The organism is Delftia tsuruhatensis NBRC 16741 (genome assembly GCF_001571325.1).
GTDB classification, from domain to species: Bacteria; Pseudomonadota; Gammaproteobacteria; order Burkholderiales; family Burkholderiaceae_C; genus Comamonas; species Comamonas tsuruhatensis.
Genome location: NZ_BCTO01000070.1, coordinates 1 through 46464 on the forward strand (window position 1 = coordinate 1; position 46464 = coordinate 46464).

Below are 46464 nucleotides of genomic sequence, written 5' to 3' on the forward strand. Positions count from 1 at the left end.
GCCGCGCGGCGGCACCCAGCCGGCGCTGCGCTCCTGCGTGGCGCCGCACTCGGCAAACGGGCTCTTGCCCAGGGCTTCTTCAAGCTGCTGCAAATCGCCCTGCCAGCTCTCGGCAATGCGATAGACGATCATGTTTTTGAACATAGCGAACCTTTGCTCGGACGGACTGCGGCCGTGCCGCAAGAGGGTGTGCAACACCGGGCTGCGCCGCCTCCATCCAGAGGGAGAAAACAGAAAAAACAGCAGGGGCGCCATGCCTTGGCGCCCCGCCCGGCCATTGTGCATGCCTGGCACCGGACAGCGCTGCACAAGCTTGTCAATTCTTTACAAGCCCTGCGCAAAACCTCACGGCCCCGATACATCGGACGACCACACTTCAACCATCCGCTGCACAGGGCCCGCCAAGTGCCTTGACGGCGGCCTTCAGTCACCCTCTCCAGAAAGGATTTTGGAATGACCACCACCTTCCGCCGCACCCTCGCCAGCGCCGCAGCTGCCACCGCCTTGCTGGCCTCGTTCGCCATGCCCTCGTACGCCCAGACCGCCGCGCCGGCAGCACCGGCTGCAGCCACCACGCCCAAGCCCGAACGTCCCATGCACAAGCCCGGCGAGCGCCGCGAGCACATGCAGCAGCGCATCGCCAAGCTCAAGGCCGACCTCAAGCTCACGCCGGCCCAGGAGACCGCATGGAACACCTATGCGGCCACCTTCAAGCCCGGCGAGCGTCCCCAGCGCATGGAGCGCGAGGACTTCGCCAAGCTGACCACGCCCCAGCGCATCGACAAGATGCGTGAAATGCGCGCCCAGCGCGCGGCCGATGCCGATCGCCGCGGCGAAGCCACCAAGGCCTTCTACGCCCAGCTGGACGCCAGCCAGCAAAAGACCTTCGATGCCGCCACGCTGCACAAGGGACACCCTGCCCACCACGGCATGGGCCACGGCCCGCGCCATGACCACAAGAGCGGCCAGGCCCGCCCTGCCCCGGCACCTGCCCAGTAAGCGCCAGCCTGGCCTGCCTGCCACCGGCGGGCAGCCGGATTGCTTGAGCCAGCCCTTGCACGGACGCCTTGTCGGGCGACCGACAGTGCAAGGGCTTTTTTGCTGACGCCCCGGTCTTCACCAGCCTCCCTAGAGTGCTACAGGCACAGCAACGTGTGCCGCCCCCGGAGAAGATCATGGCCCTCAAAATCATTCAAACGACGCCATCCAGCTACCAGAGCCTCGCCAAGGCACGCATCCATCCGCCAGCACGCCTGGCAGCGACCGTGATGCTGGCCTGCGCAGGCGCTGTCCTGCCGATGGCGACCCAGGCGCAATCCTTGGCGCCGGAATCCACCCCTTCCCTGTACCTGCAATATGGCGCGGCCGAGCGCAGCGCCGACAGCTGGACCCTGGGCGTTACCGTGCCCTGGCGCAACTGGCGCCATGCGCTGTGGGGCGGCCAGCTCAGCGGCTACTGGGATATCTGGGGCGCGCGATGGTCCGCCCCCCTGGAAGGCAGCCACCGCAGCACCTGGGTGGTGGGCATCAATCCCACGCTGCGCTGGCGTGGCAGCAACGGACAGTCGCCCTGGTTTGCAGAAACCGGCGTGGGCCTGAGCTGGGCACTGAACCGGCGCTACGTCACGGACGAGAAGGAATTCCCGACCCGCTACAACTTCGCCACCCATATCGGCGTGGGCTACCTGTTTGGCAACCAAGGCCAGCATGAACTGGTGCTGAGGCTGGAACACCATTCCAACGCTGGCATCAAGAAGCCCAACCCCGGCGAAAACTTCCTGCAGCTGCGCTACGCCCACCATTTCTGACCATCGCTGCAGCCCAGCCCCGACCACCCGCGAGGTGGTCTTTTTTTGCCCGCTGCAGGCCTGTGGAAAAACCTGGGTATAAAAACCTTGTAAATCCATGCTTATCCACACGATGGATGCATCTCGGAAAGTTGTTCCCAAAACGGGTGCAGTTGCAAGGCAGCATCCACCACAGGGTTTGCATAATCATAACTTATTGATTTTCCATGTGAAAAATCAGTTATCAACAATTAAGCGCTTCACTTACTACTACTACTAATTAAAACATAGAAGAAATAGGAATAACAGCCGAGCTCGGTTTTTCACAGCACGAACGCCGATCTGGATAAAAAAAGCAGCCCCCTTGCCCAGGAAAAGCTGCTTGTCAACAGATCACAGCATGGTCAGACCCTGTGTTCATCCATGCATCACAGGTCTGTCTTCTGACTGGTAAACGCTTAAATTTCTTTTAAATCAATAACTTACGAGAAAACATCACAAAAAAAACCTGTCATGTAAAACTGTGGATAGAAGATGATCAACTTTCAAGTTATCCACAGAAAAATCCGTGACATGCAATCTATCCCCGTTGGCAAGACACCGGGAACAGGGCGTTGACCACATGTTTTTCAGTACGCTAGATCCTTGTTTTTTTTAAGGTAATGGCAGTTATCCACAGAGATATCATGCCTCTACTACTACAACTATTCTTTATAAGAAGATCAAAGAACAACCAAAGGCGAAGTCACGCCGGGAAGCCAAGGCAGCCAGGTTTGCCAAAAAAAAACAGACGCGTGAGCTTGGCTGGAGCCAGGCATGTGCAAAGAAGGACTGCGCTCCAGCGAAATTGGCGCGCCTGTCTGCAAAAAATCCGCAAGACTCCTGGGCGATGGCCTTGCTCATGAAGACAAGACGTCACCCGTCACCAGGTTGGCATGCAGGTGAACGACGGCCTTTTTCACGCCAGGCTGTGAACAACCAGGGAAAACTTCGAGGAAACGGCGTCTCTCGCACGGGCACATGCGGACACGCCAGAGGCCGCCGTTGTTCATTCAAAAAAATTCAATCCTTGATCTGGGCCCTGCAAGCGGCCTGTGCATCCGAATCAGGAGCAGTTGATCCAGCACTGGCAAGGGCAATCACGAAAAGTGATGGCTGCAGCACTGCAGGGAGAAAGGATGGGAATCAGGCCGTCTCTCCAACGGCCCGCAGACAGCGCAAACACCAGGCAGATGCCAGGACCCCTGCAGGGGCGCCAAAGCGCTTCCTGGGGCCGCCTGATGGCCTGTGGGCCGTGATCTACGGGGGTGGTCGGCAGGTGTGGCCTGCGAGGTCGCGCAGGTCCTTTGAACCTGTTGCCGGGCGCCGCATGCATGAACGGATCCCGTGGAGTGAAGTTGCCCACAGGCTGTGTGCAAATGGCCTGTGGGCAATCGGGAGGATGGTTTTCAGGAAAATTGCCTGAAATCAAGGGCTTGTGTGGATGGGGGAAGGTGGAGGAAACGGAGAGGGGCTGGTTTCCCCGTTCTTTCCACAGCTTTCGTCTCAGCGTGCCGGGCGGCGCTGCAGGGCAAAGGGCGGTAGGCCCTTGAGCAGCTGCTGGCCATAGCTGGTGTTCACCAGGCGCCGGTCATAGCAGTAGACATGGGCCTGGTCTTCCTCGGTGCGGATGGCGCGGCCCACCCACTGGGCCAGCCGTATCGCCGTGGCCGGCACCACGAGTTCGTTGAAGGGGTTGCGGCCGCTGCTGCGCAGCCATTCGGCGCGGGCCTCGCCCACGGGGTCGTCGGGCGGGGCAAAGGGCAGCTTGGTGATGAACAGGGACTCGCACAGTGCGCCGGGCAGGTCCAGTCCCTCCCCGAAGGACTGCATGCCGAAGATGATGGAGGGCTCGCCCATCTTCACGGCATCGCGGTGGCGTGCCAGCAGCAGGGCGCGGGGCATGGCCGTCTGCACCAGCACCTGCGAGCGCATGGCCGTGGACAGCGCATCCACCGCCAGGCGCATCTGCTCGCGCGAGGTGAACAGCACCAGGGCGCCAGCCTGCACACGGGACAGGTCGCCCAGCAGCGCGTCCACCATCTCCTGGGTGAAGCGGGCGGCTTCCTTCGGATCGGCCACGGTTTCGCGCGCCACCAGCGTGCCCTGTCGCGCGTAGTCGAAGGGGCTGGGCACTTCCAGCGTGGTCACGGCCGCATCGTCGTGCAGGCCGGCCTCGCGCAGGAAGAAGTCGAATTGTCCACAGCTGGTCAAGGTGGCCGACGTGAGCACCGCGCCGCGCACCTGGGACCACAGGTGATGGCGCAGCGTGGCGCCGGGCAGGATGGGGCTGGCATGGGCCTTGACCACGATGTACTCGCCATCTGTCTCCAACGTGAACCATTTGGCATTGGGTACGCGGCTACTGTCGTCATCCTGCACCGGCTGCTGCATCAGCAACTGGGCCGTGTCATAGACGGATTCCAGGCGGGGTGCCAGTGCGCCAACCTGTGCATAAGCTGTAGACAGCCTGCGTGCTTCCTCTGGATTGTCCTTGATGGCGGCGCGCAGCGCCTTGGAGATGGCGCGCAGCGCGTCCAGAAAGCTGTTGGCATGGTGGGCCGCCCTGCCCAGCGGCTCCAGCAGGGGCTCGGGCAGCATGCCGCGCGGCACGCGCACCCGGGCCGGCCCCCAGCTGTCCTTTTGTGACTTGAGCGTATCGCCGTACAGCTCCATCACCAGGCGCGCCAGTTCCTGCAGCTGCTGGCGCAGCTGGCTTGCATGGCTGGGCAGGTCGGCCAGTTCCTCCACTTCGACCAGGGTATTCACGCGCAGGGCGCGGCTGGTCAGCTTGTCTATCCAGCCCAGGCGGCTCAGGTCCATCTCGCCGGCGAACTGGCCCAGCGCCGTGGCGGGCAGATGGTGGGCTTCGTCCAGCACCAGAAGGCAGTTGTCCAGCTCGGGCAGCAGCCGCGCGCCCAGGGAGGACAGCAGCAGATCGTGGTTGGCCACGATGACCTGGGCGGCCACCAGGTCCTTGCGGCGCTCGTAGTAGACGCAGTTGCTGAAGGCCGGGCAGTGCTTGCCCGTGCAGGACGAGGATTCGGCCGCCACGGGGCTCCAGGCCTCGGCCTCGGGCGGGGTTTCCAGCGAGTCGCGGTCGCCGTCCCAGGCCTGGCTGGCCAGCGCGTTGGCCATGCTTTTGTAGAACTGCATGCGCGCCTCCAGCTCCAGGGCCGGGCGTGCCACGCGGCTTTGGGCCTGGGCCTTTTCCTCGGCGAACAGATCGTCCAGATCCTCGTCCTGGGCCTCGCCAGTGCTGGCCAGCCGCTCCAGCTTCAGTTTGCAGACAAAGCGGCCCCGGCCCTTGGCCAGCGCGAACTTGAAAGGCTGCTCCAGCTGCTGGGCCAGCGCGGGCAGATCCTTGTTCACCAGCTGTTCCTGCAGCGCCACGGTGGCCGTGGAAATCAGCACCCGGGTGCCGCGCGCCAGCGCCATCGAAATGGCGGGAATGCTGTACGCCAGCGATTTGCCCACCCCCGTTCCGGCCTGCACCACGGCAATGGACCGGGTGGGCTCCGGTGCGCCCTCATCGATTTTTCCCAGCTGGGCCTGGCTCAAGGTCTGCGCGACCTGGGCTGCCATTTTTCGCTGCCCCTCACGATTTCGGAACCCCGGGATGGCTCCGACCACGTCATCGAAGGATTTCAGGGCTTGGTCAGCCCATTTTTTTTCATGCATTTCGGCGTATTTCGACCAGATGGATCACTTTGGTCCGTCTGTTTATAAGGATTCGTACAGTGATATGTATTAAATAAGATGCGAAATCTTATGGAATACAGCGCACAAAGCGCGTTTTTCGTATGCCGTACAGCCTACAAGCTGCACGTCATATGGATCACTGCACCCGCCAATCGCATGTGCGTACAGGTGGGTATCGGTGGCCGGGATGGACATCTGTCCACCGGCTGTTCCTGGATTGTTCCCATGGCCGTTGATGGCTGTGCGCGTGGCTGCATCCACAGTCTTGCCCACAGCTGCCAGGGTGTGCAGCCTGTGGTCAATCTTGTGTGCATGCTGTTGGCATGCCTGTGGATTGATGGAATGATTGTCGCGATTCATCGTTGATTTGCAACGAATTTTTCGCGGATTCAGGTTTGCTGCAATTTGCAGAAGGTGATGGAAGTTGTCACCACTGTGGAAAACAGGGCCTGTGCAGATCTCTGGCTTTGCAGGGTGCATTTTTCCCCGGGATATCCACAGGTCTGCCGCCGCTGCGGCCTGGCCTGGGTCCCACGCCAGGCGGCAGGTCCGGGGCCGCGCAGGCTGTGCGCCGCGGACCGCGCCGGATCTCGCAAAAGTCCGGCAAAGGCACAGACCATCCCCGCCGGGGACAGGTCCCGGGGGCGAGCCCAGGGCATGCGAGTGCCTTACCAAACGGTAATGAAGGCTTCACGCACGCCGGAAGATGCGTTTTCTAGCATCTGTTTCATCTCAGGAGACAAGGGTCGGCTCGCTGCAGTCCCTGCGCTCCAGGCATGGATTGAAGGGGCAAGAATGATCAAGACACTTGCGGGCCTGCCCACGGCAGCCCGGTTTCCGGCGGCCTCGGCATGCGCCGTCATCGCCGTGGCCTGCCTTGTGGCGGGCTGCGATGCATCCAAGGCATCGGCACAGAACGAGCCTGCCGCGCAGGCACCCGCGCCCGCCGGCGTGGTGCGGGTCAAGCCCGAGTCGCTGAAGATGCTGGACATCGCCGCGGTGGCCGATCCGCAGGGCACGCAGATGGCCTGGGCGCCGGCGCGCGTGACCTTTGCCGAGGACCGCGTGGCCACCGTCTCGGTGCCGCTGGCCGCGCGCGTGGTGTCCGTGCGTGCCCACGTGGGCGACATCGTCAAGGCCGGCGACGAGCTGGCCACCCTGGTCAGCCCCGAGGCGCTGCGCGTGCGCTACGAGGTGGAAGCTGCCCGCAGCGCGCATGACGTGGCCACCGTGGAGGTGCGGCGCCAGCAGACCATGGTGGACAAGGGCGTGGGCGTGGAGGTGGATCTGCGCGCGGCCCAGGCCAAGCTGCGCGAGTCGGCCCAGGAGCTGGCGCGTGCCCAGGGCACGTCGGCGCTGCTGGGGCAAGGCGGCGGCGACCGGCTGGTGCTGCGTGCGCCGCGCTCCGGCGTGGTGGCCGAGCGCAAGGCCGTGGTCGGCGCCTCGGTCGAGCCCAGCGGCGAGCTGTTCCTGATCGGCGATCCCTCCGCCATGAACGTGGTGGCCGATGTCTTCGAAAGCGATCTGCCCGGCATCCGCCTGGGCAGTGCCGTGCAGGTCGATGTGCCGCAGCTGCCCAAGCCCCTGACCGGCACGGTGCGCCACCTGGGCGCCACGCTGGACAAGGAATCGCGCCGCGCCTCCGTCATCGTGCAGCTCGATGCGCAAAACCCCGTGCTGCGTTCCGGCATGCAGGCGCGCGTGGGCCTGCAGGTCTCCAACGAGCACGAGATGCTGATCCCCGTGACGGCCGTGCTCATCAAGGATGAAAGCCGCAGCATCGTCTTCGTGCAGACCGGCGAGCTGCAGTTCGAGGCCCGCACCGTGGTGCTGGGCCGGCCCTCGCGCGGCATGGTGCCCGTGGTGTCGGGCCTGAAGTCGGGTGAGAAGATCGTCGTGCGCGGTGGCCTGCTGCTCGACGGCGCAGCCAGCCAGCTGCTCTGATCGCGGCAAGGAGTCCCATCAATGCTGCGTTCCCTGATAGCGTTTGTGGTGCACCGGCGGCTCGTCGCCCTGTGCGCCACCCTGATCATCGCCATCTATGGCGTGTATTCGTACCTGCACACGGCCATCGAGGCCTATCCCGATGTGACCAATGTGCAGGTGGGCGTGATTGCCCAGGCGCCGGGCCTGGCCCCCGAGGAGGTGGAGCGCCAGATCACCCAGCCGCTGGAGCGCGAGCTCAACGGCACGCCGGGCCTGGTGTCGCTGCGCTCGGAGAGCTACTTCGGCCTGGCCATGATCAACCTCGTCTTCAATGACGAGGCCGACAGCTTCCATGCGCGCGCCGAGGTGTCGCAGCGCCTGCCCCAGGCCAATCTGCCCGACGGCGTCACGCCCGAGATGGCGCCCGACTACACGCCGCTGGGCAAGATCTTCTACTACCGCCTGAAGAGCGACCGCCACACGCTGGCGCAGTTGCGCACCGAGCAGGAATGGCGCGTGGTGCGCGTGCTCAAGCAGGTGCAGGGCGTGGCGGACGTGGTCAGCATCGGCGGCTTCGTCAAGGAGTACCACGTCGAGGTCGATCCCGAGAAGCTGTATGCGCTGGGCCTGTCGCTGGAAGACGTGAGCGATGCCCTGTCCAAGTCCAACCGCAACGTGGGCGGCGGCCTGATGCGCCGCGGCGAGCAGTCGCTGATCATCCGCGGCATCGGCCTGTTGCGCACGCCGCAGGAGATCCAGGGCGTGGTCGTGGCCATGCGCGGCAGCGCGCCCGTGACCATTGGCGACGTGGCGCGCGTGGTGCAGTCGCACACGCCGCGCCAGGGTTCGGTGGGCATGGACGATGCCGACGACGTGGTCCAGGGCATCGTGCTGCTCAAGCGCGGCGAGAACCCCTCGGTGGTGCTGGACCAGATCCATGCCAAGGTGGCCGCGCTCAATGACGGCGGCCTGCCCGAGGGCATGCACATGGAGACCAACTACGACCGCTCCGACCTAGTCGGCCACACGCTGGGCACGGTGCAGCACAACCTGCTGTTCGGCGCCACGCTGATCGTGGGCGTGCTGTGGCTGTTCCTGCGCAGCCTGCGCGGCTCGCTGATCGTGGCCACGGTGATCCCGCTGTCGCTGCTGGTGGCCTTCATCGGCCTGCACCTGCTGGGCATGCCGGCCAACCTGATCTCCATGGGTGCCATCGACTTCGGCATCATGGTGGACGGCGCCGTGGTGCTGGCCGAGAACATCATCCGCAACGCCCGCCTGCGCAAGCCGCAGACGCAGGCGGACATGCGCCACATCATCATCGACTCGGCCGTGGCCGTGGCCAAGCCCACGCTGTTCGCCATGGCCATCGTGATCGCGGCGCTGATCCCCGTGTTCTCGCTGGAAAGCATCGAGGGCCGCATCTTCCGTCCGCTGGCCATGACCTACAGCTTCGCGCTGCTGGGTGCCCTGGTCTTCGCCATGGGCCTGGTGCCGGCGCTGTGCGCGCTGTTCCTCAAGCCCCAGCACGTGATGGTGGAAGAGCCCAAGATCTTCGACCGCGCGCACCACGGCTACCAGCACTGGATCGGCAGCCTGCTGGGCGCCGGGCGGCGCCGTGTCATGGTGGTGGTCGCCTCGCTGGCCATCCTGGTGGCGGCCGGCCTGTCGGCCGCCTGGCTGGGCACGGAATTCCTGCCCGAGCTCGATGAAGGCGACGCCTACGTGCTGGTGCAGATGCCGGCATCGATCTCGCTGGAAAAGGGCCAGGAAGTGCTGCGCGACGTGCGCCTGCGCCTGAAGACCTTCCCCGAGGTCATCACCGTCACCACCGAGCAGGGCCGTCCCGAGTCCGGCACCGACAACGAGACGCTGAACCTGGCCAAGGTGCTGGTGCGCCTGAAGGGCCACGGCGAATGGCGCAAGGGCCTGACCAAGCCCCAGCTCATCGAGCAGATGCGCGCCACGCTCAGCGAGATTCCGGGCGTGTCGTTCAACTTCGCCCAGCCCATCCGCGACAGCGTGGAGGAATCGACGTCCGGCGCGCGCGGCCAGGTGGTGCTCAAGGTCTTCGGCCCCGACATTCCGCAGCTGCGCTCCATCCTGCAGCAGACCGTGGACCTGGTGAAGGACATCGACGGCGTGGTCGACCTGGGCCTGTACCGCGACGCGCCTGCGCCCCAGGTGCACGTGGAGTTCGACCGCCAGGCGCTGGCGCGCCAGGGCATTGCCATGGAGACCGCGCAAAAGACGCTGGAGGCGGCGCTGGCCGGCAACATCTCCACCACGCTGTGGGAAGGCGAGTACCCCGTGCCCGTGCGCGTGCGCCTGCCCTACGTGGACCGCATGGACGAGGAACGCATCCGCAACATCGCCATCCCCCTGCCCAATGGCGCTGCGGGCGGCTCGGTGCCGCTGCACTCCGTGGGCCAGGTGGCCATCAAGATCGGCAACTCCTCCATCTTCCGCGAAGGCAATGCGCGCTACATGGCGCTCAAGTTCAACGTGGAAGGCCGTGACATCGGCTCCGTGGTCAAGGACACGCTGGCCACGTTCAAGAAGAACGTGAAGATCCCCGAGGGCTACCAGGCCGTCTGGGGCGGCGAGTGGGAGAACCAGCAGCGCGCGGCCGCGCGCCTGAAGATCGTGGTGCCGCTGTCGCTGATCATCGTCTACGCCCTGCTGTTCGGCGCGTTGGGCCAGGCGCGCAGCGCCGGCATCATCTTGCTGTGCGCGCCCTTCACCATGGTGGGCGGCATCGCGGCCCTGCACTTGGCGGGCATCGAGCTGTCCATCAGCGCGGCCATCGGCTTCATTGCCTTGCTGGGGCAGGTGGCGCTGGCCGGGCTGCTGGTGATCTCGGCCGTGGAGGAGCTGCGACGGCAAGGCATGCCCATGATGCAGGCCCTGGTCGAGGGCGCTGCCGAGCGCATGCGCTCCATCGTGCTCGTGGCGCTGCTGGCGCTGCTGGGCCTGCTGCCCATGGCGCTGTCCACGGGCGTGGGCAGCGAGACGCAAAAGCCCTTCGCCTCCGTGATCGTGGGCGGCATGGTGGTGCTGCCCCTGGTGGCCCTGGTGCTGCTGCCCGTGCTCTATGCGCTGCTGGGCCCCAAGAACATGTTGACGCAGGAAGAACTCGATGAAAAAGAGTGATAGCCCCCTGAGCGGCTTCGCCGCTTCCCCCTCTCGCTTCGCGGGGGGGACGACGCCCTCGCCGCGAGGCGGCTCTTGCTCGGCGTCCCTGGCTTTTGGTCGCGCCGGTTTTGCAGGCAGCGCCCGTTATCGGGCCCTGTTTGTGGCTGTGGCGCTGTGCTGCGGGGCGGGTTCTGCGCTTGCGCAGCAGGCTGTACCCGCTGTACCGGGCGGGGCGGCTGTGCCGGCCATCACTGCGGCGCCTGCCTCCGAGGTGGCTCCGGCGGCTGCGCCGCAGCAGCCGGTGGGGATGCAGGAGTATCTGCAGATGGTGGTGCGCAACCAGCCCCAGCTGGCTGCGCAGCGGCTGCAGATCGGGATTGCGCAGGCGGACAGCCGCACGGCGGCGGCGTTTCCCAATCCTTCGGCGTCGTACAGCAGCAAGCCGGGCGAGAAGCAGTGGGGCATAGAGCAGCCGCTGCCCATTTTCGGCCAGCGGCGCCTGCGCATGGAGAACGCGCGCAAGGGCGAGACGGCGGCGCGCGCCAATGTCGAGGTGGCCGTGGCCACCACGCTCAACGATGCAGCCACGGCCTTCATCGACCTGCTGATGACGCAGCAGCGCCTGAAGGTCTGGCAAGAGGCGCAGGAGGCCCTGAACAGCGCGGGCAATATCGTGCGCGGACAGATCGAGGCCGGTGCGCGCAGCCGCTATGACGGCGCGCGCCTGAGCCTGCAGCAGGCCCAGATGGCCATGCAGGTCAGCCAGGCCCAGTCGGACTGGCAGGATGCCGCCTCGCACGCCGCCGCCCTGGCCGCCCTGCCCCAGTGGGCACCGCGCGCCACGGGCAGCCTGCAGGCCGTTCCCGTGGCCCAGCTGTTGCACGAGCAGGAACTTTGGGAGGCCGCGCGCCTGCGCCTGCCGGCCCTGGTGGCCGCCCAGGCCGAGCTGGACCAGCTGCGCCACAAGGTCGAGCTGGAACGCCGCGAAGCCCTGCCCACGCCCAGCATCAGCGTGGCGCGGGTGCGCAACCGGCTGGACGGCAACTACAACCAGATCGGCGTGTCGGTGGAGCTGCCGCTGTTCGATCGCCGCGAAGGCCCCATCGCGCGTGCCCAGGTGGAGGCCGAGCAGGCCCAGCTGCGCTACGACGCCGCGCTGATCGAGGCGCGTACCGAGCTGCAGCGCGCCATCAGGCAGCTGAAGCTGCGCCGCGATGCCGTGCGCGCCTACGAAAAGCAGGGCCTGGCGCAGATCGCGCCGCTCAACCAGATGGCCCAGGACGCCTACAAGCTGGGCCAGGGCTCCATCCTGGAGCTGATCGATTCGCTGGGATCGATCAACGAGCACCGCCTGGAGCACCTGGACCTGGTCAAGGAAATGATGCTGGCCGAGTGGCAGGTGCGCGTGGCCAGCGGCGATCTGCCGATGTGGGCTGCGCCCTGACGGTTTCATGCGGCGCGGTGCTCTGGGATGCCGCGCGGCCCTGCCCCTAGCTGGAAAGAGGTGGTCAACATGCCGGCACCCCCACCGATCTCGGCGGAGTCTGGCGCGCCGTATAGTGTCTGCCTCAGTTTCGAGTCAGGCCCTGCCGCCCGCATGTACCGCTATCTCATCATCGAAGACGACGCGCTGAACGCGCGCTACATCGCCGAAGGCCTGCGCCAGCAGGGCGCGCAGGTGGCGGTGTGCAGCGATGGTGTGCAGGGCATCGCCATGGCCGTGGGCGAGAGCTGGGATGTGATCATCCTCGACCGCATGCTGCCCAACGGCTTCGACGGCCTGCAGATCCTGCAGACGCTGCGCTCCATGGGCAAGCAGACGCCGGTGCTGGTGCTCAGCGCCCTGTCGGCCACGGACGAGCGCGTGCGCGGCCTCAAGGCCGGCTGCGACGACTACCTGACCAAGCCCTTTGCCTTCTCCGAACTCTCGGCGCGCCTGGAGGCCCTGGTGCGCCGCGCCCAGATCCCGGCCCCCGCGCGCGAGATGCGCCTGGCCGACCTGCGGCTGAACCTGCTCACGCGCAGCGCCGAGCGCGCGGGCCAGCCGCTGGCGCTGCAGCCGCGCGAGTTCCGCCTGCTGGCCTTTCTGATGCAGCACGCGCACCAGATCGTCACGCGCACCATGCTGCTGGAGTCGGTGTGGGACTACCGGTTCGACCCGCAGACCAATGTCATCGACGTGCACATCAGCCGCCTGCGCGGCAAGGTGGATAAGGGCTTCGAGCCCGCGCTGATCCACACCGTGCGTGGCGTGGGCTACAGCCTGTCGGACCGGCCGCAGGACCTGCCGCAGGTGGCCTGATCCCATGTCGCTGGCCAAGCCCTGGAGCTCCACGGCCTTCCGGCTGGCGCTGACCTACGGCGTGCTGCTGGTGCTGACCATGTCCATCGTGCTGTCGGTGTTCTACGTGCAGACCGTGGGCGTGCTGCGCATGCGCATGGACCGGCAGGCCGAGAACCACATGCGCCGCCTGGTCGAGCACCGCGACAAGTACGGCGAGCCCGCGCTGGAGGCCGAGATCCAGCAGACCCTGCTGGACGGCGTCAACACCGATACCGAAATCCTCATCCTCATGGATGGCGACGGCAATCCCATCATCGGCAACGCCGACGTGGTGCCCGCACGCCGCCTGACGGAGATGGGCGTGCGCGATCTCAAGGTGCGGCGCAACGGCCGCATCATCGCGGGCCGCGTGGCCGTGGCCCAGCTGTCCGACGGCAAGCTGCTGGCCGTGGGCAGCGACATGCAGGTGCAAAGCGATGTGGAGGAGCTGTTCGGCCGCGCCAGCCTGCTGGCCGGCCTGGTGGCCCTGGGCATGGCCGTACTGGGCGCCGGGGCCTTCCGGCGCGTGGTGGAAGAGCGGGCCGCCGACATCCGCAGCACCATGGCGCGCGTGGCCACGGGCGACCTGCGCCAGCGCATCCCGGTCACGCGCCGCGACGATGAGTTCACGCTGCTCAACCGCGACATCAACACCATGCTGGACCGGCTGGAACTGCTGATGGACGGCATACGCCATGTCTCCAACACCATCGCCCACAACCTGCGCACGCCGCTGACGCGCATCCTGCTGCGCCTGCGCAATGCCCAGCAGGCCACGCCCGAGGAAAAGAACGAGACGCTGGCGCTGGTGGCCCAGGAAGTGGCCGAGCTGGGCGTGGTCTTCGACAAGCTGCTGCAGATTGCCGAAGTGGAAAGCGGCGCCAGCCGCAAGAACTTCGCGCCCGTGGACCTGCGCGCCCTGCTGGTCGACGTGGTGGAGTTCTACGAACCGCTGGTCGAGGACGCAGGCGGCGTGCTGCGGCTGCAGGTCGAAGGCACGCCCATGGCGCTGGGCGACGGGGACCTGCTGGCCAGCGCCGTGGCCAACCTCGTGGACAACGCCATCAAGTACGGATCACTGCCCGACAGCGACCACGGCGCCGACATGCTGCTGCGCGCGGGCGTGGCCCACGAACACGGCATGGACGGCGGCGCCTGGGGCGTGGAAATCATCGTGCAGGACCGCGGCCCCGGCGTGGACGCGCAGACGCGCGAGAAGATGAGCACCCGCTTTTACCGCGCCGAATCGGACCGCGAAGGCTACGGCCTGGGCCTGGCCAGCGTGCTGGCCATCGTGCAGCTGCACGGCGGCAAGCTGGGCTTCGAGAACATGCATCCGGGCCTGCAGGCAAGGATCTGGCTGCCCGGGTTGCCCACGGCCTGAAGCCGTTTCAGCGGTCCTTGTGACCGTAGGCGCAAAAGCCGGGCTTGGGCCCCTTCTTGGGGTGCAGGCGACAGGTTTCGGGCCGCTTGTCGTAGACCGTGCAGCGCCGCGACTTGGCATCCAGAAAATTGCAGTCCCCGCTGGCGCGCCGCGCCATGGTGAAGATGTTGTGCTTGGGGTTGTAGTGGTCGATCAAGCGCATCTTCATCAACCGCTTGGCGATGAGCTTGGGCTCCACGTTGTCCACCTCGAACGGATCCACCAGCTCCAGCCGCACCAGATCGGGCAGCTGCACCTCCAGCGGCATGGTGCAGCAGTTGGCCGCACAGCTGTCGCACATGCCGGGCTTGTATTTGCTCCAGGAGTCGAGGCGGTCGACGTCGACGATGCTGATGGGGGATCTCATGGGTGGGGGATGGGCGTGTGCAGGGCCGCTATTTTTCGCCAGAAAGCCCGGCGGCGGTTGCCGCGCCGGCGTAGCCAAGCGAGGGGGCGGGTCTTTGGGAGACGCTGCCCCTGCATCCATCCCCTGGCCTTCAGGCCGGCCGCTTCCTCAGCAGGTATTTCTGAAACCCGTCGGACACCCGCTCGTCGCGCTGGTTCAGCACCTCGGTGGCCAGGGTCAGCACGCCCGTGGTGTTGCCGGGCTTGAGCTCGGACACCGTCAGCGTGCAGTACAGCGTGTCGCCCACATGGACGGGGGCCAGGAAGCGGCTGCCCTGCTCCAGGAAGCCCTTGAGCGATTCCTCGACCATGTGCGGGAACAGGCCGGCGCCTGCCGCCGTCTGTATGGCCACCTGGTAGCCGTGGGCCAGCATGTGGGGCATGCCGCGCGCACGGCAGTACTCCACGTCGTAGTGCACGGGATGGTTGTCGCCGCTGGCCAGCTGGAAGGCGGCGAACAGGGCATCGGTCATGGTGCGCGAGGGCAGGGCGAAGACCTCGCCCAGCGCGAAGTCTTCAAAGTAGCGCTGGGCGCACAGGGATGGATGGCGTGGCATGGCGACTCTCCTCAGTTCGCGCTCATGTGGGCGGCGCGGGCGACCTTGCCCCATTTGTCCAGCTCCTGCTTGAGCAAGGCGGCCAGCGCCTGGGGGCGCGGCTGCTTTTCCAGCACCAGGCCCATGTCGTAGGCCTTTTTCTGCAGCCCGGCATCGTCCACCGTGGCCTGCAGGCTGGACTGCAGGCGGGCAATCAGCGCTGGCGGCGTGCCTGCGGGGGCGAACACGGCGTTCCAGGTATAGGCCTCGTAGCCGGGCACCTGCTCGGCAATGGCAGGCGTGTCGGGCGTCTGCGGCAGGCGCTGGGCCATGGTGGTGGCCAGCAGGCGCACCGTGCCCGCCTTGACCTGGGCCAGGCCCGTGGGAGCGCTGTCCAGCATGAAGGCCAGGTGCCCGCCGATGAGGTCCTGTATGGCCGGCGCACTGCCCCGGTAGGGCACATGCTGGGCCCGGGTTCCCGCCATCAGGTTCAGCAGCTCCGCGCCCAGGTGCGGTGCGCTGCCCACGCCCGCCGATGCATAGCTGACCTGGCCGGGCCGCGCCCGCAGATAGGCCAGGAAATCCGGCAGGCTCTGCACGGGCAGCCGCTTGTCCACCACCAGCACCAGCGGCGCCCTGGCGAGCAATCCCACGGGCGCGAAGTCTTCCTCCGTGCGGTAGCCCAGCTTGTCGTGGATGTAGGGATTGACGGCATGCGCCACCGTGGTCAGCAGCAGGGTGTAGCCGTCAGGGGCTGCCTTGGCAACCGCCTCCGTGCCCACCAGGGTGCCGGCACCCGTGCGGTTCTCGATCACCACGGGCGTGCCCAGCTTCTGGCTCCAGACATCGGCCATGGCGCGGCCGAAGGTGTCGGTGGGGCCGCCTGCCGCGTAGGGAATCACCAGCTTGATGGGGCGCGCCGGATAGTCCTGCGCTGCGGCCGCGCCGGCGGCCAGAAGCAGGGCGGTGAGAAGGGTTTGGCGTCTTGCCGTCTTGAAGTCCATAATTTTCTCCGTTGTCTCCTGGCGCCGACTATAGAAATGCGCTGCCAATGCGGCCAGTCGAATCATTGATAGGGCGGTTAGAAACCGTCTAACACCAAGGAAATGCTCCCGGCGGGCATGCAACGGATGCGATATGAATTGACGGATCTCAGGGTTTTCCTTGCGATTGCCCAGGCCAAAAGCCTCAGCGCAGGCGCGGCTGAAATGCATTTGACGGCGCCATCGGCCAGCTACCGGCTCAAGAATCTGGAGCAGGCCATGGGCGCATCGCTGTTTGAAAGAACGTCCAAAGGCATGGTGCTGACCCCGGCGGGAATGACGGTCAAGAAATACGCCGATTCCATTTTCGGCAGCGTGGACCGCCTGCACGGAGAAATGCAAAGACACATCAACGGAATATCGGGCCATATCCGCGTCTTTGCCAACAGCAGCACGCTGACGGGAATTGCGCCCGTGCTCAGCCGCTATCTGGCCCATTATCCGAACGTCAATGTGGACCTGGAGGAGCGCCTGAGCGAAGACACGGTGCGCGCCTTGCTCGACGGCAGTGCCGATGTGGGCCTGGTGGCCGGCCAGATCGATCTGCATGGCCTGCACGCCATCACCTATGGCCACGATGAACTGGTGTTTGTGGTGCCCGCTGGCCACCCCTTGGCCGCCAGCAGCAGGGTGCCGCTGGAAACCGCGCTGACCTACGACCTGGTCTCGATCGGCCGCAAGACCAGCAACTTCCTCTACCTCCAAGGCATGGCTTCCAGGCTGGGCATGAATCCCAGGGTACGTGTGCACGCACCAACATTCGAGGCCGTGCTGCAGTGCGTGCAGGAAGGCGTGGGCATTGCGCTGGTGCCGCGCTCCATTGCCCGGCCGGCGCTGCAGGCGCGCAGGCTGGCTGCCGTGGGCCTGGACGAGGCCTGGGCGCAGCGCGAGCAGAAGGTGGTCACGCGCGAACCCGAAACCCTGCCCGCCTATGCCCGCGATTTCGTGGCCTATGTGGCGGCCCAGCCTTTGCCCGAGGAAGGCGCTGTGCAGGAATCCCTGCCTTAGAAGATTTGGAATTCCGCTTAGAAAATGCCGACTGGCTGGGTGATGGTCGCACTTCTAGAATGCGGCGAATCGAATATTCGCCTCGTTCAAGAAAATGCAGACACGCCCATTGGATGGTTTGACGGTATTGGCCATGGAACACGCCGTGGCAGGGCCTTTTGCCAGCCGGCAGCTGGCGGACCTGGGGGCCAGGGTCATCAAGCTGGAGCGATTGCCCGATGGGGATTTTGCACGGGGCTATGACGACAAGGTCCATGGTGAATCATCCTTTTTTGTCTGGGCCAATCGGGGAAAGCAAAGCCTGGCCGCAGATATCAAGACCGCCGAAGGGCAGCATATCGTCGGGAAAATACTGGAAAACGCCGATATCCTGATCCAGAACCTGGCCCCGGGTGCCATGCAGAGAATGGGCATGGATTTCGACAGCCTGCATGAGAAATATCCGCGTCTCATCGTCTGCGATATATCGGGCTATGGCGAGGGCGGCCCGCTCAGCGACAAAAAGGCCTACGACCTGCTGATCCAGGCGGCAGCCGGCCTGATCTCGGTCACGGGCACGCCCGACCAGCCCGCGCGCGTGGGCATTTCCATCGCCGACATCGCGGCCGGCATGTATGCCTACTCGGGCATTTTGTCCGCCCTGCTGCAGCGCGCCCGCACCGGCCGGGGCCTGCGCGTGGAGGTATCCATGCTGGAGGCGCTGGCCGAATGGATGTCCTACCCGCTGAACTTCGCCCATTACGGCGGCACGGCGCCCGCGCGCAGCGGGCTGACCCATCCTTCCATCGCGCCCTATGGCCAGTACACGGCCGGTGACGGCCAGAGCCTGATCTTCGGCCTGCAGAACGACCGCGAATGGCACAGCTTCTGCGCCCATGTGCTGCAGCAGCCCGCGCTGGCGCAGGACACGCGCTTTGCCACCAACCTGCAGCGCGTGGCGCACCGCGCGGAACTCGATGCGGTGATCGCCTCCGTGCTGGCCCCCCTGAGCCGCGAACAGGCCATGCAGCGCCTGGATGCAGGCGGCATCGCCAACGCGCCGCTCAACGACATGCACGCGGTCTGGAACCATCCGCAGCTGCAGGCGCGTGAACGCTGGCGCGAGGTGGCCACGCCCACCGGCAGCATCCAGGCCCTGCTGCCCCCGGCCACGCTGTCGGATGCCGAAGCCGCCATGGGCGCCGTGCCCGCGCTGGGCGAGCATACGCAGGCGCTGTGGGAGGAGTTTGGCGGGCGGTAAACATGGCCAGGGGGGCCAAGGTCCGGCCATGAAAAAAGCGCTCCTTGCAGAGCGCTTTTTGCAGTGTGCCGTTCGGCTGGATCAGACGTCGATATTGCCCGCCCGCAGCGCATTCGTCTCGATGAAGTCCCGGCGCGGCTCCACCTCGTCGCCCATGAGCATGGTGAACACGCGGTCGGCCTCGATGGCGTCGCCGATCTGCACCTGCAGCAGGCTGCGCACGGTGGGGTCCATGGTGGTCTCCCACAGCTGCTCGGGGTTCATTTCGCCCAGGCCCTTGTAGCGCTGGCGGGCCGTGGTGCGTTCGGCCTCGTGCAGCAGCCATTGCATGGCCTGGCGAAAGTCGGTGGCCTTGTCGCTCTTGGCCTTCTCGCCTTCGCCGCGCGTGACCTTGGCGCCTTCGCCCAGCAGGCCGTTGAAGTTCTGGGCTTCGTCGGCCAGCGCGGCGTAGTCGTGGCTGCGCACGAACTCCTGGGTGAGGATGGAGCTCTTGATGTTGCCGTGGTGGTGGCGGCTGATGCGCAGCACGGGCTTTTCGGAGACCGGGTCGATTTCGGCCGTGACCTCGGCGGGCACGCCCGTGGTGGTCAACTCGCGCAGCTTGGCCTCCAGGATGGGGGCGCAGGCCTGTGCCGCCTCGATGCTGTCCAGCGTGATCTGCACGCCGTCGGCGATGGCGCGCAGGGCCTCGGCATCCATGAAGTTGGACAGGCGGTCGATGACGGTCTCGGCAGCCAGGTGCATGTTGGCCAGCTTGGCCAGTTCCTCGCCGTCCAGCGTGCGCGGGTTGGCGCCGCCGGTGCTGACGCTGGCGTTCATCAGCGCGATGCGCAGCAGGTACTGGTTGAGCGCGGGGCCGTCCTTGATGTACAGCTCTTCCTTGCCGTTCTTGACCTTGTACAGCGGCGGCTGGGCGATGTAGATGTGGCCGCGCTCGACCAGGTCCGGCATCTGGCGGTAGAAGAAGGTCAGCAGCAGGGTGCGGATGTGGGCGCCGTCCACGTCCGCGTCGGTCATGATGATGATGCGGTGGTAGCGCAGCTTGTTGGGGTCGAAGTCGTCGCTGCCGCTCTTGCCCGATTCGGCCGTGGCCTTGCCGATGCCGGTGCCCAGGGCCGTGATCAGGGTGACGATTTCGTTGCTGGACAGCAGCTTCTCGTAGCGGGCCTTTTCCACGTTCAGGATCTTGCCGCGCAGCGGCAGGATGGCCTGGAACTTGCGGTCGCGACCTTGCTTGGCGGAGCCGCCGGCGGAGTCACCCTCGACGATGTAGATCTCGCACAGCGCCGGGTCCTTTTCCTGGCAGTCGGCCAGCTTGCCGGGCAGGCCCATGCCGTCGAGCACGCCCTTGCGGCGCGTCATCTCGCGGGCCTTGCGCGCGGCCTCGCGGGCACGCGCGGCATCGACGATCTTGCTGCACAGGATCTTGGCGTCGTTGGGCTTTTCCTCCAGGTAGTCGGTCAGCGCCTTGGCGACGATGTCCTCCACGGGCGCGCGCACTTCGCTGGAGACCAGCTTGTCCTTGGTCTGGCTGCTGAACTTGGGCTCGGGCACCTTCACGGACAGCACGCAGCACAGGCCTTCGCGCATGTCGTCGCCGCTGACCTCGACCTTGGCCTTCTTGGCCAGCTCGTTCTGCTCGATGTACTTGCCGATCACGCGCGTCATGGCGGCGCGCAGGCCCGTCAGGTGGGTGCCGCCGTCGCGCTGCGGGATGTTGTTGGTGAAGCACAGCACCTGCTCGGCGTAGCTGTCGTTCCACTGCATGGCGACTTCGACGCCGATCTCGGTGCCGGGGATGCCGCCGTAGCTTTCCGCAGGACGCGTGCCGTTGGCGTGGAAGGCGGTGGGGTGCAGCACCTTCTTGTTGGCGTTGATGAACTGCACGAAGCCCATGACGCCGCCGGCGCCGGAGAAGTCGTCCTCGCGGCCGTCGCGCTCGTCCTTGAGGCGGATGCGCACGCCGTTGTTCAGGAAGGACAGTTCGCGCAGGCGCTTGGCCAGGATCTCGTAGCGGAACTCATGGTTCTGCGTGAAGATTTCCGTGTCGGGCAGGAAGTGGACCTTGGTGCCGCGCTTGTCGCTCTTGCCGACCACGCGCATGGGCGAGACTTCGACGCCGTCCACGATCTCGATGGGGCGGTTCTGCACCTGGCCGCGCGAGAAGTCGATCTCGTAGACTTCGCCGTCGCGGCGCACGCTGAGCTTGAGCCAGATGGACAGTGCGTTCACGCAGGACACGCCCACGCCGTGCAGGCCGCCCGAGACCTTGTAGCTGTTCTGGTTGAACTTGCCGCCCGCGTGCAGTTCGGTGAGGGCGATTTCGGCCGCCGAGCGCTTGGGCTCGTGCTTGTCGTCCATCTTCACGCGCGTGGGGATGCCACGGCCGTTGTCGATGACGGACAGGGAGCCATCGGCATGGATGGTGACCAGGATGTCGTCGCAGTAGCCGGCCAGGGCTTCGTCGATGGAGTTGTCCACCACTTCGAAGACCAGGTGGTGCAGGCCCGTGCCATCGGAGGTGTCGCCGATGTACATGCCGGGGCGCTTGCGCACGGCCTCCAGGCCTTCGAGGATCTGGATCGCGCCTTCGCCATAGCCGCTGGAGTCTGAGCCTTCGGGGGCAATGGTCTGGTTTTCTGGCTTGTTCTCGTCGGTCATGGAAGGCCCTGGGGTAGTTCCGTCGGAAGCTGTCGCTTCGCTTGAAAATGTTCGATTCGGCCGCTGGCGCGGTGCGTAGGGACGCGCGCTGCGGGCTACGAGTCGGATAGGGTGGTTGCGCGCCTTGCACCGGCTTGTGCCACCGGGCGGCGGGTGCAGGGGCTGCGCAATGTGTCAGGCATCGGGTAGGTGTGGCGCGCGCTCAGATGCGCATCGGCATCACGACGTACTTGAAGCTGTCGTTCTCGGGGATGGTCAGCAGCGCCGAGCTGTTGCCGTCCTGCAGGTCGATCCTGATCATGTCCTGGCTCATGTTGGACAGGGCGTCGATCAGGTAGGTGACGTTGAAGCCGATCTCGATGGTGTCGCCACCGTAGTCGATGTCCAGCTCGTCCATGGCCTCTTCCTGCTCGGCGTTGTTGGAGGCCACGCGCAAGGTGCCGGGCTCCACCGTCAGGCGCACGCCCTTGAACTTGTCGCTGGTCATGATGGCCGTGCGCTGCAGACTGGCCAGCAGCGGGGCGCGGCCCAGGGTCACGCTGTTGGTGTGGTTGCGCGGGATGACGCGGTTGTAGTCGGGGAACTTGCCCTCGACCAGCTTGGTCACGAACTCCATGCCGCCGAAGGTGAACTTGGCCTGGTTGTTGGCGAACTGCATCTCGATGTGGGGCTGGTTCTCGCCGCCGGCATCCGACAGCAGGCGCTGCAGCTCCAGCACGGTCTTGCGCGGCAGGATCACTTCCTGCTTGGGCACTTCCACGTCCAGCTGGCTGCTTGCAAAGGCCAGGCGGTGGCCGTCGGTGGCCACCAGGGACAGCTGCTTGCCCTCGGCCACGAACAGGATGCCGTTGAGGTAGTAGCGGATGTCCTGCACGGCCATGGCGAAGGAGACCTGGCCCAGCAGGTCCTTGAGCACCTTCTGCGGCACGCTGAAGGAAGGGCCGAAGGCCGCAGCCTCCTGCACCAGCGGGAAGTCCTCGGCCGGCAGGGTCTGCAGCGTGAAGCGGCTCTTGCCGCCCTTGAGCACCATCTTGGCCTGCTGGGTCTCCAGGCTCACGGTCTGGTCGCCGGGCATGGTCTTGAGGATGTCGATCAGCTTGCGCGCGCCCACGGTGGTGGTGAAGTCGCCGGTGTCGCCGCCGAGTTCGGCGGTGGTGCGGATCTGGATTTCCAGGTCGCTGGTGGTCAGCTGCAATGCGTTGCCGGTCTTCTTGATCAGCACGTTGGCCAGGATGGGCAGCGTGTGGCGGCGTTCGACGATGCCGGACACCGATTGCAGGACCGCGAGAACTTTGTCTTGTGTGGCTTTCAGGACGATCATGTCAACCTCTGATTTAAGGATGCGGGTCTCGGTGGGAGCGGCGGCTCACACATGAGCCCCCTCTTGCCGCTCGAATCCCCCATTTTGCCGCGTACGCAGGGCCTGAACGGGGGAGTTTTCATCAACCTTTGAGAGTTTGCTCCAGCACGTGCAGCTGCTGGTTCAGCTCGGTCAGTTGCTGGCGTTCGCCGGCGATCTTGCGCACCGCGTGCAGCACGGTGGTGTGGTCGCGTCCGCCGAACAGCTCGCCGATCTCGGGCAGGCTCTTCTGGGTCAATTCCTTGGCCAGGTACATGGCAATCTGGCGCGGTCGGGCAATGCTGGCCGGGCGCTTCTTGCTGTACATGTCGGCCACCTTGATCTTGTAGTAGTCGGCCACCGTCTTCTGGATGTTTTCCACGCTGATCTGGCGGTTCTGGATGGACAGCAGATCACGCAGGGCCTCGCGGGCCAGCTGGATGGAGACTTCCTTCTGGTTGAAGCGCGAATAGGCCAGGATCTTGCGCAGCGCGCCTTCGAGCTCGCGCACGTTGGAGCGCACGTTCTTGGCCACGAAGAAGGCGACTTCCTCGGGCATCTCGGCGTTCTCGGCGCGGGCCTTGTTGATCAGGATGGCCACGCGCATCTCCAGCTCGGGCGGCTCGATGGCCACCGTCAGCCCGGAGTCGAAGCGCGAGACCAGCCGCTCGTGGATGTTGGCCAGACCCTTGGGATAGGTGTCCGAGGTCATCACGATGTGGCTCTTCTTGGCCAGCAGGGCCTCGAAGGCGTTGAAGAACTCCTCCTGCGTGCGGTCCTTGTTGGCGAAGAACTGCACATCGTCGATCAGCAGCAGATCCAGCGAGTGGTAGCGCTCCTTGAATTCGTCAAAAGTGCGGCGCTGGTAGGCCTTGACCACATCCGAGACGAACTGCTCGGCGTGGATGTAGAGAACTTTCGCGTCGGGCTTGTCGGCCAGCAGCTTGTTGCCCACGGCATGCACCAGGTGGGTCTTGCCCAGGCCCACGCCGCCGTAGATGAACAGCGGGTTGTACAGGTGGCCGGGCGAGCCCGCCACATGCATGGCGGCCGAGCGTGCCATGCGGTTGGCCGTGCCTTCCACCAGGGTTTCAAAGGTCAGCGCGGCGTTCAGGCGCGTACGGAAGACCGGCGCTGCCGCGTCTTCGCCAGTGACCGTGGGCACCGAGGTGACAATGGTTTCCGGTGGGGCCGAGCGCTCGCTGGAAGATGGGCGAACATAAGTACGCACAACGCTTTCCCGTTGAGCGAGCGCTAACTCAAGTGTCACCGGCTGGCCATAGAGCGACTCCAGCATGGCCGAGATGCGGCCTGCATATTGGGCGCGGATCCAGTCGAGCTTGAAGCGGTTGGCCACGTAGACGGTGACTTTGGAGAAGTCTTCGGCGACGTGCGCGGTCAGGGGCTTGATCCAGGTGTTGAACTGCTGCTCAGGCATTTCCTGCCCCAGTTGCTCAACGCAGACTTGCCACAGGCCCTGGCCTGCATCGTTCGTAGGTTCCTCTGTCATTGTCGAAGTCTAGTTGTGGATAGGAGGAACTGTTGCGAGGCTGCCATTGTAGCTTTTGCGGAAGTTATCCACAAAATATCAGGAGCTTGTCCTCTGCCCTGTCGCAAAATGGGCAGGCATCCTTCGGGTTCGAAGGGCATTGCATCAAGTGGGCAACGCTGTGATAATCGCGGGTTTCCCTGAATGTGTTCAGGGTGATATGTCCCGCCCGTCTGCATCGGGTCTGCATGCTGCTGCTGGTTGCCTTGGGCGAAACCTGCCCGGTTCGCGCTCCTGGCCGCACATGGCAAGTGCATCGTGCAGATTTTTGGCAGGTGGCCTGGCGGTTTGCCTTTGTGGCGGCTGCTGGCTGCACTGCGTGTAGCGTGCCGGATACGGGACCGGTGCAAAACTGAACCTTCTCTAGGAACCAACATGAAACGTACTTACCAACCCTCCAAGACCCGTCGCGCCCGCACCCACGGCTTTCTGGTCCGCATGAAGACCAAGGGCGGCCGCGCCGTGATCAACGCTCGCCGCGCCAAGGGCCGCAAGCGTCTGGCCGTCTAAGGCCAGCCATTGCTGGGCGGTTTGCTCGCTGCACTGAACCCCTGAAAGGGGTGCTGGAATGCAACGGCTGAAAACACGTCCGCAGTTTCAGGCCGCCATGGCTGCTGGTACGGTTTCGCGTACCGCGCACTTCGCCCTGCACCGTCTCGTTCTGACGGAGCAGGTCGCTGCCATGCCGCCACCGACAGGGCCCGGATCGCAAGATCCGCAGGCCCTGTTCGGCATTGGCGCGGTGCGCCGGGATGCCTGGCTGGGTGCCATGGTGCCCAAGCGCTGGGCGCGCCGATCGGTGACACGCCACACCATCAAGCGGCAGATCTACGCCGTGGGCGGCGAGCACGAGGCCTTGATGCTCCATGGCGCGCATGTGGTGCGATTGCGCTCGGGCTTTGACCGGCGCCAGTTCGTGAGCGCCACGTCCGATGTGCTCAAGCAGGCGGTTCGTGCCGAGCTGCAGCAGCTGTTCGCCCATGCCGCGAAACGCCTGTCGCAGCCGGCACCCGGGCTGCCTCAGCCAGCGCAGGAGCCGGCCGCTGCCGCTGGCGAGCCTGCCGGAGCCACGCCATGATGCAGCGGCTGCTGATGGCGCTGGTGCGTGGCTATCGGCTGATGCTCAGTCCCTGGCTGGGCTCGGCCTGCCGCTTCACGCCGACCTGCTCTGCCTATTCCCTTGAAGCGCTGGAGCAACACGGCGCTGCGGTAGGCTCCTACCTGACACTGCGCCGACTGGCGCGCTGTCATCCGTGGTGTGACGGGGGGCATGACCCTGTGCCAGAGCACAAGCCCAGGCTGTTCACCAGCCTGACGGCTGCGCCCGAAAACACCCAACCTTCCTCACCTAAGAAGTCTTCATGAACGATATTCGCCGCACCATCCTGTGGGTGATATTTGGCTTTTCGCTGGTCTTGCTATGGGACAAATGGCAAGTGCACAACGGCAAGAAGGCCACTTTCTTCCCCGCGCCGGCCGTGGCCACGGCCCCGGCACCTGAAACGGGCAAGGCGCCCGGCGACGCCAGCGTGCCCTCGGCAGCGACTGCGGCAACGGCCGGTGCCGGCGAAGTGCCTGGCGGCGCTGCCGCGCCCGAGGCTGCTCCGCGCCAGAACGTGACCATCAGCACCGACGTGCTGCGCCTGACCTTCGACAGCCAGGGCGGCACGCTGCGCCATGCCGAGCTGCTCAAGTACGCCGATTCCGCCCACAAGGACAAGCCGGTCGTGCTGTTCGACGAGAGCGTGCACCGTGTGTATCTGGGCCAGTCGGGCCTGATCGGCGGCGGTTTCCCCACGCACAAGACGACCATGACCGCGCTGCCCGGTGCACGCGAGCTCAAGGACGGCGAGGACCAGATGGAGCTTCGCTTCGAGTCGCCCGACATGGGCGGCGTGAAGCTGGTCAAGATCTGGACGCTCAAGCGCGGTGCCTACGACATCGGCGTGCGCCATGAAGTGGTGAACACCGGCACGACTGCCGTGAACCCGCAGCTGTACCTGCAGCTGGTGCGCGACGGCAACAAGCCCGAAGGCGAAGAGTCCACCATGTACTCCACCTTCACGGGCCCGGCCGTCTACACCGACGAGAAGAAGTACCAGAAGGTCGAGTTCAAGGACATCGAAAACGGCAAGGCCAGCGTCGAGAAGTCGTCCTCGGGCGGCTACGTGGCCATGGTCCAGCATTACTTCGCCAGCGCCTGGCTGCTGGCCGAAGGCGTGCAGCGCGAGAACTTCCTGCGCAAGGTGGACAGCAACCTCTACGCCGTCGGCATGATCACGCCCGTGGGCACCATCGAGCCCGGCCAGAGCAAGAGCGTGGAAGCGCGCCTGTTTGCCGGACCCCAGATCGAAAAGCGCCTGGAGGCTCTGGCCCCCGGCCTGGAGCTGGTCAAGGACTATGGCTGGCTGACCATCCTGGCCAAGCCGCTGTACTGGCTGCTGGACAAGCTGCACGGTTTCCTGGGCAACTGGGGCTGGTCCATCGTGGCCCTGGTGCTGCTGCTGAAGATCGCCTTCTACTGGCTCAATGCCAAGGCCTACTCCTCGATGGCCAAGATGAAGGCCATCAACCCGCGCATCATGGAAATGCGCGAGCGCCTCAAGGACAAGCCCCAGCAGATGCAGCAGGAGATGATGCGCATCTACCGCGAGGAAAAGGTCAACCCCATGGGCGGCTGCCTGCCCATCATCATCCAGATCCCGGTGTTCATCGCGCTGTACTGGGTGCTGCTGTCCAGCGTGGAAATCCGCAACGCCCCCTGGATCGGCTGGATCACCGACCTGTCGGCCAAGGACCCGCTGTTCATCCTGCCCGTGCTGATGACCCTGTCGTCGCTGCTGCAGACCGCGCTGAACCCCGCTCCGCCGGATCCGATGCAGGCCAAGATGATGTGGATCATGCCCCTGGTCTTCAGCGTGATGTTCTTCTTCTTCCCGGCCGGCCTGGTGCTGTACTGGCTGACGAACAACATCCTGTCCATTGCCCAGCAGTGGATCATCAACACCCGCATGGGCGTGCCGCCGCAGTTCAATCTGCCCAACTTCGGCAAGGCCAAGCCTGCCAAGTAAGCCTGCGAAGGCCCTGGCTCCAAAGCCCGCTTCGGCGGGCTTTTTTCCATTTCACCATGACTCCAGCACCGAACTTCGCTGGACTACGCCGAAGCCCGATACAGCAGGTTTATCAATAACTTAGGCGAGTTCAACATATGCCGGTGCTTTCCGAAACCTGACCCGGCTTCCCCTCTGCTGGCCCCTACATGGCTCTTGGGAATCGGGTCTTTCCGAGGAGTCATCGTGGCAAAACTCAAGCTCACCAAGTCCGCAGTCGATGCTGCGCAACCCCAGGCGCAGGCCGTCGAACTCCGGGACACGCTGGTGCCCGGCTTCCTGTGCAAGGTTACACCAGCGGGCCGCAAGGTCTTCATGCTCCAGTACCGCACGAACGCCGGCGAGCGGCGCAAGCCCGCTCTGGGCCTGTACGGGGAACTGACCGTCGAGCAGGCCCGCTCGCTGGCCCAGGAATGGCTGGCCGAGGTGCGCCGGGGCGGCGACCCCAGCGCGGCCAAGGCCGCTGCCCGCGCAGCCCCCACGGTCAAGGAGCTGTGCACCAAGTTCATGGAGGACTACTCCAAGCAGCGCAACAAGCCCAGCACCCAGCGGGGGTATCAGGCCGTCATAGACCGCTGCATCGTTCCGATGCTGGGCCGCATGAAGGTGCAGGATGTGAAGCGGCCGGACGTGGCCACGGCGATGAAGAAGATGGCCCACAAGCCGGCCGAGGCGAACCGCGCTTTCAGCGTGATGCGCAAGATGTTCAACCTGGCCGAGGTGTGGGGCCACCGGCCGGACGGCACCAACCCCTGCCGCCACGTCCCGATGTACCCCAACGGCAAGGCCACCCACCTCATCAGCGACGAGGACATGGGCAAGCTGTTTCGGCGACTGGAGCACATCGAGGCCGAGGGCCTGGAGAACTACGTCATCCCGCTGGCGATCCGCCTGCAGTTCGAGTTCGCCGGTCGCCGCTCCGAAGTCGTCACGCTCGAATGGGCTTGGGTGGATCTGGAAAACCGGCGTGTGGTCTGGCCCGACAGCAAGACCGGCGGCATGTCCAAGCCCATGAGCGAGGAAGCCTACCGGCTGCTCTCGACGGCCCCACGGCAGGAGGGCAGCCCTTACGTGCTGCCTTCTCCGCGCCACCCCGGCAAGCATCTGACCACGGGCGAGTACTACGGCGGCTGGAGCCGCGCCCTCAAGGCGGCGGGCGCGGCCCATGTGGGCACGCACGGCATCCGCCATCGCTCGGCCACGGACATTGCCAACTCGGGCATCCCTGTCAAGGTCGGCATGGCGCTGACGGCGCACAAGACCGTGGCGATGTTCATGCGCTACGTCCACACCGAGGACGACCCGGTGCGCAAGGCCGCCGAGTTGGTGGCGAACCGGCGCAAGACGATCACCGAGGCGCAGCGGCCTGCGGAGGTGGTCGCATGACCAGGAAGACGCCTGCGGCGGTGGGAGCCGCACCCGCCGCCGTACCTGCCGGCTACGCGGGCATCCACGGCGGCATCGTGGAACTGCTCGATGCCGCGCGCCAGGCAGCAGCGCGCAGCGTCAATGCGCTGATGACGGCCAGCTACTGGGAGATTGGCCGCCGCATCGTGGAGGCCGAACAACAGGGCAAGCGGCGCGCGGGGTACGGCGAACAGTTGATGGCCCGGTTGTCCGCTGACCTGACCGCGCGGTTCGGGCGGGGCTTTGGCGTCAACAACCTGGAGAACATGCGGCGGTTCTTCCTCGCATACCCTGTTTCCGAGATTTCCCAGACACTGTCTGGGAAATTGGGAAACGAGCCGCCCGGCCAGAAATCCCAGACGGTGCCTGGGAAATTGAGCCTCGCCGAGCTGGCGCAGGTGTTCACGCTGCCGTGGTCAGCTTATGTCCGGCTGCTGGTGGTCAAGCACGACCATGCCCGCCGGTTCTACGAAATCGAGGCGCTGCGTGGCGGCTGGAGCGTGCGCCAGCTTGACCGGCAGATCGGCAGCCAGTTCTATGAGCGCACGGCGCTGTCGAAAAACAAAGCGGCGATGCTGGCCAAGGGCGCGGTGCCGAAGCCCGAGGATGCCGTCGCTCCGGGCGATGCCATCAAAGACCCGTATGTGCTGGAGTTCCTCGACCTCAAGGACGAGTATTCGGAGTCCGATCTGGAAGCCGCCTTGATCCGGCGGCTGGAAGATTTTCTTCTGGAGCTGGGTGAAGGGTTCACCTTCATCGGGCGGCAGCGGCGCTTGCGCATCGACCAGACCTGGTATCGGGTGGACTTGCTGCTGTTCCATCGCAAGTTGCGCTGCCTGGTCATCATCGACTTGAAGCTAGGGAGCCTGACCCATGCGGACGTGGGCCAGATGCACATGTATTGCAACTATGCCAAGGAACATTGGGCCTACCCCGAGGAAAACCCGCCCGTGGGCTTGATTCTGTGCGCAGACAAGGGCCATGCGCTGGCGCGGTATGCGCTGGAAGGCTTGCCTTCGAAGGTGATGGCGGCGAACTACCGTACCGTGCTGCCGGATGCCGAACTGTTGCAGAAAGAGCTGGAAACCGCGCGGCACCTGTTGGAGCTGCGTACGTCGAAGTAGTCCCGGAAACTCCAGCAATAGCTGGGCGTCCTGGCGTGCCGCCGTCGGGTTCACGGGCTGCACCCCGCGCCTCTTATCGCTCTACGCTTCCGAGGCCGCGTCTGGCCCCGTCTTGTGGACGGCAAGTTCGTAGCCAACTTGAACCGGAACGACCTCTCCTTTGACTACCTCACGCCCGGTTAGATCCAGCACCCGAACCTTGGATGGCCCATACCGTGCCGGGTCTGGTGAACCCGGTGTCGGAAAGGGAAGAATTGAAACTGGCTGACCGTTCAGGGCGAGGTCGTGTTTTTCCGACGGTAACTGCACTTGGAATACCTCGTTCCCGTAGGCCAGTACCAAGAACATGTAGGGATAGTTCGCGACGTGAGCTTTTCGCCGCAGGACAAATGCGGCGATCAAATCGTTCGGCATTGGCCCTGGCTGAAATGTACGAATGATCGGGCACTGATCCGCAAATCGACGACTGTGGTCGGTTGACCTCACCCAACTCATCAAGTGTGGGAAGTTTCCGACTTCTTCGTCGGGGAGCAATGTCAGGCCAATCTTCATGAACGCCTTGAGCACTGCGACCGGCGTATAGGAATCGCGCTTGAGCTGAAAGGTGATCCGCTGGTTCGCTTCGTCTATCTGGTAAAGCGGGTCATCCTCATACGAGGTGATATTGAAGCCCGCAGCGCCGTACTCGATTCGCCAGCCTTTCCCGTCGCCGCCTTTCTTCAAGGTCGGCACGCCACTTTTTCCACGAATGCGTGCGAAGGTACGTGTTGGCTTCGACCAGTTGCCTAGATCGTTCTCGATGCCGCGTCCAAACCCTTCATTGCAGTCGTCGCACTCATACACGCTCTCTATGCTCTTGTTGCCGAGTGCTTCCGGTATCGCATGAGCGACCTTGCGGAAGGTCACCTCGGGCGGCTTCCTACCGCAAAACCTGCAAGTGCGATTCTGCCTGTCGCCGAGGACAACCTTATCTCCTGGGCGCAGGAACCATTGCCGCAGCATGTCGTAGTGCGTTTCGTAGAACTTGATATTGGCTTCGAGAGAGGTCATGAAGCTTTCGTTTTGAGATGATGGTTGAGCGCCTATGCGCGCGATACACGGCATGCAGGCCGGATTGTCGTTTGATCCGGCCCCTGGGCGTCGCAAAACGCCCAAGGGCACTGCGGCCGCCGTGTCGGCGACGCTGTGTGATGACTTGAGCACCGAATGGGAAAGGTTGATACTGCGAGTCTCCGAAACTCGATGAAAGTACCTTGAGCCGTCTACGGCGCTGCGGCAAGTGACGCGACGGCAGGTCCGGCCTTACGCTTCTTGGCCGTGTTCACGTTGCGCGTCTCGACCTGTCCGCGCCAGGTTTCCAGCGCCATGATGTCGGCGAGCAGTTCATCGGGTTCCGGGACGGCGACACCACCCATGAGTGCCTTATCGTGCGCGTAGTTCGAGCACTTTGTCATGCCCGCGTTCACTTGCGCGTAGTCATCATCCTCAACTACAACACCGGCCAGCCGCTGCGTCTCGACACCTTTGCGGAAGCGAAGGATGACCTCTCGCAGTAGTACTTCCTCGACGGCACGTTCCCATGCCATGCGCAAGCGGAAATAGGCATCAACGGTCTGCCGTCTGTGTTCTTGCTCTTCGCCGTCCTTGTGGAGTTTGGCGATGGCTTGATGCTGGGCTTTCAGGGCGCTGACGCGCTTGCTCGCGGTCTTTCCCTCGAATGGGAGATCGGGGTCCGCAACCCCGAAGCCCTCTGCGCGGCGGGTCAGGCTTTGGGTTGCAATCGGGACACCGGCCAACTTCGCTTCTTCGACCAGCAGGCACAGGAAATAGATGTCATGGGTAAACACCACGACCTGCCGCTGCGCTGCCTCTGCAGTCAGGCGCTTTGCCACACGTTCACGCCGACGGTGATCGAGCGATGACACCGGATCATCGAACACGATGCCGCCCTTACCGCCACTCAGGCCGACCTCAGCAAGGAAGGAGCCGATCGCGATCGCACGCTGCTCGCCCTCGCTCAAGATGTCACTCGGACTGCGGCTTTGTGGTAGTTCCAGCTTGAGCTTGTGCAGGGCTTTACCCCTATCCGACCGACTCTGCAGCGAAACGCGCAACGTGCCGACACCGAGCGCCTTGAATTCGCGGTTCAGGGCGTCGGCCAGTTCCTTCGACACAACCTTCTCCGCCAGTTCCGACGCCTTTAACGAGATGGCGTTGGTCTTCACGGCAGACAGGCACTTCGTGAGCTTGGCCTGGTGGGCGAGTCGATTGACGGCGGTGACGACAGCATCCTTGATCTGACTCAGTCTTACCCGTGCATCCAGTTCCAGGAACTGCTTCTGCAGGGTCGCACGGGCCTTTTCGTCCGAGGCCTTCTCCAAGGTCACCGCTTCGGCATTCAGCTTGTCAGCCAAAGCCTGAAGGCGCTCGGTCGGATTGACCAGAGGTTGACTGACGTCGTCCCACTGATGCGAGATCACTGCCGCTTTGATGGCCTCCTGGCGAGCGGCCAGGAGCGGCTCGAAAGCCTTGGCATCGGCGGCCAGTTGCGGGTCCAAGGCCTCGATTTCTCCATATGTCACGTCGTCGAGATTCAGCGTGAGAACCTGCGCAGCGAACGGCTTGTATTCCGCGTACAGGGCAACACGGCGTGCCTGGGATGTCTTCTCCGCTTCCTGTTGAATAAAGGCTTCGAAGCGCAGCAAGCGGTCGGAGCCTTCGGCAAGGGGTTGTTGGCAGAGCGGGCAAGGTGCGTCCGCGCCCAGCGCGGGGAACGATTTGTCTGGGTGGGATTCGATGGCGAACTTGCGCGCTGCCTCGAATAGTTCACGCCATGTCTCGCCGCCGGTACCCGGCAGCAGGTTCTCACCTTCCTTGAACTGCTTCGCGGCGAGGGCGGCTGCAGTCTGCGCCGTGCGATAGCTGTCTGCCAGACCTTTCAGCTTGGCGACGACAGCTTGATCCACCTGTGCGCCTTTGCTGGCCGCATTCGCTGCGATAGCTGTGATACGGCGAGCGCGCAAGCGCAGTTGCGCGGCCTTCTCCTTCGGGTTGTTCTCCTTCAGGCTCTTGTCCAGAGACGCATGTTGGGTCAGTTCCTCTGGGGTCACCGTTGCCAGCGCTTCAATCTGGGCTAGGGCCGTCTTGGCGGAAAGCGAGGCGACTAACTTGCCGACGGGTGTGTCGCCTTGCAATGGCGCAAAGGCGGACAGATCAGCGGCGGATTGGGTGTATTCAGTCTCGATCGCCGTCTTCAACTGCTTGCAGACTTTGGCCAGCCCTTCGAATACATCGAGCCCGTAGGGCACATAGGAGAAATCGTCCTCTCTGTCGAGGTAGGCGCGAGCGCAACGCGAGTCGAAAATCGCAAATGACGAAAGCGCTGCAGGAGCCACTTTGCCGTGTTGCCAGTGTGCATCTTGCGCAACTCCATCGATTGCGATTTCGAACGTGGCTTCCGGAGTCCCGGCTTTGCCTGCAGGCAAGTTGGCGTTCGGATGAATAGCCTCCGTCTGATCGCGCGCACGACATGCGCGCTTGAGCACACGGGAGTACCCCGACTTGCCTGAACCGTTATCGCCATAGATGACGGTCATTCCAGAGGCGCCGAAGGGCAGACGTTGATTCTCCGCAATCGCGTTGACGTGCCGCATGCTCTTGATGGCTCGCAGCTCAACGTGAGTTGTCGCTTGGACCGGAGCGGGAATCTGATCTGCCGTCAGCGGCTTGGGCTTGCGGTCTTTGGGATCTGGGATGCCATGTGCCGCTTTGAGTAGCGCGAAGAGGTCATCCTGATCCTCTATCGTGAGCGTTTGCTTGGCCAGCAGGCGGGCCACCGCATCGCTCTGCCACTCAGGCAACCCCTTCGTCCAGTCCAGTATCTCCTGCAATATCGACATAGGCCCCTCCCGCCGTCGTGTCATTTATCGTCCAGAAGCTCTCCCGATTCGCCGCACAGGCCATGGGAGCGCTGTTGCAAACGGAAACATTATGACCCCCCAGGGTTCCGCTGCAAGGCTCGCGCACAGTGCCTTGCGTTTCGCACCAAACCGCCACCACGCGGCATTGCCTTCTCATGCATTTGGTAGCGAGCAAAACCCTCCGCCCTAAGTCCGCTCAGATACGTCCATCAATTGCACCTCCGATTTCCGTATGTCATAGCTGATGCCTTTGATTTCGCAGATGACTATGGACTGTGGGATAAGCTCCAACGTCGGATCGGTTCTTTCCAAGAAATCCCAGTCATCGTTGAGCGATGCGGGATCTTCTTTGTACCAAACCTGTGGATGAAACCATTGATCACCCTCATCGTCCGTTTCGTATAGATAGGCATTTAACTCACGCCCATGTCTCTTGAAAAATCTCTTTACGAACGATGCTTTGTTGAATAGCGTGACGTTGAGCGGGCGCTTGTTTTCGGATGCTGGCACCTGTGCAGAGCGGAAGATTAATCCATCCAAATTGAGCTTCGCATGGGTGGCGAGATAGTCGGATATCACTTGCGTCAACAGATAGCCATCCTCACTGTGCTCAGGGAGGACGGGCTTGGTGAGTACTCTTTCGAGTTGAGAAAGAAACTTCTGCCGCCGCGCACTTTCCAGTGATGACGCATCAAACATGCTGCGATTGATGACAGATGGAATTTGCGGCAGGCGCGTCAAGTCCAGCAATCGTATTGAACGAAGAATTTTGAATTCTGCAACCGCAACACGGCTTCCAACGGGAGGCCGTACTTCGGCAATCGCGACGTCTGGCGAATTGGCGCCGTAGAACATCGAGATGCCTCTGGCGTTCATGCGTCCCGCGCTGCCAACACTCGAAGGCGGTGGTCCCAGTTGAGCGTCTGGGTCTTCCAGCGCCTTCTCTAAGGCATCGTCGTTCTGAAAAACACGTGCGCGAAAAAGAGTTCCCAATTCATGACCGGGGCCGACCGCGATAATCAAAGGTTCGCCTGAGGCAGTGGCATCTGTGTCCACCTTGTCGAAGACCATCTGGAGCACTTCGAGTGCGTCTGGGTTAACAAACCTGGCGCGCGTCCGAAGACTGTCCTGCATGTCGTGCCATCGGCGATGAAGCCAGTGGTCTGCTACGCCAGTTTTAATGAATAAGGCGTCCGCCTCTGGTGCCTGGCCATCGTATGCGTCGCGTTCCCAGATAGTCCGCACGATTTCGAATAAATCGTCGGCAAGCGCATTGGATGCGGGTTCTACCTCTTGCTGAATGACCTCCTGGAGTTCATCCCCGAGAGACGGATACCCATGATCCTCACGAAGAACATTGTCGGCAACTTGATAGTTGTCCTGGAACTCGTGGTCAAAAATCTGCGCGATTTCATATAGCTCCAAGGTCGGCGCGTTCCGTCCGCAATAGGCACACGCCACATCGGTCGTTTCGCTGGCACTTATCTTCTGGCTTAGAAACTGATTGCCGATGCATGTGCCACAGACTGCCTTTTCATCCAGATCGACTCCGCTCAAGATGCTGCTCCATTATTTTTGATTTGCTCTGTCCTCGGCGCCGCACTACACGAAGCAGGCGAAATCCTGCTAGGCGGGCGCCATGTCCCGTCCCTTTTCATGGGCGTACCAGCGTTAGATTAGCGTAACGACAAGCTACTGAGTTAGGCACTCATGCTTTGTCGGTTGTGGATGCAGGGCGTCCCCGGCCAAGAAACATGGCCGGTCGCGCTGTCGTGCTGCGCATCGAGCCCCCTTCGGGGTCTCGCCCCTGACGGGCTTCCATCGTCCCCTCGCTCCGCTCGGCTGACGCCTCCGGCCCGGCTTCCAGCTTCGGGCCTGCGCGCTTCGCTTGCCTTGCGGTCGGCGTGAATGGCGGCCGTTGCCTGTCCAGCCATCTTTCCTGACTCCATCACCTTGTCCGCGACTGTAGCCCGCGCCCGTGCGCCATCAAGGCGCGCAGGGCCGTGTCCTCGGCTGCGCCTGCGGGCCGCACCCACCCTGCGCTTGTTTCCTTGACGGCGCCCGTGCGCGCGCTCCCTTTCGTCGCGGGCGATGAACTCAGGAAAGACGGTGGCAACGAGGCCAACCGGGTTCTTCGTGCCGACCGCACCGAACAGCCGAAAGGCTGGGCTCCGAATCTAGGAATCCGGTGTGCGCTTTCTTCAACAGTCAAGTCAGGAGAACGACATGCTTGCCAACCGTTTTGCTTCCCACTCCCCCGCACTGCGCAGCGACACCCCGCTGTCGGATGACCAGATTCGCCGGGTGGCCCCGTCCATCTTCGCGGACGCCCCGCATGACAGCCGCTCCGAGCGGTACGCCTATATCCCCACGGTCGCGGTTTTGACCGAACTTCGCAAGGAAGGGTTTCAGCCCTTCATGGTGTGCCAGACCCGCGTGCGCCGCGAAGACCGCCGCGACTTCACCAAGCACATGCTCCGCCTGCGCCATGCCAGCCAGATCAACGGCGCGGAAGCCAATGAAATCATCCTGCTGAACTCCCACGATGGCACCAGCAGCTACCAGATGCTGGCGGGTCAGTTCAGATTTGTTTGCGCCAATGGGCTGGTGTGCGGAGACACCGTGGCCGATGTTCGCGTGCCCCACAAAGGGGACGTGGCGGGACAGGTCATCGAAGGCGCTTTCGAGGTGTTGAACGGCTTCGAGCGGGTGCAGGAATCCCGCGACCTGATGCGCGGCATCACTTTGGACGATGGCGAATCGGAAGTGTTCGCCCGCGCCGCGCTGGCCCTCAAGTACGACGACCCCGACAAGCCCGCGCCCATCACGGAATCGCAAATCCTGATGCCGCGCCGGCTCGAGGACCGCCGCCCCGACCTGTGGAGCGTGTTCAACCGCACGCAAGAGAACCTCACCAAGGGTGGACTGCATGGGCGCAGCGCCAACGGACGCCGCCAGCAAACCCGCCCCGTGCAAGGCATTGATTCCGACATCCGCCTCAATCGCGCCCTGTGGCTGCTGGCCGATGGCATGCGCGCCCTCAAAGCCTGACCCCTTCCTGAGTTTTCCCCGCAGGAGGGGCGGTTTCCCCTCCATTCCTTGTTTCACTCGATTGGAGATTCACCATGAACGCTGTTACCCACACCGAAGCCCGCGCCGTCACCACCGCAGCGACCATGCTGCAAGCTGCTGACCCGAGCAAGCACATGACCCTCGTTCCGCTGTCGCGGCTGGTGCTGCGCCCCACGGGCCGCAACGTGCGCAAGACCGCGCCGCGCATGTCCATCCCCGAACTGGCCGCATCCATCCAGCGCGTGGGTCTGTTGCAAAACCTCATCGTCATTCTTGCCGCCGATGGCCTGCATTACGAGGTGGTGGCCGGTGGCCGACGCCTCGCGGCCCTCAAGCTGCTGGCGAAGAAACACCGCATCGCCAAGGATTGGAACGTGCCGTGCCTGCAGGTGGCCGATGGCACGGCACGCACCGCCAGCCTTACCGAGAACGTGCAGCGTGAAGCCATGCACCCGGCAGACCAGTTCGAGGCCTTCGCCGCGCTGGTTGCCGAGGGCCGGCCCATCGAGGACATTGCGGCGGATTTCTCCGTCACGCCCCTGGTGGTGCAGCGCCGCTTGAAGCTGGCGAACGTCTCGCCGCGCCTGATGGACGACTACCGCGCCGATGCCGTGACGCTGGATCAGTTGATGGCCCTGGCCATCACCGACGATCACGCCGCGCAGGAGGCCGCGTTCTACGATGCGCCGCAGTGGCAGCGCAATCCCTCCGCGCTGCGCGAGCGCCTGACCGAGCGCGAGATCGGGGCCTCGCATCCGCTGGTGCGCTTCGTCGGGCTGGACGCCTACGAAGCCGCAGGCGGCGGCATCCGCCGCGACCTGTTCGCGGAAGGCGATGCGGGCGTGTACGTGTCCGATACCGCCCTGCTGGAAACACTGGTGCGCGAGAAGCTGGAAAGCTATGCCTCGACTCTCCGCGCCGAGGGCTGGGCCTGGGTGGATGCCACGCCCGCCATGACTTATGCCGACCTGCAAGCCTTCCAGCGTGCCCCGAGGGAGCGGCGCACGCCGAACAAGCGCGAGGCGCAGCGCATCGAGCGGCTGCAAGAGAAGATGCAGGCCGTGGGCGTTGCCGTGGATGCAGCGATGGACGCCGACGACGAGGACAAGGCCGAAGCCTTGCAAGAGGAAGGCGAAGTCCTGGGCGAGCAGTTGCAGGCGCTGGAAGAGGGCTTGCAGGGCTACAGCGCGAACGTGAAAGCCGCAGCCGGTGCCATCGTCACCATCGACCGCAACGGGGAAACCGTGATCCATCGCGGGCTGCTGCGCGAGGCCGAGGCCAAGGCGCTGCGCACGCTGGAGAAGCTGCGCCAAGGTTTTGCCGAGGGTGAAGGTGCGAACGACGATGATGGCGAAGCGGCGGAAGAAGCCCAGGCCCCCGCCGTCTCCGACCGGCTGGCGCAGCGCCTGAGCGCGCACCGCACCGCCGCGCTGCAAATCGAAGTCGCCCGGCATCCGCAAGTGGCGCTGGCCGCGCTGGTGCATGGCATGGTGCAGAGCGTCTTGCAGGGGCGCTACTACGGGCACGACATGCCGATGGGGGTTCGCTTCACGCTGCAAGACCGGCTGGAAGGCATGGCCCCGGACTGGCCGGAATCACCCGCCGCCCTGGCGCTGCGCGAGCTGCAACAGGTATGGGGCGACAAACTGCCCGAGGACAGCGCCGCACTGTTCGCCGCGCTGCTGGCGATGGAGCAAGGCGAACTGGTCCAACTGCTGGCCGTGTGCGTGGCCGCGACGGTGGACGTGGTGACGCCTCGCGCCACGCCGCACCAGCCCGGCGAGGAACTGGCGCAGGCTGTGGGCCTCGACATGGCGTCATGGTGGCAACCGTGCGCGGAAGGCTACTTCAGGCACGTTCCGAAGGCCGCGATCCTGCAAGCCGTGGGCGAGTTCGCGCCGGCTCACGTCGCTCGGCTGGGCAAGCTCAAGAAAGCGGATATTGCCAGCGAGGCCGAACGGCTGGCCAAGGGCACGGGCTGGATGCCTGCCATCTTCAAGGCCGAAGGGCCACAGGAGGTAGGGCCGGAAGAAGGCGCGCAAGCCAGCGCCTCCGCAATGGATGAACTGGCCGAAGCATTGGCCGCCTGAACCTCGACGCAGAGCAGCGCCCCGGCCCCGGCCGGGGCGCTGGCTTGCAAGGAGCCAGATCATGCCCACCACCGACACCACAAGCCGCCCGCGTATGGCGGCGACCTATGCGCCCGGTACGGTGCGCGCCCGCCGCTGGCACGGCGAGGGCGACGTGCGGAGCTACCGTCCGCCCTCGGGGTGGACGGCCCGCGCCGACCTCACGGACGTTCACCCCATCACGGGCCGCGCCCTGGCGCGCGCCGCGTGGTGGATCATCGAGACGAAAGACTGATGCCGGCACCCGGCCCAGGCCGTTCCGGCCTGGGCCGGGTGGATTCAAAAATCCGGGCGCGGCAGTGGCCGCGCCCGGTGTCGAACCCCGAAGGCCAACCAGAACGCCACAGCCTTCGCGACCGCTCCGGTTGCGGCGTTGGCGCGCGCTTGATGGCGAGGGCCCGATCACACCTTGATCGGGCCAAACATCCCTGTGTAGATCAGCGTTTCCCAAACCTTCTTGATCCCCTGTCCGGTCTCCTGGCTCACGAACAGCGACGACCTGGCGCCGTGAGGGGCGCCCAGGAAATACGAACGCATTGACTCCCAGGTCTCCGCGACCTGCGACCAGGTCCAGCACGGAACTTCTTTCTCCAGGATCAAGGGCACAGCGATGGCCAGCGGGATCATCTTGTCCATGGGCAACGGCTCTTCCCAGTTGCACTTGACCAGGATCGGGGTTGCCTCCGCGCTGTAGAACTGCACATCCAGCTTCTCTGCCGTGATGTACGCGGCGTGGTGGCGAGGCAGGGCCAGCACGGAATCCAGGACCTTCTGGCCATCGCCATAGGGGCAGGTGATGAATCCGTGGGCGAAGTACCGCGTGTGATCGAGGCCCTTGTAGCCGCAGCGATCGCTGGGGGTCGTAACGGGATGGCGGTCATCGTGATTGCGTACCAGCGGGTGCCATGAGGGGTATCGGTCAACTACCGGCCCGAGTTCAGTCACGATGTCTTCTAGCGCCCTTTTGCTCCGGAGGCGCTGCGATTCGTCCGCATCCCGAGGGCGGGGGACAAGGTACTTCTCCACCTCTTCGTATCCTGCTTGTGCTGCTTCATCTGCTCGGAACGCCATGATTCACCTCGTTTTGCTGTGTTGTGCGTGAATGTATTGTGTTACGCATGAAATGTCAATATTGTGCGTAAATTGATTGATTCATGGTAGTTGGCGGTCCGTAGTTCGACGACCATGAGCGTGCCGGCGCAACGCGCCGTCGGGCTCTCGGGCTGCGCCCCGTGCCGACTTCGCTGTCACGGCCATTCGGCTTCCATCCCTCACGCCTTCGCGCCTGCGGCGCTGCGCGCTTCGCTTGCCTCCGGGGGACAGTCCTACGGACTCTCCCCGCCGCGCATGGCTTGGCGCCCCTCAATACCGCCGAACCGGCATGCGCCGGATCGGCCGGGCCAGCGCCCCGCTGCGATGGACGGGGCGCTGGCGAACACGCCGGCGCTTGCTGCGGCAGGTTGTGCAAATGCGTGCTGTCCTCAACGCTGGCGGTTCGTGCCCATCACGTCACGAAGGACGGTTCACGGACAACCCGCCCGGCATCGCTATGGAGCTTCCACGCCACGCCTCAAGACCGGCACTGCAGAGTGCGGCCGGGGCGTTCTCGCCCGTCGTTGGCTGGTTGACTTGGCCCGCGTCACGAGGCGAGCCGGAGCAGCCTTCGGGCGGGGATGCTGAGTCGGCCTTGTCTCCTTTCGGTTTGGGGGTGGTTCGGCCCAAGGCGTCCTTGTCTCGTTGTGAATCCTGGCTGTGGCACGGCTGCGCCTCGGTCTTCATGGCTGCAACCGTCCGGCGAAAACAATTTCCCCGCCTTTGTCACTGCGTTCGGCGGCTTCCTCGCGCAGCAAATTCTTTTCGCCTCCCGGTCCTCCACGGTGTTGCGGCCGCAAGCGGTGCAGCCAGCCCGTCCCCCGCCGGCCGGATCACAACAAGGACGCGATGGGCGCGAACCTTGTTCAACCAAAAGGAGTTTCATCATGGCCAACATCGGTACCTTCACCGCAGACAAAGACGGCTTCACCGGCACGCTTCGCACCCTGACGCTCAACGTCAAGGTCAAGCTGGTCCCCAACGACAAGGGCGACAACGAGAAGGCCCCCGACTTCCGCCTGCAGGCCGCCAGCCACGACATCGGCGCGGCGTGGAAGAAGACCAGCGAGGCCGGGCGGGAGTACATCTCCGTGACCCTCGACGATCCTTCGTTCCCGGCCACGGTCTACGCCCGTCTGATCGAAGGCGAGGACGGCACGCACGACCTGATCTGGTCGCGCAGCAAGCCCCAGGCGGCCTGACGGCCGCCAGCGCCCCGCCCACGGCGGGGCGCTGCGTTGTGGGTTAGTCCCGAACGCGGCAACGGCAGATGGTGGTCCATAGCGAGCTGCGGCCCCCTGTTTGGGAGCGGTGTCTGTGTTTACGGCCCGGGGCATGGCGTGTCGGCGCGATGCGCCGCCGGGCTTTGCGGGCTGCGCCCCGTGCCGTCTTTGCCGTCACGGCCATTCGGCTCCAATCCCTCACGCCTTCGCGCCTGCGGCGCTGCGCGCTTCGCTTGCCTCCCGGGGATCGGCGCAAGGCCCATCCCCGCCGCGCGGTCCTTGGCGCCCTCGACACTGGCTGGGCGTCCAAGACCGCCTTACTGCCCGAATTGACCAAGCCCAGGGGGAGGCGGCACTGCGTTAATCCAGCAACCGGGGCTTTCGCTATCGAAAAAATCTACCTGAACAGGTCCAAGATCATCTTGAATGACTTGATACACGTAATTGCAGTAGACCTGATCACCACGGAATACAGAGACCGCCACCCGCCGAATTCCGGTCCCACGCATCCGCTGCAGCAGATGCCGGTCATGCTCCCCGAGTCCCCAACCGAACAGCGTCAACGTGAATCGCTGCGACGTGAGCACCTCGCGGTACACCGTGGCCAGATAGTAGCTATTCTGGATCGAGGACACCTTCTGCTGCATCGTTCCCTCGCTGACAAACAGCGGCACGACTTGCTCGCTGCGCCACGCCTGCAGGATCGCCTCCAGCAAGCCCGCTCCTGCACTATGGATCTTGAGCTCCTGTTCCACAGCGTTGCGGCATAGAGCCAAGTTTCCATGGGGATAGAACACCAATGTGTTGGTTCGCTCCCGATAGGGCTCACGGAACCTCTGCCACGCATCATTGAAGGCGCCGTGTGCGCCGTTCCCGAGGAAGCAATCCTTGAACAGATGTCCGTCTTGGACATTGAGCCCATAGGTCATAGTCCAATAGACCAGCAAGTCGTAGTTCAGCGAAATGACCGTGTCGAACCCCTTCAGGAACTGGTACATGCTGGGCAATCGGCCACTCACCAGATCATATTCAGGATGCACATTCCGAACGGCTTGAATCAAACACTCTCTGACGTTCAGGTAGGCCTGATGCGTGCGATGGTCTGGTATCTCCAGCGACTTGTTGACGTTGGACGCCTGCCAGACCAGGCGAAGAATCAGCTCAAAGTCGGATGTTCCGAAAAAGCGAAAGAGGCGATTTACATCATCGGCGAGCAATCCCGTTCGCTGGGCATGCTCCAGCAATGAGCCGTAGCCGAAGCTGGGCGAGACAGCCATGCTCGCTCCGTTGCCCAGAAGAATCGTTCCTTGTTGGTAGTTGGGCGCAATCTGCGTCCACTGCGCGATGGGGTATGGCATCCCTGGCTCCTCCTTGTTGTTCGATTACATGATGACATTTTCGGGAGTGATCAAGGACTCATAACCTGCAAGTACCGCGGATAGGTCACTCGTGCCCCGTTTTCAGTCTGCCGCGGCTGCACGCTTCGCAGTACCCCAGGGGAAAGCCCTGCGGGCTATCCCCGCCGCGCGCAGCTTGAACACCGCCGAACCGGCTGAGCCTTGCCAGCGCAGGCGCACACGCTAGAGCGTGCCACCCTTCTTCGTCACCATCTCCAGTTCCTGCCGCACCTGCGCCAGCAACTGGTCGGCCTGCCCCAGGTCCTTGCCGGCATAGGCCAGCGTCAGCAGCGTGAGCGGGTGGACCTCCATGACGTCGCACAGCTCGGCGAGCTTGTTCAGCGTCGGGCTTTTCATGTCACGCTCCAGCGTGCTCATGTAGGTGCGGCTGGAGACGTCGGAGAACGCCTCCTGGCTCAATCCACGCGCTTTCCTGATGGTCTTTAGTGCCTCCGACAATGTATGTTTCGCTGCCAACCCTGGATCTCCCCAAAATCCAAGATGACAGCCGATTGAGTTCTATAGGGCTACAATCTATAGTGTTCGTCTATGCCGATCTGCCGCTTTCGTGCTTTACGGAAATCCGTATCTGCGGCTTCGCACAGAAGCGCAAAGCCGCTTCTGTGTCTTTGCGCCAACCCGCCGATACGGTTCTGCGCTTTCACGCTTCAGCGGCTTTGTGCGAATGAGGGGGTAACCCGTGGACCGACTCATCACCGAGGACGAGCGCAGGCAACTGCTGGAGCACGGCGCGGTTCGCGCTGCCGGCCAGGCCATCGACCCGCAGCCCGTCGTGCGGCTCTTCACCCCGGACGCACACGCCACCTGGCTGCTGGCTTCGCTCAACCCGGCCGATGGCGACACGGCCTACGGGCTGATCGACTTGGGGATCGGCATGCCCGAGCTGGGCGAGATCAAGCTGTCCGACCTCGCCTCCATCGTCGGGCCGCGCCGGCAGCCCGTGATGCGGGATCGGTATTTCCGGGCGGCACGCACGCTGTCGGCGTACACCCGGCTGGCCCAGGAGAACGGTTCCATCCTCGATTGAGCGGTTCGCGCCACGGCCAAACCGGGCGCATAGAGGCTATTTGGGTCTTACTTCAGACCTGTCAGGTCTTAGTCGGCACTGTTGCACCAAACCGGTGCCACTCTGGCGAAACCGGCCATGACGCAGCGCGCGTCATGGGGCACGGTGGATGGCGCAGGAGGCGGCATTTCCTCGCACGCCACCGTCGCATTCAGACGATCCGCACAACAGACGGTGTTGCATTTCGTCTTGACACGCAAGTTACCAATCTACCATCTTATTCACGAATGGATGCTAGTTTGATGCGGTGACGTTGGCGTGCGGAACCGGTGACGGCTTTCCTGCGGTTTCAAGGGAGCTTGCGTCATGGCCGAGCCGCATCACCTTGCGCACTGGTATCCAACAGCGGCGTATCTCTACGTCCTGTACCTGGACGCGCTCGCGCTGGCCTGGGAGTACCTGCGCCGCCATCCCGACTACCGGCTCGACTGGCTGCGCCACCATCACCGGCAACCCACACACCAGGCCGCACAGCACGCGGCGCGCCGCTGGGGCCTGCGCCTGCTGGAAGACCCGGCCCTGGATGCGCGCGACGCGCATCCGGCCTGGCTGCCCGGCCACGATGCTGTGGTGCAGCTCCATCCCGATGCCGATCCGCCGCCCGAGGCGGCGGCCTTCGCGTTCTGGAGCATTCCCGGCCACAAGCAACTGCTGCATGACGGCAAAGGGCTAGCGCTGATCGCGCGCGGCCCTGGCCATTGCGCGCGCTTCGCGCTGGCGCCCGGCCTGGAGGACGGCATGGCGGTCGCCTATGCCCACCGCGGCCGTGGCGCTCCGCATGTGCCTGATACGCCGGCCCCGATGGCCCGGCCCCGGCCACCGCCTGCGGCGCTGCTGGAGCTGCACACCTTGCAGGCGCTCGACGCGACCCTGGCGGGCGCGTCCTTGCGCGAGGTGGCCGAGGGTCTGTTCGGTGCCGATGCCGTGGCCGCCGACTGGCACGCGGATGGCGACCTGCGCGCCCGCGTGCGCCGCCTGGCGCGCCGGGGCGATGCGCTGATGCGCGGCGGCTATCGCCGCCTAGCACAGCTCCCCCCGCTTGAGAAGGGACGTTTTGAAGGGGACGCAAAACGTCCCTGAGCAGCAGAGCTTCGTTTTCTGAGACTGCCTCCATCCGGTTGCGCTCTGTGGCCGGAGCTTTGAAAGCTATGGAGGTACACCCCATGCGTCCTGCTCCCCTGCGGCCTGCCGCCGCTCCCGCAACTGCTTCGACCGCTGCCGCGCAGCCGCAGCGCTATCTCACCAACGACGAAGCCGCCGACTACCTGCGGCTGTCGCCGCGCACGCTGGAGAAACAACGCGTGCTGGGTGGCGGCCCCAAGTTCCGCAAGTTCGGCCGGCGCGTGATGTACGCCGTGGCCGACCTCGATGCCTGGGCCGCCGAGCGCAGCTTCGAAAGCACCTCCGATCCCGAGTACGCCGAGCACCATGCGGCGGACACCCGTGCGCGCTGATCGCTGGCACGCGCCCGGCCATCGCCATGTCCCGCCCTGCGCTGCCGTCCCGGCAGCGGCTATCGCAAGAACGCGAACAGCTCGACCTGTTCCGCGCCTTGCCGGGCGACATGGCGCCGCGCGACAGCCAGGACCTGATGGCCTTTCCGTTCTTCTCGCTGGCGAAGTCGCGGCGCACGGCGCCGATCGACTTCCAAGCCAGCGGCGTGACGATCCGCGTGGAGGGCACGCAAGAGCACGGCATCGCCACCATCTGGGATGCGGACGTGCTGATCTGGGCCGCCAGCCAGATCGTGGAAGCGCGCGACGCGGGCCTGCGCCCGTCGCGGCTGATGCAGGCCACACCCTACGAGATCCTGCGCTTCATCGGGCGCGGTACGTCGCTGCGCGACTACCAGCGCCTCAAGGCGGCCTTGGATCGCTTGCAGTCCACCACGGTGGCCACGTCGATCCGCGAGACCACGGGAAGGCGTCTGCACCGCTTCTCGTGGATCAACGAGTGGAAGGAGCTGGCCGACGCCCGCGGCACGCCGCTGGGCATCGAGCTGATCCTGCCGGACTGGTTCTATGGTGGCGTGCTGGATGCGGCACTGGTGCTGACCATCGATGCGGGGTATTTCCGGCTGACGGGTGGCATCGAGCGCTGGCTATACCGCCTGGTGCGCAAGCACGGCGGGCACCAGCCCGGCGGCTGGCAGTTCGATTTCCGGCACCTGCACCGCAAGTCGGGCAGCACGGCGAAGCCCTACGACTTCGCCTGCGACCTTCGCGCGCTGGTCGCGCGGCAGTCGCTGCCCGGCTATGTCCTGGGCATCGAGCGGATGGACGGAGTCGAGCTGCTGACGTTCCGCCCGGTGCGTCCCGTGCCGTGGCCGGCACGGGGATAAACGGTGCGAAGCCTGTGGACGAGCTCGTGCTATCAGGCGTGCCAGGTCTCGTGCTATCAGGCGTGGGACTATCGTGCTATCAGGCGTGTCATTCGCCCGCAAAGCCAATGCTGGCACGGGTTTCGGCCTCCCTTAACTTCCCTAACTTAAATGCTCTAACTTCTAGTAGAAGCACCGCGCCTCGGTGGACAACCGCCGCGCGGGCAGAAACGCAGCAGCAACAGCCGCGCTTTCCAACGCGGAGGGCTAGGCCATGATCGTCGCGCTGCTCAACCAGAAAGGCGGCGTGGGCAAGACCACGCTCGCCACCCACATTGCCGGCGAGCTGGCGATGCGCGGCCAGCATGTCGTGCTGCTGGACGCCGACCCGCAAGGTTCATCGCTGGACTGGACACAGCGTAGAAGCCAGCAAGGTCTGCCACGGCTGTTCAGCGCCGTGGGCCTGG

At 64.4% G+C, this 46464-nt stretch carries 39 protein-coding genes; 24 read left to right on the plus strand and 15 right to left on the minus strand.

Annotated elements, in window-relative coordinates; all coding sequences use genetic code 11:
• On the minus strand, positions 1-144 hold a 144-nt coding region (gene rdgC, locus DTS01S_RS30045; RefSeq protein WP_169804707.1), incomplete at its 3' end, for a recombination-associated protein RdgC.
• Between the two features lie 309 nt (positions 145-453).
• Between rdgC and DTS01S_RS26185 the strand changes: the two genes are divergently transcribed.
• Together DTS01S_RS26185 and DTS01S_RS26190 are read left to right on the plus strand one after the other, a co-directional pair.
• Entirely contained in the window at positions 454-999 is a 546-nt protein-coding gene (locus tag DTS01S_RS26185) for a Spy/CpxP family protein refolding chaperone (protein WP_061289645.1), read from the plus strand.
• Between the two features lie 176 nt (positions 1000-1175).
• Positions 1176-1808 carry an acyloxyacyl hydrolase gene (locus DTS01S_RS26190; RefSeq protein WP_043789536.1) on the plus strand — a complete coding sequence of 211 codons (633 nt, stop codon included), beginning with the start codon at positions 1176-1178 and terminating at the stop codon, positions 1806-1808.
• Between the two features lie 1524 nt (positions 1809-3332).
• On the opposite strand, the gene dinG is transcribed toward DTS01S_RS26190, so the two are convergent.
• Together dinG and DTS01S_RS30710 are read right to left on the minus strand one after the other, a co-directional pair.
• The gene (gene dinG, locus DTS01S_RS26195) at positions 3333-5507 is read right to left on the minus strand and encodes an ATP-dependent DNA helicase DinG (protein ID WP_074931778.1); all 2175 of its coding nucleotides are present in this window, start codon (positions 5505-5507) and stop codon (positions 3333-3335) included.
• A gap of 69 nt (positions 5508-5576) precedes the next feature.
• Positions 5577-6008: a hypothetical protein gene (locus DTS01S_RS30710; RefSeq protein ID WP_139223847.1), complete on the minus strand. Its 432-nt coding sequence runs from the start codon at positions 6006-6008 to the stop codon at positions 5577-5579.
• A gap of 315 nt (positions 6009-6323) precedes the next feature.
• Between DTS01S_RS30710 and DTS01S_RS26200 the strand changes: the two genes are divergently transcribed.
• The 5 genes from DTS01S_RS26200 (at position 6324) to DTS01S_RS26220 (ending at position 14296) form a co-directional block, all read left to right on the plus strand.
• Positions 6324-7472: an efflux RND transporter periplasmic adaptor subunit gene (locus tag DTS01S_RS26200; protein ID WP_017407223.1), complete on the plus strand. Its 1149-nt coding sequence runs from the start codon at positions 6324-6326 to the stop codon at positions 7470-7472.
• A gap of 21 nt (positions 7473-7493) precedes the next feature.
• Positions 7494-10607: an efflux RND transporter permease subunit gene (locus tag DTS01S_RS26205; protein WP_016447267.1), complete on the plus strand. Its 3114-nt coding sequence runs from the start codon at positions 7494-7496 to the stop codon at positions 10605-10607.
• Positions 10608-10896: 289 nt separating this feature from the next.
• Positions 10897-12033 (plus strand): TolC family protein, encoded by a 1137-nt coding sequence (locus DTS01S_RS26210; protein ID WP_223275166.1) that lies wholly within the window; start codon positions 10897-10899, stop codon positions 12031-12033.
• Between the two features lie 153 nt (positions 12034-12186).
• Positions 12187-12891: a response regulator transcription factor gene (locus DTS01S_RS26215; protein WP_017407046.1), complete on the plus strand. Its 705-nt coding sequence runs from the start codon at positions 12187-12189 to the stop codon at positions 12889-12891.
• Between the two features lie 4 nt (positions 12892-12895).
• Entirely contained in the window at positions 12896-14296 is a 1401-nt protein-coding gene (locus tag DTS01S_RS26220; RefSeq protein ID WP_046239392.1) for a sensor histidine kinase, read from the plus strand.
• Positions 14297-14303: 7 nt separating this feature from the next.
• Here the strand turns inward: DTS01S_RS26220 and DTS01S_RS26225 are convergent, their stop codons facing one another.
• The 3 genes from DTS01S_RS26225 to DTS01S_RS26235 all read right to left on the minus strand — a co-directional run bounded on the left by DTS01S_RS26225 (position 14304) and on the right by DTS01S_RS26235 (position 16280).
• On the minus strand, positions 14304-14702 hold the full coding sequence (locus DTS01S_RS26225; RefSeq protein ID WP_013799932.1) for a YkgJ family cysteine cluster protein: 399 nt from the start codon (positions 14700-14702) through the stop codon (positions 14304-14306).
• 130 nt (positions 14703-14832) lie between these two features.
• Entirely contained in the window at positions 14833-15297 is a 465-nt protein-coding gene (locus tag DTS01S_RS26230) for a MaoC family dehydratase (protein WP_016447265.1), read from the minus strand.
• An 11-nt stretch (positions 15298-15308) separates the two neighbouring features.
• Positions 15309-16280, minus strand: a complete 972-nt coding sequence (locus DTS01S_RS26235) for a tripartite tricarboxylate transporter substrate binding protein (RefSeq protein ID WP_017407045.1) — start codon at positions 16278-16280, stop codon at positions 15309-15311.
• 126 nt (positions 16281-16406) lie between these two features.
• On the opposite strand from DTS01S_RS26235, the gene DTS01S_RS26240 reads away from it, so the two are divergent.
• Complete coding sequence (locus DTS01S_RS26240) at positions 16407-17327, plus strand: LysR family transcriptional regulator (RefSeq protein WP_061289651.1); 921 nt, start codon at positions 16407-16409, stop codon at positions 17325-17327.
• Positions 17328-17421: 94 nt separating this feature from the next.
• Positions 17422-18567 (plus strand): CaiB/BaiF CoA transferase family protein, encoded by a 1146-nt coding sequence (locus tag DTS01S_RS26245; protein ID WP_074931781.1) that lies wholly within the window; start codon positions 17422-17424, stop codon positions 18565-18567.
• Positions 18568-18648: 81 nt separating this feature from the next.
• Here DTS01S_RS26245 and gyrB read toward each other — a convergent pair whose 3' ends face one another.
• The 3 genes from gyrB to dnaA all read right to left on the minus strand — a co-directional run bounded on the left by gyrB (position 18649) and on the right by dnaA (position 24077).
• A complete protein-coding gene (gene gyrB / locus DTS01S_RS26250) occupies positions 18649-21228 on the minus strand; it encodes a DNA topoisomerase (ATP-hydrolyzing) subunit B (RefSeq protein WP_016447261.1) in 2580 nt (859 codons plus the stop codon).
• Positions 21229-21430: 202 nt separating this feature from the next.
• Positions 21431-22549, minus strand: coding sequence for a DNA polymerase III subunit beta (dnaN, locus tag DTS01S_RS26255; protein WP_012201942.1), 1119 nt, complete (start codon positions 22547-22549; stop codon positions 21431-21433).
• 121 nt (positions 22550-22670) lie between these two features.
• Positions 22671-24077 carry a chromosomal replication initiator protein DnaA gene (gene dnaA, locus DTS01S_RS26260; protein WP_016447259.1) on the minus strand — a complete coding sequence of 469 codons (1407 nt, stop codon included), beginning with the start codon at positions 24075-24077 and terminating at the stop codon, positions 22671-22673.
• A gap of 414 nt (positions 24078-24491) precedes the next feature.
• On the opposite strand from dnaA, the gene rpmH reads away from it, so the two are divergent.
• From rpmH to DTS01S_RS26285, 6 genes are all read left to right on the plus strand, one after another.
• Positions 24492-24626: a 50S ribosomal protein L34 gene (gene rpmH, locus DTS01S_RS26265; RefSeq protein ID WP_012207856.1), complete on the plus strand. Its 135-nt coding sequence runs from the start codon at positions 24492-24494 to the stop codon at positions 24624-24626.
• 58 nt (positions 24627-24684) lie between these two features.
• Positions 24685-25194 carry a ribonuclease P protein component gene (locus DTS01S_RS26270; RefSeq protein ID WP_061289657.1) on the plus strand — a complete coding sequence of 170 codons (510 nt, stop codon included), beginning with the start codon at positions 24685-24687 and terminating at the stop codon, positions 25192-25194.
• On the plus strand, positions 25191-25481 hold the full coding sequence (gene yidD / locus DTS01S_RS30055; RefSeq protein ID WP_016447257.1) for a membrane protein insertion efficiency factor YidD: 291 nt from the start codon (positions 25191-25193) through the stop codon (positions 25479-25481). The genes DTS01S_RS26270 and yidD overlap by 4 nt, the downstream gene beginning before the upstream one ends.
• Positions 25478-27187 carry a membrane protein insertase YidC gene (gene yidC / locus DTS01S_RS26275; RefSeq protein ID WP_061289661.1) on the plus strand — a complete coding sequence of 570 codons (1710 nt, stop codon included), beginning with the start codon at positions 25478-25480 and terminating at the stop codon, positions 27185-27187. The genes yidD and yidC overlap by 4 nt, the downstream gene beginning before the upstream one ends.
• Positions 27188-27412: 225 nt before the next feature.
• Complete coding sequence (locus DTS01S_RS26280) at positions 27413-28612, plus strand: tyrosine-type recombinase/integrase (RefSeq protein WP_061289664.1); 1200 nt, start codon at positions 27413-27415, stop codon at positions 28610-28612.
• Positions 28609-29757, plus strand: a complete 1149-nt coding sequence (locus DTS01S_RS26285) for a PDDEXK nuclease domain-containing protein (protein ID WP_061289668.1) — start codon at positions 28609-28611, stop codon at positions 29755-29757. Before DTS01S_RS26280 ends, DTS01S_RS26285 begins: the two co-directional genes overlap by 4 nt.
• Before the next feature lie 81 nt (positions 29758-29838).
• On the opposite strand, the gene DTS01S_RS26290 is transcribed toward DTS01S_RS26285, so the two are convergent.
• The 3 genes from DTS01S_RS26290 to DTS01S_RS26300 form a co-directional block, all read right to left on the minus strand.
• Positions 29839-30807, minus strand: a complete 969-nt coding sequence (locus DTS01S_RS26290) for an HNH endonuclease (protein ID WP_061289670.1) — start codon at positions 30805-30807, stop codon at positions 29839-29841.
• Between the two features lie 212 nt (positions 30808-31019).
• Positions 31020-33656 (minus strand): AAA family ATPase, encoded by a 2637-nt coding sequence (locus tag DTS01S_RS26295; RefSeq protein WP_061289673.1) that lies wholly within the window; start codon positions 33654-33656, stop codon positions 31020-31022.
• Between the two features lie 207 nt (positions 33657-33863).
• On the minus strand, positions 33864-35234 hold the full coding sequence (locus DTS01S_RS26300) for an RES family NAD+ phosphorylase (protein WP_050042450.1): 1371 nt from the start codon (positions 35232-35234) through the stop codon (positions 33864-33866).
• A 669-nt stretch (positions 35235-35903) separates the two neighbouring features.
• Here DTS01S_RS26300 and DTS01S_RS26305 point away from each other — a divergent pair.
• From DTS01S_RS26305 to DTS01S_RS26315, 3 genes are all read left to right on the plus strand, one after another.
• A complete protein-coding gene (locus DTS01S_RS26305) occupies positions 35904-36728 on the plus strand; it encodes a DUF932 domain-containing protein (protein ID WP_061289679.1) in 825 nt (274 codons plus the stop codon).
• A 74-nt stretch (positions 36729-36802) separates the two neighbouring features.
• Positions 36803-38839 carry a ParB/RepB/Spo0J family partition protein gene (locus DTS01S_RS26310; RefSeq protein WP_061289682.1) on the plus strand — a complete coding sequence of 679 codons (2037 nt, stop codon included), beginning with the start codon at positions 36803-36805 and terminating at the stop codon, positions 38837-38839.
• Between the two features lie 61 nt (positions 38840-38900).
• The gene (locus tag DTS01S_RS26315; protein ID WP_061289685.1) at positions 38901-39113 is read left to right on the plus strand and encodes a hypothetical protein; all 213 of its coding nucleotides are present in this window, start codon (positions 38901-38903) and stop codon (positions 39111-39113) included.
• Positions 39114-39280: 167 nt separating this feature from the next.
• Here the strand turns inward: DTS01S_RS26315 and DTS01S_RS26320 are convergent, their stop codons facing one another.
• On the minus strand, positions 39281-39949 hold the full coding sequence (locus DTS01S_RS26320) for a hypothetical protein (protein WP_061289688.1): 669 nt from the start codon (positions 39947-39949) through the stop codon (positions 39281-39283).
• Positions 39950-40857: 908 nt separating this feature from the next.
• Between DTS01S_RS26320 and DTS01S_RS26325 the strand changes: the two genes are divergently transcribed.
• Positions 40858-41172 (plus strand): DUF736 domain-containing protein, encoded by a 315-nt coding sequence (locus DTS01S_RS26325; protein ID WP_019726278.1) that lies wholly within the window; start codon positions 40858-40860, stop codon positions 41170-41172.
• Between the two features lie 338 nt (positions 41173-41510).
• Here DTS01S_RS26325 and DTS01S_RS26330 read toward each other — a convergent pair whose 3' ends face one another.
• Positions 41511-42551 (minus strand): DUF4917 family protein, encoded by a 1041-nt coding sequence (locus DTS01S_RS26330; RefSeq protein WP_061289692.1) that lies wholly within the window; start codon positions 42549-42551, stop codon positions 41511-41513.
• 222 nt (positions 42552-42773) lie between these two features.
• Complete coding sequence (locus DTS01S_RS26335; RefSeq protein WP_074931783.1) at positions 42774-43067, minus strand: helix-turn-helix domain-containing protein; 294 nt, start codon at positions 43065-43067, stop codon at positions 42774-42776.
• A gap of 223 nt (positions 43068-43290) precedes the next feature.
• Here DTS01S_RS26335 and DTS01S_RS26340 point away from each other — a divergent pair, with 223 nt between their 5' ends.
• The 5 genes from DTS01S_RS26340 to DTS01S_RS26360 all read left to right on the plus strand — a co-directional run.
• On the plus strand, positions 43291-43638 hold the full coding sequence (locus DTS01S_RS26340) for a DUF2958 domain-containing protein (protein ID WP_061289697.1): 348 nt from the start codon (positions 43291-43293) through the stop codon (positions 43636-43638).
• Between the two features lie 345 nt (positions 43639-43983).
• Entirely contained in the window at positions 43984-44757 is a 774-nt protein-coding gene (locus tag DTS01S_RS26345; RefSeq protein ID WP_061289701.1) for a DUF7011 domain-containing protein, read from the plus strand.
• Between the two features lie 83 nt (positions 44758-44840).
• Positions 44841-45131, plus strand: a complete 291-nt coding sequence (locus tag DTS01S_RS26350; protein ID WP_061289704.1) for a helix-turn-helix transcriptional regulator — start codon at positions 44841-44843, stop codon at positions 45129-45131.
• A 26-nt stretch (positions 45132-45157) separates the two neighbouring features.
• Positions 45158-46018 (plus strand): replication initiator protein A, encoded by an 861-nt coding sequence (locus DTS01S_RS26355; protein WP_061289707.1) that lies wholly within the window; start codon positions 45158-45160, stop codon positions 46016-46018.
• A 253-nt stretch (positions 46019-46271) separates the two neighbouring features.
• On the plus strand, positions 46272-46464 hold a 193-nt coding region (locus DTS01S_RS26360), incomplete at its 3' end, for a ParA family protein (protein ID WP_156493789.1).

Bases quoted from the DNA above. Each gene is read 5' to 3' on its own strand.
- DTS01S_RS26185 (WP_061289645.1), top strand. From the start codon at position 454: ATGACCACCACCTTCCGCCGCACCCTCGCCAGCGCCGCAGCTGCCACC.
- DTS01S_RS26190 (WP_043789536.1), top strand. From the start codon at position 1,176: ATGGCCCTCAAAATCATTCAAACGACGCCATCCAGCTACCAGAGCCTC.
- dinG (WP_074931778.1), bottom strand. From the start codon at position 5,507: ATGCATGAAAAAAAATGGGCTGACCAAGCCCTGAAATCCTTCGATGAC.
- DTS01S_RS30710 (WP_139223847.1), bottom strand. From the start codon at position 6,008: ATGCACCCTGCAAAGCCAGAGATCTGCACAGGCCCTGTTTTCCACAGT.
- DTS01S_RS26200 (WP_017407223.1), top strand. From the start codon at position 6,324: ATGATCAAGACACTTGCGGGCCTGCCCACGGCAGCCCGGTTTCCGGCG.
- DTS01S_RS26205 (WP_016447267.1), top strand. From the start codon at position 7,494: ATGCTGCGTTCCCTGATAGCGTTTGTGGTGCACCGGCGGCTCGTCGCC.
- DTS01S_RS26210 (WP_223275166.1), top strand. From the start codon at position 10,897: ATGCAGGAGTATCTGCAGATGGTGGTGCGCAACCAGCCCCAGCTGGCT.
- DTS01S_RS26215 (WP_017407046.1), top strand. From the start codon at position 12,187: ATGTACCGCTATCTCATCATCGAAGACGACGCGCTGAACGCGCGCTAC.
- DTS01S_RS26220 (WP_046239392.1), top strand. From the start codon at position 12,896: ATGTCGCTGGCCAAGCCCTGGAGCTCCACGGCCTTCCGGCTGGCGCTG.
- DTS01S_RS26225 (WP_013799932.1), bottom strand. From the start codon at position 14,702: ATGAGATCCCCCATCAGCATCGTCGACGTCGACCGCCTCGACTCCTGG.
- DTS01S_RS26230 (WP_016447265.1), bottom strand. From the start codon at position 15,297: ATGCCACGCCATCCATCCCTGTGCGCCCAGCGCTACTTTGAAGACTTC.
- DTS01S_RS26235 (WP_017407045.1), bottom strand. From the start codon at position 16,280: ATGGACTTCAAGACGGCAAGACGCCAAACCCTTCTCACCGCCCTGCTT.
- DTS01S_RS26240 (WP_061289651.1), top strand. From the start codon at position 16,407: ATGCGATATGAATTGACGGATCTCAGGGTTTTCCTTGCGATTGCCCAG.
- DTS01S_RS26245 (WP_074931781.1), top strand. From the start codon at position 17,422: ATGCAGACACGCCCATTGGATGGTTTGACGGTATTGGCCATGGAACAC.
- gyrB (WP_016447261.1), bottom strand. From the start codon at position 21,228: ATGACCGACGAGAACAAGCCAGAAAACCAGACCATTGCCCCCGAAGGC.
- dnaN (WP_012201942.1), bottom strand. From the start codon at position 22,549: ATGATCGTCCTGAAAGCCACACAAGACAAAGTTCTCGCGGTCCTGCAA.
- dnaA (WP_016447259.1), bottom strand. From the start codon at position 24,077: ATGACAGAGGAACCTACGAACGATGCAGGCCAGGGCCTGTGGCAAGTC.
- rpmH (WP_012207856.1), top strand. From the start codon at position 24,492: ATGAAACGTACTTACCAACCCTCCAAGACCCGTCGCGCCCGCACCCAC.
- DTS01S_RS26270 (WP_061289657.1), top strand. From the start codon at position 24,685: ATGCAACGGCTGAAAACACGTCCGCAGTTTCAGGCCGCCATGGCTGCT.
- yidD (WP_016447257.1), top strand. From the start codon at position 25,191: ATGATGCAGCGGCTGCTGATGGCGCTGGTGCGTGGCTATCGGCTGATG.
- yidC (WP_061289661.1), top strand. From the start codon at position 25,478: ATGAACGATATTCGCCGCACCATCCTGTGGGTGATATTTGGCTTTTCG.
- DTS01S_RS26285 (WP_061289668.1), top strand. From the start codon at position 28,609: ATGACCAGGAAGACGCCTGCGGCGGTGGGAGCCGCACCCGCCGCCGTA.
- DTS01S_RS26290 (WP_061289670.1), bottom strand. From the start codon at position 30,807: ATGACCTCTCTCGAAGCCAATATCAAGTTCTACGAAACGCACTACGAC.
- DTS01S_RS26295 (WP_061289673.1), bottom strand. From the start codon at position 33,656: ATGTCGATATTGCAGGAGATACTGGACTGGACGAAGGGGTTGCCTGAG.
- DTS01S_RS26305 (WP_061289679.1), top strand. From the start codon at position 35,904: ATGCTTGCCAACCGTTTTGCTTCCCACTCCCCCGCACTGCGCAGCGAC.
- DTS01S_RS26310 (WP_061289682.1), top strand. From the start codon at position 36,803: ATGAACGCTGTTACCCACACCGAAGCCCGCGCCGTCACCACCGCAGCG.
- DTS01S_RS26315 (WP_061289685.1), top strand. From the start codon at position 38,901: ATGCCCACCACCGACACCACAAGCCGCCCGCGTATGGCGGCGACCTAT.
- DTS01S_RS26320 (WP_061289688.1), bottom strand. From the start codon at position 39,949: ATGGCGTTCCGAGCAGATGAAGCAGCACAAGCAGGATACGAAGAGGTG.
- DTS01S_RS26325 (WP_019726278.1), top strand. From the start codon at position 40,858: ATGGCCAACATCGGTACCTTCACCGCAGACAAAGACGGCTTCACCGGC.
- DTS01S_RS26330 (WP_061289692.1), bottom strand. From the start codon at position 42,551: ATGCCATACCCCATCGCGCAGTGGACGCAGATTGCGCCCAACTACCAA.
- DTS01S_RS26345 (WP_061289701.1), top strand. From the start codon at position 43,984: ATGGCCGAGCCGCATCACCTTGCGCACTGGTATCCAACAGCGGCGTAT.
- DTS01S_RS26350 (WP_061289704.1), top strand. From the start codon at position 44,841: ATGCGTCCTGCTCCCCTGCGGCCTGCCGCCGCTCCCGCAACTGCTTCG.
- DTS01S_RS26355 (WP_061289707.1), top strand. From the start codon at position 45,158: ATGTCCCGCCCTGCGCTGCCGTCCCGGCAGCGGCTATCGCAAGAACGC.